Genomic DNA, 57,671 nt, shown 5'->3' with positions numbered 1-57,671 from the left:
GGCGGTAATTCGCGCAAAGATTCACGGAATGAGCGGTAATAGACCATCGTGTCGCGGATCATCGTGTACCTCCTTTCCGGGCTTGCTTACGCTCCCATTTAACCCAATCCGCCTCAAGTTGAGGGTAGCAATAATCATAGAAAATACGGGATAGATCAGGCGGCAAGTCGGGGGCGATACGGTCAAGGCCATACATTACAACCGCATCCATAAATAACCGATAGTCAACGGGTGCAAGCCCTTCCATCGCACCCCGAAAAGAGCGATAAAAAATAAAACTATTACGCTTCATGGTCGGCCTCCTTCCGGATAAAATACCGCTTGAAACGGCTGCCGTGCTCGCTGGGCACCCATTCATCGAGGATGTCAATGCCTTTGGCCCTCAAATCGCGTATGCAACTCCGAGGATCGGATAATCGTAGGGCGACGGAAATGTCTGCGGCGGAATATTTTTTGCCTGATTGAAGCAAATCATAGACCCTCTGCTGGTGGAAAGCCAAAGTTTTTTGCGTACCTTTGTCGGTATGGACACCAAGGGTTGCCGCTGCGCGCTCGCTTCGAGCGCCGGCGGCGATCTTCATTTCATACATAGCCCTGGTGTTATTTACGGTTGGCACTTTCGGCAATACGCAAAGTAGCAGCAGCCCGTTCATCCTCCGGCCGAACGGTGCGTGAATCAATCCACGTCAAAAGCGCCTTTTTCGAGAACACTATGCGACGTCCGATCTTCTTGTACGGGATCGTATTTTTGTATACGTGATTGTAGAGCGTTGCCCGAGTAGTGGGGACGCCCTGCTCGGTCAGGAAATGGGCGGCGTCCTCAATATTCACTCCGTCTGTCTCGACGGGCTCATTTTTGCGCCGGAAGTCGGCGAGTTTGGGAAGAATCGCGTTTACTGCATCGGTAATGATGGATTGCAGTTGCGCGGGAGTTGTTACGATTACGGTGTTATCCATAGCATCGTGAAGTTTTAAAAATTGAACACTTGCCCGCGTCCGGGCGTTAGTGATCGATCACGATGCAAAGGAGCAAACAAAAAAGACGTCGGACTAAACGTCGGACGTCCTAAATTTTCATTTCGCCCCTATTTTTTTTAGCCATTCTGCGGCGGCCTCTTTTGCAGTGGACTCGGGCTCTTTATAAGCTACCGTATCTTTGGGTTTGCACTCTATATTTCCGCCTGTAACCGCTTCAACAAAAGCAGCGAGGTTTGTTTTATCCATATGTGCTTGGAGGTTCAATTTATTAATCAACCCCCAAACTGCGGCGATTCTGTGGGTACGAGGAATGGTTTTACCTTGCTTCTTACGTGGATTGCCTCCTTCTGCATAAAAACAATCAAGCACAAAATACCTGTCTGGCATTTCCAATAACGCCTGCTTGATTTCATCGTCTATTAATAAGGTATCTATGAGGCCAAAATCAATGGCAAACATTTTTAATCCTGACATATACTCCTCTAATGCATCAAGCATGCATGAAAAATCCGCATATTCTTCGTGAGGATATATTTTTTTCAATACATCGAATGCCTTACGACCAAATTCCGCATTTGCAAATTCTACATATTGACACACCGGCGCAAAACGAATCGCTCGTGATAACAAGACATTCCTCCCCTTATCATCCAACGGCATCATAGCGGTTTCTATATCGTCTAATTTGTCGTCGAAAAATTCTATATATGGACATTCGCATTTCTTATATTCTGCGCATATAACGGAGCAAATATTATTTAGTGTTTGCACACATTCCGCCTCGTCCAAATAATCTATTTTATCGGAATCGGCATCTATTTCGCCATCTTCTAAATTTGTCTCCCCAATATCCCTAAGCAATCGCAAAACGCGGAATACGGCATCGCATATTTCCAATTTATACAAATTACTATATTTCATATGTTATTAAAATTTAGTTAATATTTCTGCATTCTTTACCCGCTCCTCCCGCTCAAAGCTGGCGAGGTAATTCTCCGTTGTTTTGAGGTCTTGATGACCGAGGCTTTCCGAGATATAGGCAATGTTAGCTCCCGCCCGCTTTAACACCGTGGCGAACGAATGCCGGGCCGTATAGGTCGAGATATTACCGATGCCGAGCTTTTCACCGACCTCCTTCATGCGCTTGTTGATCGCACGGGTCAGGTACTTGGTTTTATTCTTACGGGTTATCGCATCTTCTTTACCGGTCAAGATTGGGAAAATAAACGCGTCGGGGTATGGTGTTTGCCCCCAGCGGTCGATAATAGTCTGCATCGGAGGCGTCAATACCGCCTGTATATCCCGCAATGTTCGACTGGTGGATTCAGTCTTTTGCCGGACGAAACAAATTTCGCCGTTCACAATGTCCCTGTACCTCAACTTCACGAAGTCGGCAACATTAATCCCATTGCACAGGTAGAGAAATAGCCAATAATCGCGGTATTTGGCCGTCGCCTCGCTCCCATCGTCATAATTGGCTATTTGCCCTATTTGCTCCAAAGTAAGGGCCATTTTGCGCCCCGTACCGGCTTGTATTTCGTATCGTCCCCGGCCAAACGGGTATTGCGATTCTTTGAGCACTCCCAAGCGCTTTGCATCGTTGAGAACTGCGCGCAGCGTTCGCAGGTGGATCGCTATTGTAGTTTGCCGCTTCCCTTCTTTACGCATGAAATCGGCATACTTTCCCAACCACGCCACCGTGATAACATCGAACCGAATCCGCATCCCGGCAAACCGCTCCAACCCCTTCAATACATTGTCGTATATCAACATATTTCCTATACGTCCGGCCTTCTCCAATTCTGCTATTTTCGCCCGAAACATCGTATTAACCGTATCGGATGCTGCGCCTTTTAGTCGGTTATTGAGAGCGTCGAGCGAGAACCCGCCAGCCCCTGCCAACTCCTCAACAGCCGTCCGCACGATCTGATAGCTGCTTTCGATGTCCTTGCGGATCGCCACAAGTGCACGCACCTTTGTAGTCGGCAGTATTTCCCATTCCTCCGGCGATAAATCCTTTCCAGTCGGATAATAGTTCCGCACTCGATTGTAGGTAACACGGATTTTTACGGGGCACTTCCCGGACTTTTTCGGGTGCGCGGTATCAAACATTGCGGCCACCGTCACACCGTCTTTTGAATAGTTCATTTTGTGTATAAATTTTAATTTACGGTACACAATTTATACACAAATATACGGATTTAATCGAAATAAGCAAAAATAGATTGAAATAAAATAGCTATATTTGCACCTGAGAAACAGATATTTACAAAACAAAATAAAAATAGGCAAAAATCGGCAAAAATCGCCGAATTACGCTTTGGGAGCAGGGGGTCGTGGGTTCGAATCCCGCTACCCCGACAAGTAAAAAAAGCCTTTCAGAATCATCTGGGAGGCTTTTTTTGCGTTTTGTCGCAGACTGCCCGATTTTGCCGATTTTGGCTCGGTTAACACGTTTTTTGCCCGTTTGTGTAAACCAATGTGTAAACCGAGATTTACACGATGAAAGCTAATGTTGAAGCCATTTGCTGCAAATCCAAACCTCTTAAAGACGGCTATTTCCCTTTAATGCTCCGAGTTACGAAAGACCGCAAACGCAAATACGTTTCGCTCGGCCTTTCCCTGCACGAAAAGTTTTGGGATTTCGAGAAAGGCAAGCCCAAACGCAACTACCCGGACAAGGAGCAAATCGGAACGGCTGATAGCGGCCAAAACAGCCGAGTACAACCATCTCGAAATGCAAAGCTAAGCCAAAACCATTAGCAACACGCACTTTACCGAACACTTACCCTGCACCCCTATACCCCACCGTCCGCAGCAATTCGAAAGGTCGGGGCTTGCCGGCGGCGGAAGGGACGACGGGAAAGGGCAATAGAAAGAACGACGGAAGGGGCAACGGAAGGGATAACGGGGAAAGGCAATGGAAAGAACCACGGAAAGGGCAATGAAAGGGACGGCGGGAAGGACAACAGAAAGGGTAACGGAAGGGGCGACGGAAGGGGCGGCAGCCGAAATATAACCGGGAAGGCGTTTTTTGCAGAAATTATTTTGACTTTTCGGATTTTCGACTTATCTTTGTGCGCTCTTAAAACGATAAGAGCCCCAAATGTTCGGGGTGTAGCGCAGTCCGGTTAGCGCGCCAGCTTCGGGAGTTGGAGGTCGCTGGTTCGAATCCAGTCTCCCCGACAAGAAAAAAGAGGATATTCGATATCCTCTTTTTTCGTATTGACCCTAACCTATCCCACGATGAAACTACTCCACATCTGTTTTTGCGTGCTGATCGGCACCGCGCTATCCGGTTGTGAAATACCGATGACCGCCCAAGACCGGATCGCCGTGACACGAATTTGCGAGGTGCTGGAGCTGAAAGCCCAGGTTGCCGCAGCCGTCTGGCCGGGATTCGACGATCCGCAATTCGAAGTGCCGCTGGTCTACTTCACCGACTCGCTTTGCTATGCCGTAAATCCCGAAGCGCGGTTTCTGGCGCAATATCCGGCAACGCTGCGTTACAGGGACGGTGAGTTGAAAATCTATACGACGCCCACGATCGACTCGCTCGAATTCCACATGCAGGGAACGATTTCCTTAGACCCGGCCGATGCCGGTTCGGCATACGACTACCGTTCGGCATACCTGCTGTGCAGTTCGCCCGAGATTACGGCCCGCTGCATACCCGGCACGGAAGAGGTAGCCATATGGCGAACGATGGTGCTGCATGAATATTTCCACGGGTTCCAATTCCGGCATCCGGCGTATCTCGCGCAATTCGAAGCTTCGGGAGCGAGTCTCATCCCTTCGTCGGAGCTGGTAGGACACTATCAAAGATACGGCTGGTACAAAGAATCCGTAGACCGGGAAAACGCATTCCTGCTGGATGCACTCAGGCAAACCGATGCAGAGATTATCCGCAGGGACATCGACGGGTTTAGGAAACTGCGCGCGGAGCGCCATGCAAGAATGCGGCGCGAACTGGCCCCGGAAGCAGTCGGAGCGGAACGGGTTTACGAAACGATGGAGGGCACGGCGCGTTACATCGAGTTCCATGCCTGTCCGGGCGGCTACGACCTTGACGCGAACGACTGGCTCTACCGGACGGACATATCCCAGTATATGTATGCCACAGGGTTCAATATCGTCCGGCTGCTCGACAAGCTGGGGGTCGATTACAAGACGAGGCTGTTTGACGAGGGGCTCGCATTGGACGGGCTTCTGCCCGAATAAACGGACACGGGCACAGGTGCCCCGGCAATGCCGCGGGTAAAAGCCGCCGAGGAAAGAACATCCGAGGATGAGCCGTCGAAATCGGAATAGCTAAGATCGGAGCCGACAAGGAAAGAACTGCCGAGCCCCGAGGAAGAGCCGACAAGGGAAGGGCATCCGAGGAAGAGCAGCCGAGATCGGAACAACTGAGATCGGAACCGCCGAGGTAAGAGCCGACAAGGAAAGGGACAACCGAGAAAAAAACAGCCGCCGACGGACGGCGGCCCCTTTTTCAGGAAGGGATATGCGTCAAAGCCGGTGATAGTGGCAATAGAGCAACCCGCCGTCGTCGCCGTGCAGGTGCATACCGCCGCCGAGGCAATAGCGGAACATCTTGCAGGAGGCGCATTCGCCGCGCCGCGCCCACTCGCGGTTGCGGAAGGGTTCGAAGCGGTTTTGCCACACATCCCAGAACCGATCGCGGTAGATATTGCCCTGGTTGAAATTGGCACGGATCGACGTGCAGCCCGAAATGGCGCCGTCGACGCGGATCGAGGCGACGGAAACGCCCGCGGCGCACTGGTAGAAATGGTCGCGCACCTCGGTTTCATACCCGCCGAGGAAGCCTTCGCAAGCATAGCTGACGTCGATGCGCCCCTCACGGCGGGTCTGCCGGATAAACTCCAGCATCGCACGGAACTGTTCGTCGGTCATGCGCAGCGACGGGTCGTCCTTGGCACGGCCCATGGGGAAGATCGAGAAGAGCCGCCAGTGTTTCAGGCCCTCGGCGACGAGCATCCCGCAAAAATCGCCGAGCCTGGGCACCATCGCCCCCGTGACGCAGGTCACCACGTCGCAGGCGAGCGACGGCTCGCGGACGATCATGCGCAGGGCGCCGAGCGCCCGTTCGTAACTGAGGGGGTTGCAACGGATATAGTTGTGCTCGCGTTCGAAGCCGTCGAGGCTCACCGAGACCGTACGCAGCCCCGCATCGAGCAGGCTGCGGAAACGGGATTCGGTCAGCCCCAGCCCGTTGGTCACCATGCCCCACGCATAGCCGCGGCGGGTGACCTCCGCCCCGGCGCGTTCGAGGTCGGGGCGTACCAGCACCTCGCCGCCCGAAAAGATGATGAGCACCTGCGCAGGGTCGACATGGGGCGTAACCTCCTCGTCGAGCACCTTCAGGAAATCTTCGAGCGGCATGTCCGCGACACCGGGATCCACGCGGCAATCGCTGCCGCAGTGGCGGCACGAGAGGTTGCAGCGCAACGTACATTCCCAGAAGAGCGTATCAAGCCTGTGCTCGGCGACGGTCGAGGAGTAAAGGTCGGAAAAAATATTGAGGGCCAGACGCTTGCGCAGCCCCAGGCGGCGACAGGACATGGGTTACTTCCCCCCTTCGGGAGCCTTCTTGCCCTTCGTGTCCATATAGGGCGTGTCGTCGGCGGGTCTCTCGGCTACGGGGTCGAGCTGCTCGTCTTCGGCAGGGCCGACCGCCGACTCCTTGAGAGGCACGCCGATCGTTTTCTGTCCGGGAGGGCGAACCCCGTACATCACCATCACGCGCGGGGGTGCAACCGAATCCCTGACTTCGGGCGCACCGGCTTCCTGTTGCTGTTCGCCCTCGCCCTTGGCGGGCGCATTCTTGACCGTGGAACAGGCTGCCGAGAATCCCAGCAGGGTCGCAAGTGCGAGTTTCAGTTTTTTGTTCATATTGCGTCGACGTTAAAAACAATCTTCAGGACAAAGATAAAAATTTTCTGCCAAAGATGAAAAAACATGCCAAAAAGTTTTGAAAGCCAATGTTTTTTATTTTACTTTGCCAAGTACAAACTTTTTAATTTACATTTTTATGACAGGCAAGGTTAAATGGTTCGATAGCAAAAAAGGCTACGGATTCATTACGGGAGAGAACGGCAAGGAAATCTTCGTTCATTTCTCGGGTATCGTGACGGACGGTTTCAAGTCGCTCAACGAAGGGCAGGCAGTCGAATTCGAAGTCGGCAGCGGTGCCAAAGGCGAGCAGGCTGTGAACGTAACCGTGGTTGAATAACCCGGCGTCCTCCAAATTCAGGGAATAAGAGCTGTATTTACTCAATATATCCAAGCACTGAATTTTATGTAATTTACGGTGTCCGGAATTCCGGACACCGTTTTTCTTTGCGGGGCGCAGCCTGTGCGACGGGCGGCCGCAGGCCCATTACTCCCCTGCCGGAAGGATATGCCCGGTGAAATTGAGGTAATGGCTGCGCCTGTTGAGGTCTTTATTGATCCGGACAAAGCACTTGTTCGAACCCTTATACAGCGTCACGATCACCTCCCGGTCCTGCGCGTTTTGGGGGCCGACGATCAAAAGCCGGTACTGCAGGTCTCCGCTGCGCTTGCGTTTGAGCAACGTCATTTCGGCTGCATCGTCCTCGATGTTCAGGGTGCGCCACGTACTGCGGGGAAAGAGGTTGGGCGACAGCCGGATGACGGCATGCGTCCCCTGCATGGAAATGTAACTGTCCGGAGATTGTTTCACCGGGATTTTATCGCCCGGCAGGTAAAATTCATCCCCTTTGATCACGAACATGCGGGCATCGAGCGCCCGGAGCGCCTGCTCGTGCAGGGCGGCCGAGGCGGCGTCCCCGTCAACGGATCGGGGTTCGGGGGCAGAGGCCGATTTGGTTGCCGCACAGCCGGCCAACACCAGCGCCAGCACCAGGGTGGCGGAATACGAAAATTTCGATAAGGTTCTCATGGCTATACAATCACGGTGTTTACATTGTGGTATTTCGGGAAAAGGACAGTCGCCAGGGGATTTCTGTTGGAATTAAGATTTCAAAACAGGAACTTTTTCATGGCAACATTTTTTAGCAAGACATGTTTATTATAAAGCCCGCGCTTTATTTTATTCACAATATAATAAATAAAATTGCATCCTGCAAGAGGGCGGGCATTTTTTTGCCCGTTTGAAAAATAAATCGTAATTTTGGGCGGCAATTTAGGTTAATTCAGGTTCAAACATAAAAACCCAATCACAATCATGAAAGAAGCAATCGCAATTCTGACTGGCGGCGGCCCCGCACCCGGTATGAACACCGTAGTAGGCAGCGTCGCAAAGACTTTCCTCCGCAAAGGTTACCGCGTAATCGGCCTGCACGAGGGCTACACGGGGCTCTTCAACCCGTCGCCCCGCATGGTGGACATCGACTACCCCATGGCCGACGGCATCTTCAACCAGGGAGGTTCGTTCCTGCAGATGAGCCGTTTCAAACCCAAGGATTCGGATTTCGAAAACAACTTCAACCTCAAGTTCTTCACCGACAACAACGTCAAGCTGCTCGTGACGGTCGGCGGCGACGACACGGCATCGACCGCGAACCGCATCGCCAAGTTCCTGGAGGCCAAGAAATACCCCATCGCAAACATCCACGTGCCCAAGACCATCGACAACGACCTGCCGCTGCCCAAAGGCACGCCGACGTTCGGTTACGAGTCGGCCAAGGACAAGGGTGCCGTCATCGCACGCGCCGTCTACGTGGACGCCCGCACGAGCGGCAACTGGTTCGTACTGGCTGCCATGGGCCGCAGCGCCGGCCACCTGGCATTCGGCATCGGCGAGGCCTGCCACTACCCGATGATCGTCATCCCCGAGATGTTCGACAAGACGGAAATCACGGTCGAAAAGATCGTGAACCTCGTCATCTCGTCGATCATCAAGCGTAAGATCATGGGCATGGACTACGGCGCCGCCGTCATCTCGGAAGGCGTATTCCACGCGCTGAGCGACGAGGAGATCCGCAAAAGCGGCATCCATTTCACCTATGACGAGCACGGGCACCCCGAGCTGGGCAAGGTGTCGAAGGCGCACATCTTCAACGAGATGATTGAGAAAAAGCTCAAGGAGATCGGCCTCAAAGTCAAGAGCCGCCCCGTGGAGCTGGGTTACGAGATCCGCTGCCAGACCCCGATCGCATACGACCTGACGTACTGCTCGGAACTGGGTATCGGCGTACACAAGCTCTTTGCCGAGGGCAAGACCGGATGCATGGTCTACGTGGATTCGGAAGGCAATGTCAACCCGCTCTACCTGAAAGACCTGCAGGATCCGACGACGGGCAAAATACCGCCCCGTCTGGTGGACATCAAGTCGGACAAGTTCTCGTCGGTGGTGGACAACATCATCAATGCCATCACGCCTGCGGACTACGAGGCTGCGAAGCAGTATGTCTCAAACCCCGAGGAATACGATTTCCACAAGATTCTGAACTGGAAATAATCCCGCGCAGGGACATTTTGAAAATCCCCGGAGGCTATCGCCTCCGGGGATTTTGCTTTGCAGCAGGCAGCGGGAAGCGGGAGGAGAAGCGGCAGCGGGAAGCGGAAACCGGCAGGCTATTTATCGGTTTCGATCCAAGTCCATTTATGCCAGATATATTCCAGCGGCCCCTGTTTGTGCCTCCCCAGCCACCATTTGCAGAACCGCACCTGCAGCAGGAACACCAGAATCCCGACCAACAGGCTGGCCGTATATCCGCACCGAGGGGCAAGGTAGAGGCCGAACGGGAAATAGACGAAGGCCCCGATGACGGATTGGGAGAGGTAGTTCGTAAGGCTCATCCTGCCGTAGAAGCGCAGGCCGGCAACGGCGGCACTGAACTTCCTGCGTTGGTAAAGCAGGATGAACGAAGCGACCAAGACCAGCGTAAAAGCCAGCTTCTGCCACATGTCGAGCGCCGTTCCGGCTGTCTGCCCGACGACTGCACCGTTGTCCATGACAAGCTCCCTGAGCGTATACAAAGGGGCGAAGGCAATGGCGGAGACGATCAGCGTTTTCACCCAGAAGCGGAGATTCTTTTCGGTGGCGGCGAACAACTGTTTCCTGCCGATATAGAAACCCAGGAGGAACAACCCGGCAGTCTGGACGAAACGCCCGGCGTTTACCGCCCACAACAGGCTGGCCTTCTGTCCCAATGTGACATTGCCCAGGATGAAATCCCCGAAATTCCCGGCTTTCGTGTATTCGGCCACTCGGGCATACAGTTCACCGACCCCCAGGTCGGGCAGCCGGTGGGCCGGATCCAGCAGGGCGGCTACGCAGTGGTACCATTCGACAGGCTGCAACAGGAAAACGACGGCGGCGGCGAGGATAGCCCCGTCGCTCCAGTTGCGCGTAAAAAACAGGACGAGCCCCGCGATGACGAACAGCAGCAGGACATCCCCGGCCGGGAAAAAAGCCGCGTTCAGGGTTGCGAAACCTGCCAGCAGTACCAGCCGCCACAGGAAACGACAGCCGAAGTCCCCGCCCCGCCGCTTCAGGTTGTGGCTTTGAATATAGAACGTAAATCCGAACAGGAGGGCGAAAATCGCATAGGCCTTTCCGGCAAACAGGGTAAAGACGACGTTGAATACCCCTTGATCCAATGTATTCAGCCAGCCCGGGGAATCGGCAGGATAGACCGGGAAGATAAAATGTTCCAGGTTGTGAACCAGGACAATAGCCATAACGGCAAAACCCCGTAAGGCATCCACGGCCTCTATGCGCGGATTCTTGCCGATGAGTTGTTCCGATGAATTATTCATATATTATTTACAATTTATCCGAGCCTTTTGTGCCGCAGGAGGAACCGCGTCAGAAAAGCGTCGGTTCGGTCAGCGCGACTCCGGCACGCTGCGGGTGGAGGTTCACGAATTCCAGGCCCCGGCGCAGGGCGCGGAAAACCGTATGGCGCGTGCCGCCAGGCGAACCGTCGTACCAGGCGACGAGCAGCGAGGCATGGTCGACGAGGTAGTTGTTGCGCACGGCATAGCACCCCGCATGGTAGACCGGTGACAGAACGACGGCATCGTCGGCCGAGGCCATCGCAGCGCGGTAACGGGCGCGGTCGGCATGGGAGAAGCGCGCCTCCTGCCCGCCGAAGGGCACTACGGCGACGAGCCGCAGCCCGGGGAGGGAATCGCGCAGTTCGAGTACCGCCTCGGCGGCCGCCAGGTCGAAGCCTACAGCCATGCCGCAGAGGAACGTCCTGAAGCCATGGGCATGAAGCCCGCGGATCGCGGCGGCAAGTGCCGCGGAAACCTCGCCGCAATAGGTACGGTGGCCCGTGAAAGCCACGGTTGTGCAGGGATCGGGAATCATGTTCCCAAAGGTAACAATTTGGCGCGGACTTTGCAACTCGAAGGGCTGAATCAAATAAACACCAATAACTATGAAAAACACAGGAATCGTCATCGTATCGCTCGTGGGCGGCTTGATTATCGGATCGGCCCTCACGATGCTCTTCACGCCCCAGTCGGGTGCAGAACTCCGTAAACAAATCAAAGACCTGATCGGCGACGAAGTCGACAAGGTACGCGAAAAGGTGGACGAAGTGCGCGGCAAAGTCGAGGAGGCACGCTGCAAATGCGACGAAAAGTAAACTTCGCCCGGGCGACGCCTCATGGGAACGGATAACAGGAAAACTTCGGGCGGCTCCTTCGTCGCGGCGCTGGTCTTCTTCGTGATGACGGCCTCGATCGCCATCTTCCTGCTGCTTACGGCGCTGGTTGAGTGGCTGTCTGTGGTGACGGGCTCCTTCATCCTTTCGTCGCTCATCGTCGGGGGATTCTTCGCCGTGCTCGCAGCGGTGATCTACCTGCTCGCGATACGCGAGGGCGTGGAGCGCATCCGCGACCAGGTCGAAACGGTCTACGACGTGGCACGTGCCGCCAAGGAGGGGTACGAGTGGCTCACAGACAAGTTTTTACTGCTTATGAAGCTGCGCGAAATGCGTAAATGAAAAGGGCGGCACGTGAATGCCGCCCTTTTCGCATATATTGCAATACCTAATACTATTTGCCGAAATAACGCTTGTAAAGGCCTTCGAAACCTTTGCCGTGGCGGGCTTCGTCCTTGGCCATTTCATGTACGGTGTCGTGCACGGCGTCGAGGTTCTGCTCCTTGGCCATGCGGGCCAGGCGCATCTTGTCCTCGCAGGCGCCGCTCTCGGCGTTCATGCGCTTGTAGAGGTTGGTCTTGGTGTCCCAGACCACCTCGCCGATCAGTTCGGCGAACTTCGAGGCGTGCTCGGCCTCTTCCCATGCGTAACGCTTGTATGCCTCGGCGATCTCGGGATACCCTTCGCGGTCGGCCTGGCGGCTCATCGCAAGGTACATGCCCACCTCGGTGCACTCGCCCATAAAGTGGTTCTGGAGACCTTCCCAAAGCTCCTTGCTGGCGCCCTTGCCGTCACCGATGACATGCTCGGTCACAAATTCGAGGTTGCCCTCCTGCTCCACGACCTCGACGAATTTCTCCTTGCCAACTTTACACATCGGGCACTGGTCGGGTGCCTCGGGGCCTTCGTGAATGTAACCGCATACGGTACAACGCCATTTCTTTGCCATAATCGTAATAATGTTTGAGTGTTAGTTTTTCTGTTTGTGCAGTGCAAAGGTAACGATTAGGCACAAAATCCGGATAAAATCACGATTGTCTTTTTTTATAGGGCGATAAGCAACGCTTATAGCGGATGCAATGTGCACGCGCGCGAAAAGAGGCGGGAACGGCAGAGGAAGGACAGCAGAAAAAGAAACAGCAGAGAGAAGAACGGGGAAGAGAGGATAGGGCGGAACGGAAACGACAGAGAGAGGAATTGACGGAGAGGGACGGCAGAGAGAGGACGGCGGAGAGGAACAGCGGAGAGAGCCGGCAGAGAGAGCCGGCGGAGAGGGACGGCAAAAAGAGCCGACGGAGAGGGCGGAGAGGACGTATATGACGGGACGGGCGCCGGGAACGGGGCGCCCTACCCTCTCCGGTCGATAACCTCTTCGATATAGGGCACGTCGGTGGAATCCTTCACCAGCACGCGCTTGTCGCTGTCCAGCAGGTAGAGCGACGGAATGGCCGTCAGGTCGTAGGTGCCGTTTTCGCGGACGAGGCAGCCGGCATCGTAGGCGTTGATCCAGGTCGCAGGGATATGGTCGCGGTAATTCCGCCACTCGGTGAGGTCTTCGTCGGGATAAAGCGCCAGTATTTTGAGGCGGCCGCGCTCGATCATCTCCGAAAGCATGGGCGAGCCGGAGATCTGCTCGCGCAGCTGCTTGCACATCCCACAGCCGGGGTTGTTGATGAACAGCAGCGTATATTCGGCCTTCACGCCGTAGAGCGTACCCGTGGCGCCCGAGGCGAGCGTATAGCGGAAATCGTTGGCACGCTGCCCGAGGCGGTTCTGCGATGCCATAGCGAGGTCGTAGGCCGGCCCGATGCGTTCGTATTCGTCGTAGTAGGGGCTCGCCAGCACGGCCTGCATTACAGGGATATAGAATTCGTCGTTGCGCAGCGGGGAATTGGGGTCGTGGATCACCTGTTGGGCGAGCATCGTGAAGTAGTCGAGCAACGGGCGCGAGGCGGAGGCGCGGCGCATGAGCGAATCCATCGGCGCGGCGTCGGCCGGACGGTCGGAGATCAGGGCCACCCACCGGGCATAGGCCTCGACCATCTGTGCGGTATCGGCCTCGCGGACGAACAGGGTATCGGCGAAATCGAAGCGATCCCAATAGTGCCAGCGCAGGTAGTCGCGCTGCTCTTCGGGCGAGAGGCGCGCCGGCGCGATCGCCGGGAGGAATACGCGAGGCTGCGGCACACTGGCCGTCTGCTGCGGCCGTGAACGGCGTCCGCCGCAGGAGGCGGCGAAGAGGGCCAGAGCCAGGATTAACGCGGTGCGGTACATAGGCGTAAAGTTTATGTGCAAATATAGTTTTTTTCGGCAACACTGCCGCTATCGCCCGGACAAAATGAGCCTGCCGGGCAGATTTGCACGGTAGTTGCAACCTCAATGAGCGTTAAAACCAATTTCAATCAAACCGAATTATGGATGTAAAGAAAACTACCACAAGCACAGGGTTCAAATTGAGTGTCATGACACTCGCGATTATGAACGTGACTGCCGTAGTAAGTCTGCGCGGCCTCCCCGCCGAGGCCGTCTACGGACTTTCATCGGCATTCTACTATCTGTTTGCCGCCATCGTCTTCCTCATCCCGACGGCCATGGTCGCCGCGGAGCTGGCCGCGATGTTCTCCACCAAACAGGGCGGTGTATTCCGCTGGGTCGGTGAGGCGTACGGCGCCCGCACGGGGTTCCTGGCCATCTGGCTGCAATGGATCGAGTCGACGATCTGGTACCCCACCGTACTGACGTTCGGTGCCGTGTCGATCGCCTTCATCGGCATGAACGACGCGCACGACGCGACGCTGGCCTCGAACAAGGTCTTCACGCTCTGCATGGTGCTGGCAATCTACTGGATCGCCACCTTCATCGCGCTCAAGGGCCTGGGATGGGTCGGCAAGATCAGCAAATGGGGCGGTATGATCGGTACGATCATTCCCGCTGGCCTGCTGATCCTGCTGGGCATCATCTACATTTCGACCGGCGGACACAACCACATGGACATGTCGCAGGGTTTCTTCCCCGACCTGTCGAAATTCGACAACCTGGTGCTGGCCAGCAGTATCTTCCTGTTCTATGCGGGTATGGAGATGATGGGTATACACGTCATGGACGTGAAGAACCCGTCGCGGAACTACCCCAAGGCCATCATCATCGGTTCGCTCGTAACGGTCTGCATCTTCGTGCTGGGTACTTTCTCGCTGGGCTTCATCATCCCGGCCAAGGACATCAGCCTCACGCAGTCGCTGCTGGTGGGCTTCGACAACTATTTCCACTACCTGCACATGTCGTGGGCGGGCCCGATCATCGCCATCGCCCTGATGTTCGGCGTGCTGGCCGGCGTGCTGACCTGGGTGGCCGGCCCTTCGAAGGGTATCTTCGCCGTGGGTAAGGCGGGTTACCTGCCCCCGTTCTTCCAGAAGACCAACAAGAACGGCGTACAGAAGAATATCCTGCTCATCCAGGGCTGCGTCGTGACGCTGCTGGCGCTGCTGTTCGTCGTGATGCCCTCGGTGCAGTCGTTCTACCAGATACTTTCGCAGCTGACCGTACTGCTGTACCTGATCATGTACATGCTGATGTTCTCGGCGGCGATCGTGCTGCGCTACAAGATGAAGAACACCGACCGCCCATTCCGCCTGGGCAAGGGCAACGGCCTGATGTGGTTCCTGGGCTGTCTGGGTTTCTGCGGAGCCCTGCTGGCCTTCGTCCTGAGCTTCGTACCGCCCAGCCAGATCTCGACCGGCAGCAACACCGTTTGGTTCTCGGTGCTCATCATCGGTTGCGTGGTAGTCGTGGGCGCCCCGTTCGTGATCTACGCCATGCGCAAACCGTCGTGGAAAGACCCCGAGGCCGCGGCCGACTTCGCCCCGTTCCACTGGGAGCAGCAGCCCGTCGTAGCGGCTCCGGTACATACCAACGATCCCGGACCGATGGCGAAACCTTCGGATACGGAACTTCACAACAAATAAATCGGTAAATATATCAGACAATGATCCAGAAAATCGACAACGCAACGGTTCGCGAGGCCGTACAGCAGGCCTACGAGCGCTGCAAGAACGAAACGGGCGGCAAGAACGCCGACTATATCCCCTACCTGGCCAACGTACCGTCGACCCTCTTCGGCATCGCGGCCTGCCTGCCCGACGGGGAGGTGATCGCCGTGGGCGACACCGATTACAAATTCGGCATCGAATCGGTATCGAAAGTCCCGACGGCCATCCTGGCGATGAACCAGTACAGCGCACAGGAGGTGCTGACGAAGATCGGCGCCGATGCGACGGGGCTGCCTTTCAATTCGATCATGGCGATCCTGCTCGAAAACGACCATCCCTCGACGCCGCTGGTGAATGCCGGGGCGATCAGCGCCTGCTCGATGGTGCAGCCCGTAGGCGACAGCGACGGCAAATGGAAGGCGATCACCGGATTCATCGAAGGGCTCGCAGGCTCGCAGGTCGAGGTGATCGACGAGTTGTACAAGTCGGAGACGGCGACCAACTTCAACAACAAGTCGATCGCATGGCTGCTGAAGAATTACAACCGCATCTACGACGACCCGGACATGGCGCTGGACATCTACACGCGCCAGTGTTCGATCGGCGTGACGGCCAAACAGCTCGCCACGATGGCGGCGACGATCGCCAACGGAGGCAAGAACCCCGTGACCAAACAACAGGTCTTCAAGCCCGAGCTGTCGCCCAAAATCGCCTCAATGATGGCGACCGTGGGTTTCTACGAGCACACGGGCGACTGGCTCTTCACGACGGGGCTCCCGGCCAAGACGGGCGTGGGCGGCGGCATCATGGGCGTCGTCCCGGGCGTGATGGGCGTAGCGGCCTTCGCCCCGCCGCTCGACGAGGCCGGCAACTCGGTCAAGGCACAGAAGGCGCTGGCCTACATCGCCGGGCACCTCAACCTCAATATTTTCGGCACCACGCGCTGCGTGATGGCCGAGAAGGAAGCGGCGCAGGCGTAGACCTGCGACGGCAACTGGGCAAAAGGCCTGCGCATGACGTGCGCAGGCCTTTTCCATTGCGGGATGCACCGGGAGGCAAAAACAGGGAGGGGGGGGGCGAAAAAAAACGGGTACGGCCGGACGAACAATAGTGACGCTGTTCAGGGGAGAAGAATTCATCGCCCGAACCGTACCCGGAGGCGGCATACGGCCTGCGGCCTGCGAAAAAAAAGCAAGGGCGCAGGTGCAAACTCCCGTTAACCGGCCTTCCGAGCCTTGCATGGTAGTTGCCCTTACGCCCGAGCCCGTCCCGGCACAAGGCCGGGACATAGCAAGGGTTTCAGACAATATTTACACCACGCATAAACCTGTCATATCGACAGTCGGAAGTTTGTTAACGGCGTAAAGGTTGTCTTAACCTTATGGTATGTCGTTACGGCGATGCCGTATTATTCTGCAAAGTTAGCATAATTTCTGTAATCGGAATTTTACTTGTACAAATATAAGCAAATTACTCAATACTTAAACATGTTTAAGTATAAAAAATCGACTTATTCCATTTTTTTGTATAATGGAACAAAAAAAACAACGCCGCGACGAAGAATTGCTTCAAAAAATCATTCTGCGGGTGAAGGAACTAAGGCGCTTGCACGACCACCAATCGCAGGAGGAGTTGGCCGAAGCGACCGGGTTGGGAATTGCACAACTCGAATCCGGCAAGAATTTCCCGAATCTGACGACTATAACAATTATTTGCAAGTTTTACAACATTACACTCGACGAATTTTTCGCACCGCTCAATTACCCGCCGAAAGAAAAATAAACCCCTCGGGGGCTTCGGCGGCGGGTATCCGCCGGGGCAAACCCGATAAGCGGCAAACAAATAACCGGCAAACAGATAACCGAAAAACAGATAAACAGCAATCAAGAACCGGCGGCAACAATCGGCAACGGACAACGTACAAAAAAAAAGGTTCCGCAAAAGCGGAACCTTTTTACATACTGAAATACGGCACCTTACTCCGCCTCTTCGGCAACGGCGCGGAACAGCGCGACGTCTTCGAGCGTGGAGTTCATGACGTAGGTATAGGCCTCCGAGATCTTACCCTCGGCAAGTTTGCAGAAGATTTTCGCCGAATCGGCATACTCCTCCGACTCGCCGGCCTGACGGGCCAGCAGGTAGGTGATGATGATATGGCCGGCGGTCTCGACCAGACGGCGTGCGTGGAAATCCTTGAAGCCGCAAAGTTCCTTGTCCCCGGCTTCGACATGGGCGGTCATTTCCGAGAACTTCGCGGTCAGCTCCTTCAGCTTCGCAACGACGGGCTGCATGGGCTGGTTGTATTCGGTGGCAGCGTAACGCTCGATCTGCTCCATGAAGGTGCCCTTGGTCACGGCGTTGATCGCCGCCACGACCTGCAGCTGCGAAGTACCCTCGTAGATATTCATGATACGTGCGTCGCGGTAGAGGCGCTCGCAGGGATAGTCCTTCATGAAGCCCGAGCCGCCGTGGATCTGGATGGCGTCGTAGGCCTGCTGGTTGGCGTACTCCGACGAGAAGAGCTTAACGAGCGGCGTGAAGCCGTCGGCCAGGCGGTTGTAGAACTTCATCTCCTGGCGTTCGTCGCCTTCGAGCGGACGCTCGTGCGCAATATGGCCGTACTGCTTGTAGACCTCGACGAAGCGCGTCGTCTCGTACAACAGCGCACGGACACCCTGCAACTTGGCCTTCATGTTGGAGAGCATCTCCGCAACGGCCGCGAAGCGGATGATCGGCTTGCCGAACTGCTCACGCTCCTGGGCGTATTTCAGCGCCTCGCGGTAGGCGGCTTCGCACAAGCCCACCGACTGCGCACCGATACCCAGGCGGGCGGCGTTCATCAGCGACATCACGTATTTGATAAGGCCCATCTTGCGGTCGCCGACCAGCTGCGCGGGGGCGTTGGTGAAGACCAGCTCGCACGTCGGAGAGCCCTTGATACCCATTTTGTTCTCGATACGGCGTACCTTCACGCCGCCGTCGCGCTTGTCATAGACGAGCATCGACAGTCCGCGGGCGTCGGTGGTACCCTCTTCGGTACGCGCCAGCACGAGCGAAACGTCGCCGTCGCCGTTGGTGATGAAGCGCTTGACGCCGTTCAGCAGCCAGGTCTGCTTCTCCTCGGACCACGTAGCCTTGAGCATCACGGCGCCCAGGTCGGAACCCGCATCCGGCTCGGTAAGATCCATGGCGCAAGTAGCACCCGCGGAAACCCACGGCAGGTATTTGGCCTTGAGCTCCTCCGAGGCGAACTCGTTGAGCGTCTCGGCACAGTCCTGCAAACCCCAGATGTTCTCGAAGCCGGCATCGGCGCGGGCGACCATCTCGTTGGCCATCACGAAGCAGACCAGCGGGAAATTCAGGCCGTCGTACTTGCGGGGCAGCGTAAGGCCGCTCAGGCCCGCGTCGACGATGGCCTTCATGTTCTGAACCGTGCCCGCAGCGTACTCCACGTGGTCGTTCACGACGCGGGGGCCTTCGTGATCCACGCCCTCGGCATTGGGAGCAATGACCTCGCCGCAGACTTCACCGGCGATCTCCAGCACGCGGCGGTAGGAGTCCATGGCGTCTTCGAAATCCTGCGGCGCGAAATCGTAGAGGTCTTTCTCGGCGAAGCCGCGCTCTTTCAGCTCCACGATCTTGCGCATCATCGGATGCTGGAGGTGGAACTGCAAATCCTTATTGTCTGAAAAGAAATTAGCCATTACTTCGAATTTTGTTTGTAGTACTTAATCATCTTGGGGATCACCTCGTTGACGTCGCCCGTGATGGCGTAGTCGGCAATCTTGTTGATCGGGGCTTCGGGGTCGGTGTTGATCGAAATGACCATGGCCGAGCCGTCCATGCCGGCCGTATGCTGGATCTGCCCCGAGATACCGCAGGCGATGTAGAGTTTGGGGCGTACCGTCACACCGGTCTGACCCACCTGGCGCGCATGGTCTGCGAACCCGGCGTCGACGGCTGCGCGGCTCGCGCCCACCTCGGCACCCAGCACGTCGGCCAGCTCGAACACCAGGTCGAAGTTCTCCTTCGAACCCATGCCGTAGCCGCCCGCGACGATGACGCCGGCACCCTTGATGTCGATCTTGCTCTCGGCAATCTCACGGTCGATGATCTTCACCGCGAGGTCTGCGTCCTTCACGAATTTCTGCCACTCGATCTTCTTCACCTCGCCGGCACCCGGCTTGGCGGCATATTCGCGGCGCATGACGCCTTCGCGGACGGTGGCCATCTGCGGACGGTTGTCGGGGTTGACGATCGTGGCGATGATGTTGCCGCCGAAGGCGGGGCGGATCTGGTAGAGCAGGTCTTTGTACTCCCTGCCGCTCTTGGCGTCTTTGTGGTCGCCGATCACCAGCTGCGTACAGTCGGCCGTAAGGCCGCTGTAAAGCGCCGACGACACGCGCGGCGCGAAATCGCGGCCGTTGCACGTCGCGCCGAACAGCACGATCTGGGGTTTCTCCTGCTCGATCAGGCCGCACATGACGGCCGTATGGGGCAGCGTACGGAACGGTGCGAACACCTTGTCGTCGGCGATCCATACGGTATCGGCGCCGTATTTGGCGAGCTCGTGCTCGATGCCGGCGAGGTTCTCGCCCAGCACCACGGCTTCGAGTTTCACGCCCAGCGTCGTGGCCAGTTCGCGGCCCTTGGTCATCAGTTCGAGGCACACCTCGGCGGCCTTGCCGCCCTCGTTCTCGATATATACGAATATGTTGTTCATCTCCTATGCACGTATTAACCGAGCGTGTGGCTCGCGATAAGTTCGACCATCAGTGAATTGATATCCTCGTCGGCAGCAGTGAGCTTCTTGGCCTCCTTGGCCTGGAAAACCACGTTCTCGATCTTCTTGACCTTCGTGGGCGAACCCTGAAGGCCGAGCTGCTGCGGGTCGGGATCGACGTCGGCGGCAGCCCACTCGACGATCTGCAGGTAGGGCTTGGCGGCGGCGCGCCGTGCGGCTTCCGATTCGGGCGCCGCGGCGATTTCAGCCCCCGAGAGGGCGAATTTGTAGGTCATCACGCGCTTGGCGTTGCGCGGACGGCACTCGGGAGCCGAGGCGTTGACCGTAATGACAGCCGGGACGGGGCACTCGACGGTCTCGGTGCCGCAGTTCAGGCGGCGCCGGATAACCAGCGTGCTGTCCTTGATGTCGAGGATCTCTTCGGCATAGGTAACCTGCGGCAGGCCGAGTTTCTCAGCCACCTGGGGGCCGACCTGCGCCGTATCGCCGTCGATGGCCTGGCGGCCGGCGAAAATGATGTCGGGTCGGATCTTTTTCAGGGCGCACGACAAGGCGTACGACGTGGCGAGCGTGTCCGAACCGGCGAATTCGCGGCCCGAAAGCAGGTAACCGCCGTCGGCGCCGCGGAACATCGCGTCGCGGATGATGTCGGCGGCACGCTGGGGCCCCATCGTCAGGATATGAACCGTCGAAGCGTCGGTGCGGTCTTTAAGCGCGAGCGCCATTTCGAGCGCATTGAGATCTTCGGGATTGAAGATGGCCGGCAGCGCCGCGCGGTTGACCGTCCCTTCGGGGGTCATCGCATCCTTACCCACGTTGCGGGTATCGGGCACCTGCTTTGCCAATACAACAATTTTCAGCTGTTTTTTCATAGTAGGTATTTATGGTTAATAGCTATCTTACGATGGTTTCGCCGCGGTCGGGGCCGACGGAGATGATCTTCACCGGAACACCCGTCTCGCGTTCGATGAACTCGACATAGGCCTTGAACTCCGCGGGGAAGTCCTCGTAGCGGGTGAAGGCGCGCAGGTCGCATTTCCACCCCGGGAACTCGCGGTAGACGGGTTTCAGGTCGTCGCCGACCTCATAGGGGAAATACGACGTACGTTTGCCGCCGACCTCGTATTCGGTGGCGACGCGGATGGTCTCGAAATCGTTCATGACGTCGGACTTCATCATGATGAGCTGCGTCACGCCGTTAATCATGATCGAATACCTGAGCGCCACCATGTCGAGCCATCCGCAACGGCGCTCGCGCCCCGTGACGGCTCCGTACTCATGACCGATGTCGCGCAGCCGGGCACCCGTTTCGTCGAACAGCTCCGTGGGGAACGGGCCGCTGCCGACGCGTGTGCAGTAGGCCTTGAAGATACCGTAGACCTCGCCGATGCGGTTCGGGGCGATGCCCAGCCCGATGCAGGCGCCGGCGCAGACGGTATTCGACGAGGTGACGAACGGATAGGAACCGAAATCCACGTCGAGCAGTGTTCCCTGCGCGCCTTCGGCCAGGATGCTCTTGTCCGCGGCGAGGCACTCGTTGACGAAATACTCGCTGTCGATGATGTTGAAACGACGCAGGTACTCGACCGCCGCGAACCACTTCTGTTCCAACTCGGTGATGTCGTACTCGCAGGCCAGGCTGCGCAGGATCTTCTCGTGGCGAGCCTTGGCGCGGGCGTATATCTTTTCGAAATCGGCGCTCAGCACATCGCCCACGCGCATGCCGTTGCGGCTGACCTTGTCGGTATAGGTCGGGCCGATGCCCTTGCCGGTGGTGCCGATCCTGGCGCTGCCCTTGGCCTCCTCGTACGCAGCATCGAGGATGCGGTGCGTGGGCAGGATCAGGTGGGCCTTCTTCGAAATGCAGAGCTGCTTGGTGAGGTCGTGGCCGCTGGCCGCGAGCGCTTCGGCCTCTTCACGGAAAAGGACGGCGTCGATCACCACACCGTTACCGATGATATTGGTCTTACCGCCCTGGAATATGCCCGAAGGGATCGAGCGGAGCACGTATTTCTCGCCGTTGAATTCCAATGTATGACCGGCATTGGGGCCGCCCTGGAAGCGGGCTACGACCTGGTAGCCAGGCGTCAGCACATCCACAACTTTTCCCTTGCCCTCGTCACCCCATTGCAGGCCGAGGATAACGTCAACTTTTTTCATTGTATCCGGTAATATTTATGGCGCAAAAGACATTTTTTGCACCCAAAGGTAAGAATTATTATCCGAAATACCCAACCCGCGGCGGCGACTTTTCAACAATGTATCAGAAATAAGCGTGCCGCAAACCCGCTGCGGAAGGCAAAAGACAACGCCGGGAACGGCAGGAAACGGACACGGCAACCGACGGGAAGCGACGCGGGCGGCCGGCGGGAAGCGACGTGGGCAGCCAACGGGGAACAATGCGGGCAGGCTGCGGGGAACAATGCGGGGAGGCAGCGGGGAACGGACGCGGGCAGCCAGCAGGAAACGGACGCGGGCAGCCAGCGAAAAACGGACGCGGGCAGCCAGCGGAAAACAATGCGGGGGGGGGCAGGAAACGGAGGCTCCGGTCAGCGGACGACCACCTCGGTCGGCCCGTTATATTCGACGCCCTGCGAGCCGAGACGATAGACGGTCGTAAGGAAAGGGTTGTCGCGCGTGTCGGCCTGCAACTGCCCCGAGCAGGGGGTCAGGTCGAGCGTCACCAGCAGGTTGCCGCGGCAATCGAGCTGGCGCAGGGAAGAGTTGGATTTCAGGTCGAGGCGTGCGAGCAGGTTCCCGGCACAATCGAGCACCGCCAGCCCGCGCAGGCCGTCGATGTCGAGCGACGTGATTTCGTTGTCGCCGCAATCGAGCTTTTGCAGGTCGGGGCATTTGCGCAGGTCGAGCCGCGTGAGGTTATTGCCGCTGCAATCGAGCTCGCGCAGGCGGGAAAACTCGCCGATCTCCCACATCGCGGAGATGTTGCGGCCGGAGCAATCCATCACCAGGACGCGCTGCGCCTCGTAGCGCGAAATGCGTCCGTCGTGATCCAAATCGAACATTCCGAGACAGAATTGCTCGAAGGCGGGGTCTGTGAATGTAATATAAATACGCTTGTTCTTATCATCCTGCTCGTTCTCAGCAAGGCCGCAGGCCGTGAACAGCAACAGAGCGAGGGCAGGGATAAAGCGCAGCATGGCCGGATCAGATATTCACGTCGTCGTCGGAGTCGCCGCCGCCGTCATCGGAATTGGCGTCGTCCTGGATTTCGTCGGCGCCCTTGATTTCGTCGTCGTAGTAATCCTTGTCGTCCTCCTCCTGCGCATTGTCGTCGATCTTCACGTCGATCTTCACCATATAGGCGATCTCGTCGGTATCGAACGGCACGGCATAGAAAAAATCGCCGTTGGGTTTGTCCACGCGCATCATCGCTTCGGTGAACCCCAGCGGGTATTTTTCCTTTACGGCATCCTGCAGTTCGGGAGTCAGGTTGTGAAAGCTCGTTACGATATGTTTCTTCGTCGTATTCTGTTTAGCCATAGTAATGCTTGGAAATTTTCTGCAATTATAAGCAAAATTTACATATCGCACCACATCCGTAATTTTTTTTTGCATTTTTTTTGAATTTGCAGGATGTTATAAACAAAATACGTACCTTTACGCAGGTTATACTTATATTATGATACGCGAGAAAATCGAAGAGCTGCGGCGGCAGCTCGAGTACCATAACTTCAGATATTACGTCGAAAACGCCCCTGAGATCTCCGACTTCGAATTCGACACGATGATGCGCGAATTGCAGGATCTGGAACGGGCGCACCCCGAACTGTCCGACCCCAATTCGCCCTCGGTGCGTGTCGGAAGCGACATCACGTCGGAGTTCCGGAGCGTAAAGCACCGGTTCCCGATGCTTTCGCTCGGCAACACCTATTCGCTCGACGAACTGCATGAATTCATCGCCCGTATCGAAAAGGAGGCCGGGCCGACGGAGTTCGTCTGCGAACTGAAATTCGACGGCACGGCCATATCGCTCACCTACGAGGACGGGCGGCTGCTGCGTGCCGTGACGCGCGGCGACGGCACGCAGGGCGACGACGTGACGGCCAACGTACGTACGGTGCGCACGGTTCCCCTGCGCCTGAGGGGCGACGACTGGCCGCCCTACTTCGAAATACGGGGCGAGATCCTGATGCCCTACGCCTCGTTCGACAAAATCAACGCCGAGCGCGAGGCGGCCGGGGAGACGCTCTTCGCAAACCCGCGCAACGCCGCGGCGGGGACGCTCAAGCAGCAGGCGTCGTCGGTGGTCGCACGCCGCGGCCTGGACTGCACGCTCTACCAGTTGGCGGGCGACGACCTGCCCTTCACGAACCACTGGGAAAGCCTGCAGAAAGCCCGCGAGTGGGGATTCAAAGTCTCGGACGCGGCGCGCATATGCCGCACTGCGGAGCAGATCGACGCCTACATCGCGCATTGGGACGAGGGGCGCCATGCCCTGCCCTTCCCGACCGACGGCGTGGTGATCAAGGTCAACGACTTCGCCGTAAGGCGGCAGCTGGGATTCACGGCCAAGGCCCCGAAATGGGCCGTGGCCTACAAGTTCAAGGCCGAGCAGGCGCTCACGCGGCTGGACAGCGTGTCGTTCCAGGTGGGACGCACGGGAGCCATAACGCCTGTGGCGAACCTCGAACCGGTGCTGCTGGCCGGGACGACCGTGCGGCGTGCGACGCTGCACAACGCCGAGCAGATGGCCCTGCTGGACATCCGCCCGGGCGACATGGTATACGTCGAGAAGGGCGGCGAGATCATCCCCAAGATCACGGGGGTAGACCTCTCGCAGCGGCCTGCGGACAGCAAACCGTTCGAATACATCACCGTATGCCCCGAATGCGGCACGCCGCTGGTGCGCTACGAGGGCGAGGCGAAGCACTACTGCCCCAACCAGGGGGGATGCCCGCCGCAGATCGTCGGACGCATCATCCATTTCATCCGCCGCAAGGCGATGGACATCGAGGGGCTGGGCGAGGAGACCGTGGAACTGCTCTATGAAAACGGGCTGGTGCACGACGTGGCCGACCTGTACGACCTGAAGGCCGGACAGCTGGCGGAATTGCCGCGGCTGGGCGAAAAGTCGGCCGACAACATCATACGCAGCATCCGCGGATCGGTCGAGGTGCCGTTCCGCCGCGTGCTGTTCGGACTCGGCATCCGCTTCGTGGGCGAAACGACGGCCAAATACCTGGCTGAGCATTTCCGCTCGCTCGACGCCGTGATGCGGGCCACGCGCGAGGAGCTGACCCAGGCCGACGAGGTGGGCGGACGCATCGCCGACGCGATCATCGAATATTTCGCCGACGAGCAGAACCACGCCATCATCCGCCGCCTGCGTGCCGCGGGGCTGAAGTTCGAGGAGGAGGCGCGGGAGCTGGCGTCGGAGTCGCTCGCAGGCCGCAGTTTCGTGGTGTCAGGCAAGTTCTCGCGCAGCCGCGACGAAATGAAGGAGCTGATCGAAATGCACGGGGGCAGGAACCTCGCGGCCGTATCGGCCAACGTCGATTACATCGTGGCGGGCGACAACATGGGCCCGGCGAAGCTCAGGAAAGCCGAGAAGCTGGGCGTGAAGATCATCTCCGAAGAGGAGTTCATCGCCATGGTCGGCGGGCAGCAAGCCCCGGCGGCAAACGGGACGGAAGCCGACGGCGCAACAACGGCAAATAACGGCGGCAGGAACAATGGCGCCCCGGCCGCGGCGGAAAAGGCCGGATCGGAAGGCGACGGTGCAATGTCCCATAGCGCCGGACGTAAAACCCCGGAGCCGGCAGCGACAGCCGATGATGCGGGTGCGCCGGGAAAAGGCACGGTGGACAAGCCTGAAAAAGACACCGCGGGAAAGCCGGGGGAAAACACGGCGGACAAGCCTGGAAAGGACGCCGCGGGAAAGCCGGGGGAAGACACGGCCGACAAGCCTGGAAAGGACACCGCGGGAAAGCCGGGGAAAGGCGTGGCGGACAAGCCTGAAAAAGACGCCGCGGGAAAGCCGGGGAAAGACACGGCGAACAAGCCTGGAAAGGACACCGCGGGAAAGCCGGGGAAAAGCAAGCCGGAGACAGCGGGCCGGGGAAAACAGGTGAAACCCTCCGGGAAGAAGGGGGCGGAAGCGGCCGCGACGGAAGGCGGGGACGGCGAACCCGTCCAACAAGGCGAGTTGTTCTGAGCCCCGCGGAAAAGGAATACGCATAAAAAACTACATAATGCCAAACAGAATCATATGATACGACACAAGCTCTGCGGCGTGGGGGCCGCCATGATAACCCCCTTTACACCCGAAGGAAAAGTTGACTATCAGGCGCTGGCACGCATGATCGACTATGTGATCGAAGGCGGCGTGGACTACATCGTGGCGCTGGGCACCACGGCCGAGACGCCGACGCTCTACATGCCCGAGCGCGCCGTGATAGCCATGTTCATCACCAACCACATCGCGGGGCGCGTACCGCTGGTGATGGGCTGCGGCGGCAACTCGACGTCGGAGGTACTGGATCAGCTGCGCGAATTCGACCTGCGGGGCGCCGACGCCATCCTGAGCGTTACGCCCTACTACAACAAGCCCTCGCAAGAGGGGCTCTACCAGCATTTCCGCACCGTATCGGAGCACTCGCCGCTGCCGGTGATCCTCTACAACATCCCGGGACGCTCGGGCGTCAACATGACGGCCGAGACGACGCTGCGGCTGGCTCGCGGGATGAAGAACGTGATCGGCATCAAGGAGGCATCGGGCGACATCGAACAGATGCAGCACATCCTCGACCGGCGCCCCGAAGGGTTCATCGTGCTGTCGGGCGACGACGGCATGACGCTCGAGCTGATGCGCCGCGGCGGCGACGGCGTGATCTCGGTGGCCGCGAACGCTTTTCCCAAGCGGTTCATGGAGTGTGTGAACTACGCCAAGGCCGGGGAGTTCGACCGTGCGGAAAAGGCATACGAATGCCTCGCCGAAGCGGTGCACGCCCTGTTCGAAGAGGGCAACCCCGTTGGGGTGAAGTGCGCACTGGCCGAAATGGGCATAATCGGCCCGACGATGCGGCTGCCGCTCGTCGAAGGTTCGGGGGCGCTGCGCGAAAAGTTCCGCAAACTGATCGCGGAATACGATTTGCGCTGATTTGAGCGTTAGTGCCTAAAATACGGACAAAACACGGATATGAAAAATTTACTGCTGACATTGCTCCTGCTCCCGGCGCTGGCCGCGGCGAAAGTCCCCGTCGAGGAGGACATCGTCGCCAAGACGTCCGACCCCGATTCGCCGTTCTACTACACTTCGCTGATGATGCGCTACAACGCGGGCGACGAGACGCTCACCGACGAGGATTACCACTACCTCTACTACGGCTACGCCCACCAGGAGAGCTACAAACCGATGGAGGCGAACCCCGACCTGGACAAGCTGCTGATGTTGGCATCGGGGCTCGATCCCGACAACCCGCTGGCCGAAACGCTCGACGCGATGCTCTACGTGGGCGAAGATGCGCTCGCCCGCGACCCGTTCAGCCCCAAAATCCTGAACCTGATGGCCTATGCCCACGGGGCGCTGGGCAACAAGCTGCAGGAGAAGATGTATTACAACAAGGTGAAGGGGGTGCTCCGCGCGATCGAGGATTCGGGGGATGCCCTCACGCAGAAGACCCCGCGCCATATCCTGATGTTCGACCATGCGCTCGACGTGATGGCATCGGAGGGTTACACCTACGGCAAGAGCCGCATCATCAGCCGTACGGTGGAATTCATCCCCTTCACGGCGCCCCGGATGGTCGGCGACAAGAAACGCAAAGGGCTCTATTACGACTTCGGCCGCGTATACTGGAACAAGCCCGAAGGATATACCTATAAACGTGACCGCACATGGCAATTCAACAACCTAAAACCCCGTACCTACAAATAATCCGGCGCACGCTGAGCCTGCTGCTGGCAGTGGCGCTGCTCGCCGGGTGCGAAAAAACAGAGGAACGCGCAGGGCTGACCACGACGCAGAACGAAGTGGTACTGCGCAGCACGGCGGGTTCGGAGGCGGCATTCACGGTGTCGTCGACCGAAGCGTGGTCGCTCACCACCACGGGAAGCGGCTTCGACGTCTCCCCCACCCAAGGCGGCCGCGGGGAGACGACGGTAACGGTGAGGGCGCAGGACGACAATACAGGCCACAGCCGCATCAAGTTAGGGACAGTGATGCTGAACCTGACCGCAGGAGGTGCGCAGTGTAGCGTCACCGTATCGCAAAGCCCGGCGACTGCGACGCAGACCATGCTGCTCTACATGCCGGGGCGGGATTTGCTGAATTTCTACAAACAAAATATCGACGGTGTATTGAAAGCTGTCGACGCAAATGTTCCGGGCGACGGCCGCATATTAGTCTGCTACCAGCCCAATACGCACTCACAGGCCGAAATGTACGAAGCGTATTTCAACGCCGAAAAGCAGGCGGCCGCATTCACGCTGCTGAAAAGTTACGACGATTTCGCGGCGGCCGATCCCGCATGCGTACAGCGCATGCTGAGCGACGTGGCGGCGCTCGCCCCTGCGCAGCATTACGGGATCATCGTCGGTTGTCACGGCAAGGCGTGGGTGCCCGCGGATCATGGGGCACTCAGCTACTCGGCCCGGATGACGAATGAGCTGGAGGATTTATGGATTCCGATGCCAGGGGCACTGCTAACCCGTTCGTTCGGCGACACGGGGCGGTCGATCGACATTACGAATTTCGCGGCGGCGGTCAAGGCCCAAAATTACAGACCCGACTACCTGCTTTTCGATGCCTGCTTTATGGCCAATATAGAGACGCTGTACGACCTGCGCGAATGCACGGACTACGTAATTGCCGCGCCCTGCGAAATCATGGCACAAGGATTCCCCTATGAGCGGGCGATGCCGTGGTTCTTCACCGACGGTGGCAAAGAATACAACCTGACAAAGGTATGCGAAGCATTCTGGAACTTCTACATGAACGATGCAACGACCAAATCGGGCTGCATTTCGCTGGCCGTGATGGCGGAAATGGAAGGTATGAAGGAGATCATGCGGCATATCAACGCCGCGCCCCAAAAGACCTATGCGGAAGAGCTGCAAAGCTACGAGGGAATGTCTTCGCACATATTCTACGATCTGGGACACTGGGTCGAACTGGCCTGCAGCGACGCTGGGCTGAAAGAGGAGTTCAAAGTGCAGTTGGACAAGGCGTTCCCAAAAGCTGCACGGCTCAATACGCCGGAATTCTACTCGGCATATAACGGCCGGATGAACCCCGTCGCCTACTATTCGGGAGTGTCGTTCAGCGAACCATCGGACAAATACACCGAAGAGAACAAGCAGACGAGCTGGTACCGAGATACGCATTAATTGAAAAAGGGTGATTCGTAAGGAATCACCCTTTTTCATTATTCGTACTGGCCGGACTTGAGCCGTTCGACCTCCTCGCGGGAGAGGAAACGCCAAGCTCCGCGCTTGAGGTTCTTCTTGGTCAGGCCGGCATAGTAGACACGGTCGAGCTTGGTGACCGTGTAACCCAGGAATTCGAAAATACGGCGCACGATACGGTTGCGGCCGGAGTGTATCTCGATGCCGATCTCCTGTTTGTTCTCCTTGACATAGGAAATTTCGTCGGCGAAGATTTCGCCGTCTTCGAGCGTGATGCCCTCGGCGATGCGATCCATATCGGCACGCGCCAGGGGCTTGTCGAGCGTCACCTGGTAGATTTTCTTTTTCAGGTACGAGGGGTGCGTGAGCTGCTTCGTAAGGTCGCCGTCGTTGGTGAAAAGCAGCAACCCGAGGCTGTTCTTGTCCAGACGGCCTACGGGGTAGATGCGCTCCGTGCAGGCACCTTCGACCAGATCCATGACGGTCTTGCCGGCATGGGGGTCGTCGAGCGACGTGACATAACCCTTGGGCTTGTTGAGCACGAGGTAGACCTTCTTCTCGCCCTGCACGCGGCTGTCGTTGAATTTCACCTCGTCGGTGGGAAGCACCTTGGTGCCCAGCTGGGTGACGATCTGGCCGTTGACCGTGACCAGGCCCGCGGTGATGAAATCGTCGGCCTCGCGGCGCGAGCAGAGGCCCGACTGCGCGAGAAAACGGTTCAGGCGCATTTCGCCGACCTGCTTTTCGGGCGTGAATTTCGGGTAGGAAGCCGGTTTGTCGTCGTGCTTCCTCGGCCCCGGCTTATAGGGTTTGTCGCCGAATTTACGGTCGCCGTATTTCTTATCCCCGAACTTGCGTTCACCGTAGGCGGGCTTGTCGCCATACTGGCGGCGCGGTTTGTCACCGTCGCGGTGCTCGTAGCGGGGCTTGTCGCCGAATTTGCGCTCGCCATAGGCAGGCTTGTCGCCGAACTTGCGTTCGCCGTAGGCGGGCTTGTCGCCGTACTGGCGGCGCGGTTTGTCGCCGTCGCGGTTTTCGTAGCGGGGTTTATCGCCGAAACTACGTTCGCCGTAAGCAGGCTTGTCGCCGTACTGGCGGCGCGGTTTGTCGCCGTCGCGGTGCTCATAGCGGGGTTTGTCACCGTACTTGTGCTCGCCATAGGCGGGCTTGTCACCGTACTGGCGGCGCGGTTTGTCGCCGTCGCGGTGCTCGTAACGGGGTTTATCGCCGGACTTACGCTCGCCGTAAGCCGGTTTGTCGCCGAACTGGCGGCGCGGTTTGTCAAATGCAGGGCGGTTGTCTGCCGTGAAATGGGGATTGTAGGAGGCCCGCTCACGGGGCCCCTCGCTGGACGGTTGCTCCGAATCGGCAGCATCACGCTGTAAACGCGGGCGACGCTCGACACGCTCCGCCGTAGCAGTCACGGTACGCTGGCGCTTGTCGCGTCCGAAACGCGAAAGTACCGTGGTCGAGTCGTTTTTGTTGTCTTTCATACGTATTTGAATGAGTTTGTGGGGCAAAGGTAATCCATTTTTCCGGATTACGGCATATTGCAGACCCGATTTGGCGATAAAAGACAGGGGCCGTTACAAATTCGCCGCTTTTGCCTTATCTTTGCACCCGTAAACGACGTCCGGCAGGGGGTGCCGGACATCCCCGCCCCGCACCTATGAACATGAACCGCGAAATACTGCGCATCGCGCTCCCGAATATCGTTTCGAACATCACCGTGCCGCTGATGGGAATCGTGTCGACGGCCATCGCCGGGCACTGGGGCGCGGATTCGGCGGCGACGATCGGCGCACTGGCCATCGGGGTGTCGATCTTCAACTTCATCTACTGGAACTGCTCGTTCGTGCGCATGGGAACCAGCGGACTCACGGCACAGGCGTTCGGCGCAGGGAATTTCCACGAATGCACCAACATGCTCGTAAGGGCGATGGTCGTGGCGGCAGGCATGGGATTGCTGATGCTCGCCCTGCAATACCCGCTGGGCGAGCTGGCCCTGTGGGGACTGAACGGCAACGAAATGACGCGCGAATATTTCTACGCCCGCATCTGGGCCGTACCGGCTGGCATCCTCCTGTTCGGGTTCAACGGCTGGTTCACGGGTATGCAGAATGCCATGATACCGATGTTCACGGCTATTTCGGTCAACGCGGTGCATGTCTTGTGCAGCCTTTGGTTCGCCTTCGGCATGGACATGGGGATCGTCGGCATCGCCTACGCCTCGGTGATCGCACAGTGGACGGGCGTGGGGCTTTCGCTGCTGCTGCTCATGCTGCGCTACCGCAAGGTGCTGACGGGAATCGACTGGGCCGAGGTATTCGACATGAAACCGCTCAAAACCTTCTTCATCGTCAACCGCGACATCATGCTGCGTACGCTCTGCATCGTGGCGGTCTACACCTTCTTCACGGGGGCTTCGGCCCGCATGGAAGACCCGGTGCTGCTGGCCGTGAACACCCTGCTGTTGCAGCTCTTCACGCTCTTCTCGTACATGAACGACGGCTTCGCATATGCCGCCGAAGCGCTGACCGGACGGTTCATCGGCGCCCGGGACGTAAGGGCGCTGCGCGACTGCCTGCGGCGCTGCATCGCATGGGGCACGGCCGTGTCGGTACTGTTCGTGGGAATCTACATCGTCTGGTGGCGCGACCTGGTGGGGCTGTTCATCGACGATTCGGCCGCAAACGCCGCGACGATCGTGGAGGTCGCCGGACGGTATATCGTATGGATCATCCTGATCCCCGTAGCCAGCGCCATGCCTTTCATCATGGACGGCATCATGGTGGGCGCCACGCAGACGCGCGTCATGCGCAACTCGATGTTCTGGGCTACGGCAGCCTATTTCGGCATCTTCTATATCGGGCATACGCTCATAGGCAACAACGCCCTGTGGCTCGCCTTCACGCTGTACATGTTCCTGCGCGGCGTGCTGCAATACTTCATGACGCACAGCCTGCGGACGATCTACCGCAAAGCCGGCGCATAAGGAAGAGGCGGTGAATCCCCGGGCAGGGAGAGGCCGGAACGGCCCGGGAGAGACAACGTCCGGAACCTGGAAGGTTTCCTGCGATAACAGGCCGCATATCCGGGGAAAATCACTAAATTAGCGGAACGGAACCCCAAAAAGCCCGCCATGATCTTATCCGAAAACGCACTCTATATCAAATACATCCGGCTGAAAGAGGCCGGAGATTTGCCGCACGAATACCCCTATACGGTGCCCGCGCTGGCGGGGTTCAGTGGGTTGCGGTTCCGCCGCCCGGTGACGTTCATCGTGGGCGAGAACGGCATGGGCAAATCGACGCTGCTGGAAGCCATCGCCGTAAAAGCGGGATTCAATGCCGAGGGCGGGTCGAAGAACTTTCGGTTCGCAACGCGCGAGACTCATTCCCCGCTATACGGGAACCTCGTGCTCGGACGCGGGTTGCAGCCGCGCGACGGCTATTTCCTGCGTGCCGAGAGTTTCTACAACGTCGCCACCGAGATCGACCAGATAGCCGACGGCATACACCGCTATTACGGCGACAAGTCGCTCCACAGGCAATCGCACGGCGAAAGTTTCCTGAGCCTGCTCGAACACAGGCTCCGCGGGAACGGGCTCTATATCTTCGACGAGCCCGAGGCCGCCCTCTCGCCGTCGCGGCAGATGTATATGCTGTGCCGGATAAAACAACTCGTGGAAAGCGGATCGCAGTTCATCGTCAGCACCCACTCGCCTATCGTCATGGCCTACCCCGGCGCCGACATCTACGAGATCGCGGACAACGGACTGCAACTCACCGAACTGGAGCAGACGCCGCATTACCTGCTGATGAAACGCTTTTGCCTCGACCACGAAGGGATGCTCCGGCAGTTGGGCTTCGACATCCGGAAACCTTGAAGCGCGGGTCGCGCCACAGGCAGAATGCCCGGAGATCGGCACAACAGCACAGGCATTTCGCACGGATGCCGCACAGGATTTGCACGGACGTCTTGCACGGATATTACCCTACAAACACGACGGCACGGACATCACGACAGGCGCATCGGCGCATGAAAAATCCCGGCTCCGCGTTTCGGAGCCGGGATTCCTGTAAGCGCAGGGCGGCAGCGCCGCTCCCGCAGGGGATTATTCTTCGCCTTTGGCTTCTTTGAGCAGGGTGTTGTACTTGTTGTACTTGTCCATCATGCCCTCCTCATCGCGCAGGCGGAAGCAGATCGACTTGAGGAAGTCGAGCGTATTGACGTCGTCCTTTTTCAGCTCGTATGCCTTTTCGAACCAGGGCACGGCATCCATATAGACGGCATTCACCTCCTTCAGGTCGGTATCGTAGGCAGTCTGGCTGCTATACTGCTTCTCGTTCATCACCTTGTTCATCTCGTCGGCCTTGATCGTGTAGAACACGCCCAGGTAATAGTTGCCCTCGAACAGGTCGGGCTTCAGCTCCACGACCTTCTTGAACGATGCGATGCTCTCGTCGTAGTTTTTCAGCGCATAGAAGATACGGCCGCGGCCGAACCAGAGGTCTACGTTCTCGGGGTTGTCGGCAATGGCCGAGTCGATCAGCGTTACCAGGTCGGCAGGGTCGCCCACGCCCTCTTCGGAGGTGTAGAGCTGCATCAGGCCGTCGAGGATACGCTCGTTCTTCGGGAATTTGCCGATACCCGTGATCAGGGCGTCCTTGGCCAGCATGACATTGTCCTGGCTGACGTTCTTCAGGCCGTAGTAGCAGTGGAAGAGGTAGTAGTAGATGTTACCCTCCTCGTCGGTATACCCCAGGTCGATCGCTTTCTTGAGGTACTCGGCACCCTGTCCGAACGACGAGGGGTGCGCCGAACCGTCCACCGTGCGCAGGTAACCGGCATAGTAAAGCAGCGCGGGGTCTGCGGCTGCGCCGTAAGCGGGGCTCGACTGCGCCTGGAAAGCCGTGGCATAGGCGTCGGCGGCTGCAACGTACTCGCCCGTGTCGATGCCCGTATTACCGACCTGCGAACAGAAATCGCTGATCTGCTGCAACCCGTCCTTCGCCTTCGCAGCGCTCTTGGGGTCGATCTCGTAAGCCTTGTTGTAAGCCTCGATGGCCATGGCAGGGGCCTCTTTCAGCACCCAGTCGGTCTGCGTCCAGGTAACTACCTTGCCGTCCTTGATATAGGCGATGAAATAGGGGTATTCCCACGCTTCGTAGGGAACGTTGAGAAGCGTCACCTGCTTGGTGGCCGAAGGTTCGCCCACGGCCAGCTTCAGCATCGCGGCGTCCATGTTGACGAAGAGGCTCTTGGTCGGTTCCACGGCAGCCTCGTACAATGCTTTGCCACGGTTGATCCACGTGGAGGCCTTCGCGTTCTTCTTCGCGTCGGCGATGTCGGCGTCGCTCTTCTCGATCTTGGAGAGGAGCCCGCTCTTGTTGACTTTCTGCGCCTGAACAGCGGGGATTGCCATGAGCAGGGCAGCGAAAGCCGTCAAAAATGTTTTCTTCATAACAAATTTAATTTAAAGTTTTTCAAATTCATTTCATCTATTCCTCCGCCGGCTGTCCTGCATCGGGTGTTGCGTCCCCGGCACCGGTAGCCTCTGCGGACTGTACTTCTTCTTCATCGCCGGCAGCAGGCACGGCCATCACCGAGGCAATGGCATCGCCGTCACGCAGGTTGATGATACGCACGCCCTGCGTAGCACGACCCGCCAGGCGGATCTGCGACACGGCCGTACGTATGGTAAGTCCCGAACGGTTGATAATCATCAGGTCGTTGTCGTCCGTAACGGCCTGTATGGAGATAAGTTTGCCGGTTTTCTCCGTCACGTTGATCGTCTTCACACCCTTACCGCCGCGGTTGGTGATGCGGTACTCGTCGAGGTCGGTACGCTTGCCGTAACCGTTTTCGCTCAGCACCAGTACGTCCTGCGTCGAATCGGGTTCCACACAGATCATGCCGATCACCTCGTCGGACTCCTCGATCGAGATGCCGCGCACACCGGCGCCGACACGCCCGATCGGGCGCACCGTCGACTCGTTGAAGCGGATGGCCTTGCCTTCGCGGGCCGCAATCATCACTTCGGCGTTGCCGCTGGTGAGCTTGGCCTCGATCAGCTGGTCGCCCTCGCGGATGACGATGGCGTTCACACCGTTCTGGCGCGGGCGCGAGTAGGCTTCGAGCTTCGTCTTCTTGATCGTACCGTCCTTGGTACACATGATGATGAAGTTGTTGTTCACATACTCGGCGTCGTTCAGGCGCTTGACGTTGATATAGGCGCGAACCTTGTCGTCGGGTTCGATCTGGATGACGTTCTGGATGGCGCGTCCCTTCGAGGAGCGTGCGCCTTCGGGGATCTCGTAGACCTTGAGCCAGTAGCAGCGCCCCTTCTCGGTGAAGAAGAGCATCGTATTGTGCATCGAAGCCACGTAGATGTGCTCGATGAAGTCCTCGTCGCGCGTAGCACTGCCCTTGGCGCCGACGCCGCCGCGGTTCTGCGTGCGGTATTCGGCCAGCGGGGTGCGCTTGATGTAGCCCATGTGCGAGATGGTGATGACCATGTCGTCGTCGGCATAGAAATCCTCGGGGTTGAACTCCTCGGAAGCATAGACGATCTCCGAACGGCGCTCGTCGCCGTATTTTTCCTTGATTTCGAGCAGCTCGTCCTTGATGATCTGCATTTGCAGGCCGACGTCGGCGAGCACCTCCTTGAGGTGGGCGATGGTTTTGGTCAGCTCGTCGCGCTCGGCGGTGAGCTTACCGTATTCGAGCCCCGTCAGGGCGCGCAGGCGCATCTCGATGATGGCCGAAGCCTGGAGGTCGCTCAGCTCGAAACGCTCGATCATGGCCTGCTTGGCCAGGTCGGGGGTCTGCGACGAACGGATGATGTGCACGATCTCGTCGATGTTATCCTGCGCGATCAGGAGGCCCAGCACGATGTGCAGCCGCTCCTCGGCCTTGCGCAGGTCGAAGCGCGCACGGCGCACCACCACGTCGTGGCGGTGGTTGACGAAGTGCTTGACCAGGTCGCGCATCGGCAGCAGCTGCGGACGGCCGTTCACCAGCGCGATGTTGTTCACCGCGAACGAAGTCTGGAGCGGAGAGTTCTTGAAAAGCGTATTGAGCACGACGCTCGCCACGGCGTCGTGTTTGAGGATGATGATGATGCGCAGGCCGTTGCGGTCGGACTCGTCGTTGATGTAGGAGATGCCGTCGATCTTCTTTTCGTTGATCATGTCGGCGATCTTCTTGATCATCTCGGCCTTGTTGATCATGTAGGGGATTTCGGTGATGACGATGCACTCGCGGCCGCTGGGGGTATGCTCGATGTCGGTCTTGGCACGCATCATGACGCGGCCGCGGCCCGTAAGCATGGCCTCCCGGACACCCTCGTAGCCGTAGATGATACCGCCCGTGGGGAAATCGGGGCCCTTGATATACTGGAGCATCTCCTCGCCCGTGATTTCGGGGTTGTCGATATAGGCGCAGCAGGCGTCGACCACTTCGCAGAGGTTATGCGGGGCCATGTTGGTGGCCATACCTACGGCGATACCGCTGGCGCCGTTGACGATCAGCAGCGGGATCTTCGTGGGCAGCACCGTGGGTTCGGGGATCGTATCGTCGAAGTTGAGCGTCCAGTCGACGGTCTCCTTGTCGATGTCGGCCATCACCTCGTCGGTGATCTTCTTCATGCGGGCCTCGGTGTAACGCATGGCAGCCGGCGAGTCGCCGTCCATCGAACCGAAGTTACCCTGGCCGTCGACCAGCGGGTAGCGCATCGACCACTCCTGTGCCAGACGCACCATCGCGTCGTAGACCGACGAGTCGCCGTGGGGGTGGAACTTACCGAGCACGTCGCCGACGATACGCGCCGACTTACGGGTCGGTTTGTCGGAGTAGAGGTTGAGCTCCGCGCTCATATCGTAGAGGATACGGCGGTGCACGGGCTTCATGCCGTCGCGCACGTCGGGAAGCGCACGCGACACGATGACCGACATCGAATAGTCGATGTACGCCGACTTCATCTGCTCTTCGATATTGATAGGAATGATACGTCCTGTCAAACCTGCATTCTTTTCTTCTTCAGTTAGCATCTTATCTCTTTAAAATTACAGTCTTTTAACGAACAAAAATACGATTTATTTCCGATCTGAGCAACTTTAAGCCCATAAATATCGCATCCGGGCGGAAGATTTCCGGGACAACGCCCCGTTTTTGCCCCTTTTCCGGCGATCTGACGGCCTCAAAAAAAATTCCCGGCAGACTGACGGCATCCGCTTGCGCGTTCCGGATCGTTTCACTACCTTTGCGGCCTCTATTTCCCGAACATGGCACAGATAAACACACCCAAGGAAGTACTCGCGCTGGCTCAGAAGTCGGCAACGGGCAAAATGCAACTCCCGGCGGGCAAGACCCTCCTGCTGGCATTCCTGGCCGGCGCATACATCGCCATGGGCGGACTCTTCTCGCTGATGGCGGGGTTCGGGTTCCCCGGGGCGGCCGAAGCGCCCGGGTTGCAGCGCCTGCTCTCGGGGCTGGTATTCCCGCTGGGGCTTATCCTGGTGGTATTCGCCGGGGCGGAGCTCTTCACGGGCAACAACGCCGTGCTCGTACCCGGGGCGCTGGGCCGCAGGTACGGATGGGGCAAGGTGCTGCGCAACTGGGGGCTGGTATACGCGGGGAATTTCATCGGGGCGGCCTTCTTCGCCTATTTCCTGGTGGTGCTGCCCGGCGTACTCTCGTCGGAGCTGTGGCGCGAAGCGGCCTGCAACGTGGCGCAGGCCAAGGTTTCGATGCCGTGGCTGACGGTATTCATGCGCGGCGTGGGCGCCAACTGGCTGGTATGCCTCGCGGTATGGCTCGGGCTGAGTACCGACGACGCGGCAGGCCGTATGATGGGGTTGTTTTTCCCGGTCATGTGCTTCGTGGTGATCGGTTACGAGCACTGCATCGCCAACATGTTCTTCATCCCGCTGGGGATGATGCTGGGCGCCCCGGTGACGGCGGCGGACATGGTCGCCGCAAACCTGGTTCCCGCCACGCTCGGGAACATCGCGGGCGGCGGCATCTTCGTCGGCGGGCTCTACTGGTACCTCAACCGGAAATAGGGGTCAATCCGCCAGCCGGAGCCACAACCGCCCGTGGCGGAAATCGAAGACCACCCGGAAGGCGGAGAAGAATTTTACGCCGAGGAAACCGTCGCCGGGGAGTTTCATCGGTTTGTCGAGCACCACGACAGGCAGCCCGCAGAAGGGGTAGCGCCCCATGAAAGTGGCTACGGCGGGCATCAGCACCCGCAGGGTCATCCCGCCCGGCGTCCGGCCTTCCACCAGATCGACAGGGGCACGCGACACGAATTTCCCGACCGCAGGCTTGAATGCGAAGAGTGCCAGCAGGTTGGCATTGCCCAGATCGACGACCAGCCGCATCGGCATCGCACGGCTGCGTCCCCGGACATCGGACAAGCGCACCGTATCCGCAACCCAAAACATCCCCGATTGCCCGTCGGCCACCAGTTCGTAGGCCTCCCACCCGTCGCCGGGTTGCGGCAGGCTCCCGAATGAGAGCGGACGGAAAATGCCGCGGCGGACATCGAGCTCGAAAATACCGGGCGCAGCCACGCTGTCGGTCGTGAAGGTATGGAGCGGGTAGAGCAGGTCGCAGGGCTTGCGTCGCCGCAGATCGACGACATAGCTCTCGCACAAACTGCGCGTATCCCCCACCCTGACCCCCGGTGCCAGTTTATAGCGGGCCGAATAGTCCGTGCCGCCGGCCATGCGGAAACGCACGGGACGTTCGAGTTCGACGGGTTCGAAAAGCCCGGGGTGCGACCAGACCAGCGCGCTGTCGATCAGCGGAAAATAGACGCCCGATTCGAGAAACACCCGCACCGGTATGGAATCCCCTACGAAAGACGCCGCATAGAGCAGATCGCGCTCGGAGGTAAGCTTCCAAGCCGTGCCGGAAGGCAGCTGCCCGCCCGTCGGCGACGGGTCTTTCGGCGCCGCAGCCAGCGTCGCCGCGGGGATGGCGACGGACAACAGCAGCATGATCGGCCGGCGGAACATGGTCAGCGGAAGTCGATGAATTCGTACCCGGCGTAGTTATCCTTCGCAAAGGCCTTGAGCGGCGTTTCGAGGGGCTTGATGCCCAGCACCGAAACCTGCACCTGCTCGCCGTCGTAATCGTAGCGGAGCGACACGGGACGCATCGCGGCGGTATCGACCGTAAGGACGATATTGCCCGCCGAGGAGGTATTCCCGGGCGCAGGGGTCAGACGCACCACGGCATGCCCCTCCTGCTCGCCGACGAGCGAGGCCGCATATTCGCTGCCGAGGAAATCGAAGGCATGGACGGGGTTATTGAGGATATTGCGGCTGTCGGTGTCGACCACGTCGATCGTCACCTCGCGGCGGCGGTTGTCCACCTCGTAGCGCACGGCTCCGTCGCAGTAGACCTCGGCATCGCCCAGCACGAGGTAATAACCTTCCCCCTCGACGGCATAGCGCCCGCGCGTGACGTATTCGTCCGAGCGCACTTCGAACGACACCCCGTAGGCACCCAGTGTCCGGAAGCCGTCGCTGACCCCGGCAAGTATCCCGGCGGCACGATCGGCGGCCGGAGGCAACGGGCTGGCCCCCTGCGTCGCACCGGCGGCAGCGACCGAAGCCGCGGAACCGGAGGAGGAACCGAAAACGGAATCCGTAGCGGAACCGGAAGAGAAACCCGCCGCGGAACCGGAGGTGAAAGCGGCGTAAATAACGGGCGACCCATGGAAGCCAAAGAGCGCATGGAAGCCCGGGGCGGGATCAGCCTGAAAACCGGAGGCCGAGGCGTCGCGGCAGGCAAAAGCCGAAGCAGAGGCGGGAACCGCCGGGAAATCAGAGGCGGCCGCAAATCCGCAAGCAGCCGGCACATCCGCGGCAACGGGGACTGCGGCGACGGGGAGTGCGGCGACGCATTGCATCGCGGAAAGCAGCAACAGGAGGGACAGGAGTCGTTTCATGGCAGCATCAGAATAGGCCCAGCTCCTGCAACTTGGCTTCGAGCGAGGGCATGTCATGGAAAAGGATGTCGCGCGGCTTGGCTCCCTGCTGGCGGCCGACGATGCCGGCACGTTCGAGCTGCATCATGATGCGCCCGGCACGGTTGAAGCCCACCTCGTAGTTGCGCTGGATCATCGAGGTCGAGATATTGCCGCCCGAAACGGCGTCGCGGGCGATCTCGGCGAAGAGCGAATCGTATTTCACGGGGGCGGAGTCCTCGCTGCCCATGCTCCCCGAAGAATCGCCCGTATCGGGCGTATAGTCGGGCAGCGAATAGGCCGAGGTATAGCCCTGCTGCTTCGATATATACTCGACGATGCGTTCGACCTCCTTGGTTTCGACCAGCGCGCACTGGATACGGGTCAGTTCCCCGTCCTTCGAGAAGAGCATGTCGCCGCGGCCGATGAGCTGGTTGGCCCCCGGCTGGTCGATGATCGTACGCGAGTCGATCATCTGCATCACGCGGAAGGCGATACGCGCGGGGAAATTGGCCTTGATACCGCCCGTGATGACCTTCACGTCGGGGCGCTGCGTGGCGATGATCAGGTGGATGCCGACGGCACGCGCCTTCTGCGCGAGGCGCATGACGGGCCCCTCGACCTCGCGGGCGGTCATGATCAGGTCGGCGAACTCGTCGACCACCACGACGATATAGGGCAGGTAGCGGTGCCCGTTGAGCGGGCTGAGCCGCCGGGCGGTGAATTTCTCGTTGTACTCGGCGATATTGCGCGCCCCGGCTTTCTTGCAGAGTTCCAGGCGGCTGTCCATCTCCGTGCAGAGCGAATTGAGCGTGTAGACCGCCTTCTTGGGGTCGGTGATGATGGCATCGTCCTCGGACTCCATCTTGGCGAGGAAGTGGCGCTCGATCTTGGCATAGAGCGAGAACTCGACCATCTTGGGGTCGATCATCACGAACTTGAGCTGCGCGGGGTGCTTGCGGTAGAGCAGCGAGGTGATGATGGCGTTCAGCCCCACGGACTTACCCTGTCCCGTGGCGCCCGCCACCAGCAGGTGCGGCATCTTGGCCAGGTCGAACACGTAATTCTCGTTCTGGATCGTACGGCCGATCACCACCGGGAGCTCGGCCTTCGACTCCTGGAAACGCAGCGAACGCACGGCGGAGTACATCGACACCACCTGCTTGTCGCGGTTGGGCACCTCGATGCCGATGGTTCCCTTGCCGGGGATAGGGGCGATGATGCGGATACCCAGCGCCTTGAGGCTCTGGGCGATGTCGTTTTCGAGCCCCTGGATCTTCGAGATCTTGACGCCCTGCGCCTGCACGATCTCATAGAGCGTCACGGTGGGGCCGACCGTGGCCTTGATACGCTGGATGGGGATGCCGAAATTGCGGAGCGTATCCTCGATCTTGGTCTTGTTCTCGAAAATCTCCTCGTCGCTCACTTCCGAGTCGGAAACATAGTCTTCGAGCAACGTCACGGGCGGCTTGTGGTAGTTCACGAGGTCTTTCAGCGGGTCGTAGCTCTCGGTCGGGATCGCCTTTTCATCGACCAGGCGGGCTTCGTTGGCCTCGACGGTCACGACGACGCCCCCGGCAGGGACGGGTATCTCGGTAAACGGCCCGTCGGGGAGCGGCTCCCCGGATACAGGAGCGGCAGCGGAGGGCATCCCGGCAACAGAGGGCATCTCGGCAGCCGGGGCCGGTGTCCCGACGGGGTCTTCCCCGCCCAGGGATAATTCGGTGAAAGGTTCGTCGGACACAGGCGCAGCAGGCCGGACAGCAGTGCCGGCGGCAGGACGCACCGCGGGGCGTTCCAGCTCGACAAGCCCGCTGGGGCCGATCACCAGCCGGCCTTCGGGGCGCGACAGGTCGACCTCGGTAAACTCGCCGTCGTCATCGGATGCGACGGCCTCTGCCGCCTGCGGGGCTTCGGGCACAATGGGCATGCCATCGGGGCCCAGTTCCACGAACGGATCGTCGTCCGCATCGCGGCGGGCGGCCTGCGGGGCGGCGGGAGTCCCGGCGGCAGCAGGCCCGGGAGTACGTACGGCGCGGGGCATTTCCGGCACCGGACGCTGCACGGCCAGTTCGGGTTCGGGACGGCGCACGACCACCTCGGGCTCCACCTTCACGGCAGACTCCACGGCCGGAGTGTCGGCCGACCGCTTGGCAGGCCTCTCTCCGGGATTCCCGACGGATTCCGCGGCTACAGCAGCCGCATCCCCGGCGGCATCGGACGGTTGCCCGTGCGCGTGCACGACCTTATGTTTGACGATCTCGACGATCCTGCCACTCTTGTCGACCATGACGTTACCCGCACGGTTGACCTTGTTGATGAAATTGCGGTTGATGAATACCCCCGTAAGGATCCAGCAGCCCAGCAGCAGGATCAACGTCCCCAGCACCCCGATATGCGTGCGCAGCAGCGCCGCGGTCTCGATGCCGAAGGCACCGCCCCACCCCGTCGAACTGCAAAGGCTCCACTTGTCCGAGAAGGCGAAGCCCAGCGTCAGCGAACTGAGGATCAGGATGAGGAAAAGCGAGAGGATCGAATGGTTGAACAGCAGCGGGCGCTGGCGGATGACGCGCACGCCGACGAGCAGCACCATCACCGGGATCAGGATACCGGATACGCCGAACGAGTTGTCGACCAGCATGCGTCCCAGCCTGGCACCCGCCCAGCCGCAGAGGTTTCCGGGCTCTACGCCCAGCGTGGCACGTTCCTCGGGCGAGAGCAGCAGTCCGCTCTGGTCGGCCGCCCAGGTGAAGAACGAGAACAGTACGGCCGAGGCGGCGAACAGCCCGATGAAAAGCAGCAGCAGGCCCGCGACCCAGCGTGCACTGTCGCTGTTGGAACGCTGGACTTTCTGCCGTCCGTTGGGGGATGAGGATGTATTTTTAGATGCCATCTGTGTTGCGCTTGATTTTTATCAAGCGAAGTTACGCATTTTTTTTGACATTTCGGAGCCGGCGCCGACTTTATTGAAACCGGAACCGTATCCGGCGGGCATAATTGCAAATAAATCGTTATCTTCGCACACGTTTCAGCAGGCTGCGGCCCGCATGGGAAGGCCGGCACTCCGCACGGCGCCCGTAAACACGCCACGCCTGCGCGACATTTAAGGATATATTGCGCACCCACTAAAACCGAATGAAGAAAATGATCCGGAACACAGGACAGAAGGAACACATCGTATGGCTGGATGTCATCAGGCTGGCTGCCATACTGATGGTGATCGGGGTTCATTGCATCGACCCCTTCTACATTTCGCCAGCCATGCGGGGCATCCCCGAATATACGCACTGGGCGACCGTCTACGGTTCGCTGTTCCGCCCTTCGGTGCCGCTGTTCACGATGATGACGGGCTTACTGCTGCTGCCCGTGCGGCAACCGCTGGGGACATTCTACAAAAAACGTATTTTCAGGATCCTTTTCCCCGTGCTCATCTGGTCGGTACTCTACAACATGTTCCCCTGGTTCACGGGGGTGCTCGGGCTGCCGGAAAACATCATCGGGGATTTCTTCTGCTACACGCAGGGGCACGAATCGCAGGCGCTGGGCGACTCGCTCAAAGACGTGGCGATGATCCCGTTCCAGTTCAGCTTCAAGGAGAACCACATGTGGTACATGTATTTGCTGATAGGGCTCTACCTCTATATGCCGTTCTTCTCGGCATGGGTCGAAAAGGCGACCCGGAAAGAGATGCGGGCCTTCCTGGCGATCTGGTTCGTCTCGCTCTTCCTACCCTACATGTCCGCATACATAGCCCCCTATTTCGGGGTCGGGTACCTGTTCGGCGAAAGCACCTGGAACGCATACGGGCTGTTCTACTATTTCGCGGGGTTCAACGGGTACCTGCTGCTGGGGCACTACATGAAGAAAGGCAACGATTGGAGCATGGCAAGGACACTTGCGACCAGCGTCATACTATTCGGAGCCGGATATTGCATCACCTACACCGGATTTGCCGCGGCAGCGGCCGACAGCATGTCGACGGAGGCGGACATGGAACTTTTCTTCACCTTCTGCAGCCCGAACGTGGCGATGATGACCGCGGCGGTATTCCTGCTGATGCAAAAAATCCGCATCCGGCGCCAGACCATCGTCAGACTGCTCGCCAACATGACCAAATGCGGGTTCGGGATCTACATCGTGCACTATTTTCTGGTAGGGCCGTTCTTCCTGCTCATCGGCCCGTCGTCGCTGCCCATCCCGCTGCAAGTCCCCGTAATGGCAGTATGTATCTTCGCCGTCGCATGGGCATTTACGGCACTGGTATATAAATTATTGGGCAAAAAGGCCGCTTACATCATGGGATAGCCCGGCCGCGGGAGATATTCCAACGAGCCGGCGGGCTGCATCCTTTTCGGAGTGCAGCCCGCCGGCTCGTTGGAAGGCAGGTCGTCAGACCGACGCCTGCGCCTTGCGTTCCAGACGGAGGCGGTAGGCCTCGTCGGCAAAGGTGCGAAACGTATATTCCGCGCGGTGGGCGGGGTCAGCGCGCAGGCCGTAACGGTCGAGCAGCTGCACGACGCGGCGGGCGACGGCGGGCGACGGGTCGACGACCGTGACGCCGCGGCCCGCGAGGACACGTTCGAGGACGGGCAGCAGGAAAGGATAGTGCGTGCAGCCGAGCACGATCTGGTCGGCCCCGTGCTCCAGCATCTCCGCGACGGCGGCACGGACGGTGGCCTCGGCCTGGGGCGTCGCCTCCAGATCGTTTTCGACCAGTTCGACGAAGCCCCGGCCGGGTGCCGTGACGAGGTCTACGCCGTCGCCGTACCTGGCCGCCGTGCGGCGAAAGAGTTCGCCGTCGAGGCTCCGTTCGGTGGCCAGCACCCCCACTACCCCGCTGCGGGTCGCCAGGCAGGCGGGTTTCACGGCCGGCTCCATGCCCACGATCGGCATGGGGGCGTATTTCTCCCGCAAAAAGTCGATGGCGGCGGCCGTAGCGGTATTGCAGGCCACGACAACCAGCTTGCAGCCCTCAGCCACGAGGCTGGCGACGGCCTCGTCGGCAAGGCGTTCGACCTGCGGGCGGGGACGCGACCCATAGGGGCAGTTCTTACCGTCGCCCAGGTAGACGAGCGACTCCGCGGGGAGCGCACGGCGCACCTCGCGCCAGACGGTCAGCCCGCCCAGCCCCGAATCGAAAACACCGATGGGTGCGTTATTTGAAAGTTTATCCACGTCTTTCACGAGTTGCAGAATATCATCGTCCGCGGCACGGCCGCGTCGTATCGTTCGCTGCGGTTTCCGCTACCCCGGGTACTCCCGGGGCGGAAGCCGCAGGGGATTCTCTAATTCAGGCCGAGCTGCCGCAGGATATGCTCCACGACCTGATCGTCGGACATCGCATCGCAGTCGACGACCAGCTGCGCCTGCGCATAGAAGGGTTCGCGCACGGCCATGTCCCCCTCCATGAACGCCACCAGCCCGGCATCGTCCAGCCCCCGCAGCCGGGGACGTTTCCGGCGCCCGTAAGGGCTCAGGCGGCTGGCGATCTGCGCCGCGCTGCGCCGCAGGAAGACGGTATGCCCCACGCCGTTCATGCGCTGCATGTTATCGCCCCACGTGGGGAGCCCCCCGCCCGTCGAAACCACGGCTTCGCCGCCTGCTGCGATCGCCCGTTCGAGTGCCTCGCGCTCCGCTTCGCGGAACCGCGCCTCGCCTTCGTAACGGAAGACATCGGCGACGGAGGCTCCCGCCTGCTCCTCGACCAGCGTGTCGGTATCCACGAAACCGATGCCCAGCCTGCGCGCCAGCTTGCGTCCGAGGGTGCTCTTGCCGCATCCCATGTAACCGATCAGGAAGAGGGGTTTCATCGCCGGCAGGTCAAAACAGGTTCAGTTGTTCGGGGTCGATCACTTCGTCGACGTCGCCCCTGGCGCGTTCGATCTCGAACTCCACCCCGCCCGCCATAGTTCCCGTACGGGGCAGCCCGTCGGGCCGGGCCGGGGTTTTCTTCGCCCCGGAAGCCTTCGCAGCCGCAGCGTCCTTCGCAGCCGGCTTGTCCGCCCCGGCCGGTCTGTCTTGCGCAGAGGCGGCAGTACCGGCAGCAGCGCCCGGGGTTGCGGGATTTTCCGCGGCGGCAGAAGCCGGAGCAGAAGCAGAGCGATCTGGGATGGAAGAAGCGGCGGAAGAAGCCGAATCCCCGCCGGAAAGGGCCGCGGCGTCGATAGTGCCGCGATCAGCCGCATCGCCGTTCGAACCGTCGAACGCACGGTTATCCGCACCGCCCGACGCACCGTTACCGGAACCGGCTTTCGCACCGCCCGACGCACCGCTGCCGCCGGAGGGCGTATCGTCGGAACCATCGTCGCCGCCGTCGTCGTCCGAAGGTTCGGGTTCGGGTTCGGGCGGCAGTTCGGGTTCGATGAAGCGCAGCGTAGCGACCTCGTAGGTCGTCAGGCGCTTGCCCTTGGCGCGGTGGCTCTTGACGCCGACGAATTCGTCGACGTCGACCTCGTCCGCGGGACGCGACGCATGCGCCCCCTTGTAGGTGATTTCGAGTTTGGCGCCCGTGCGTTCCGTCACGGCGACCAGGTCGGCCTGTCCGTCCTCGTCGAGGAAGAACTGCATCTTGTCGCTCATCTCGGCCGTAAAGCGCTTCATGTAATAGAACTGCTGCGAGCGGTCGTAGTAGCAGACGCTGTAAACGCGGTCGGGCTCATAGCGGCTCACGCGCACGGTCTCGTCGGGGAAATGCTGCCCGAGGTCGTAACCCGTGATATAGTACTGGTTCTTCGACGTCCAGACGATGATCCGGTCGTCGCCCTTGAACTCGCCCAGCAGCTTGCCGCGGCCGTCGGCGTTCAGGCGGCGGACATCCTCGTCGAACCAGACGTTCTGGCCGCCGAGCGTCGAGGTGCCGCGCTCCTTGAGGACGATCTTGTGGATGCCGTAGCGCGAGAAGAGGTTGCCCTGGCTCTGGCGCCCCTTGATGGAGAGGGTCGAGAAATCGAGGTCGACGATCACCTTTTTCAGGCGCGGACGGGGCTTGAAGTAAACCTTCAGCACCTCGGCCTCACCGTTCGGATTGACAGACATATAGAGTATCTCGCTCTTGGGCGTGCCCTTGGTGATGTCGTACTCCTTGTCGCGCGTGATGGCCTTGATGGCGCAGCGCTTCATCATGATCGGGCCGTTCTTGCCGTCGCGGTACAGCACGTTGTAGATCGTGCGCTCGTCGTTGCGCTTGAAGACCCCGATGTAGTAGATGCCCTTCTCGAAGAAGGCCTTGTCGCTCACCTTGGTGATGACGTAGCGGCCGTCCTTCGTGAAGACGATCACGTCGTCGATATCCGAGCAGTCGCATACGAATTCGGCGTCCTTCATCGACTTGCCGATGCCGAAGAAGCCCTCGGCGCGGTCGACGTAGAGCTTGGCATTGGTCACGGCGACCTTCGTGGCCTCGATGTTGTCGAACTCACGCAGCTCGGTGCGGCGCTCCTTGCCCTTGCCGTACTTGTCGCGGATACGCTCGTAGTAGGCCACGGCGTACTCGGTGAGATGGTCGAGGTCGTACTGCGTGGCCTTGATGTCCTCCTCGATCTGACGGATCTCGTTGTCGGCCTTGTCGCTGTCGTAACGCGAGATGCGGATGAACTTCAGTTCCGTCAGGCGCTGCACGTCGGAGAGCGTGACCTCGCGGCGCAGCCGTTTCTTGAACGGCTCCAGCCCCTTGTCCACGGCGGCGTAGGCCTCTTCGCGGCTCTTGCAGCCCTCGATGAGCTGGTAGAGCTTGTTCTCGATGAAAATGCGTTCGAGCGACGCGGCATGCCAGGCTTCGTTCAGTTCGCCGAGCCGGATCTCCAGCTCGCGCCCCAGCAGCCACTTGGTATGCTCGGCCGAGCGGCGCAGGATCTCGCTCACACCCAGGAAATGGGGTTTCTCCTCCCAGATGACGCAGGCGTTGGGGGCGATCGAAACCTCGCAGTCGGTGAAGGCGTAGAGGGCGTCGATGGTTTTGTCGCTCGACTCGTCGGGCGAAACCTGGATGATGATTTCGACCTTGTCGGCCGTATTGTCATCGACCTTCCTGATTTTGATCTTGCCCTTGTCGTTGGCCTTGATGATCGAATCCTTGATCGACTCGGTGGTCGTGGTATAGGGGATTTCGGTGATGGCGAGCGTGCGTTTGTCGATCTTCGAAATCTTGGCACGCACCTTCACCGCCCCGCCCCGCAGGCCGTCGTTATAGCGGCTCACGTCGGCCATGCCGCCCGTCGGGAAGTCGGGGTAAAGCTGGAATTCGCGCCCTTCGAGGTGTGCGATGCAGGCATTGATGAGCTCCACGAAGTTGTGGGGCAGGATCTTCGACGCCAGACCCACGGCGATGCCGTCGGAGCCCTGCGCCAGCAGTAGCGGGAACTTGATCGGCAGCGTGACGGGTTCCTCCTTGCGGCCGTCGTAGGACAGCATCCACTCGGTGGTTTTCTTGTTGAAGACCACTTCGGAGGCGAACTTCGACAGGCGCGCCTCGATGTAACGCCCCGCGGCGGCCTCGTCGCCCGTGAGGATATTGCCCCAGTTACCCTGGCAGTCGATCAGCAGGTCTTTCTGCCCCAGCTGCACCAGTGCGTCCTTGATCGACGCATCGCCGTGCGGGTGGTACTGCATGGTCTGTCCCACGATGTTGGCCACCTTGTTGTAGCGTCCGTCGTCGACGACCTTCATGGCGTGCAGGATGCGCCGTTGCACGGGTTTGAGGCCGTCCTCGACATGGGGTACGGCGCGTTCGAGGATCACGTACGAAGCGTAGTCCAGGAACCAGTTCTTATACATGCCCGTCAGTTTGCGCACGCCCCCTTCGTCCTGCGTCAGGCGGTCGAACTTGCCCGCCCTGGCCGGGGCGTCGGCCGCAGGGGCCGCGTCGGCCGCATCGCCGGCGGTCTGAGGGGTCGGGGCCTCTTCGTTGAGCGGCTCGTCCCGCCCGATGGTATCTTTTTCTTCTGCCATATTGCTTAGTTGATTGCGAGATCCTGCTCGACGATGTCCTCCTCGATGCGCAGGTTGTCGATGATGAAGCCCTGCCGTTCGTAGGTGTTCTTGCCCATGTAGAACTCCAGCAGGTCGTGGATCGGGTCGTCCTTGGTGATGCGAACCTTGTCCAGGCGGATGTTCTCGCCGATGAATTCGCGGAACTCGTCGGGCGAAATCTCGCCGAGGCCCTTGAAGCGCGTGATCTCGGCATTGGCGCCGCAGCGTCCGACGGCCTTTTGCCGCTCCTCCTCGGAGTAGCAGTAAAACGTCTCCTTCTTGTTGCGGACGCGGAACAGGGGGGTTTGCAGCACGAACAGGTGCCCCTGGCGGATCACGTCGGGGAAGAACTGCAGGAAGAAGGTCATCATCAAAAGGCGGATGTGCATGCCGTCGACATCGGCATCGGTGGCGATGATCACCTTGTTATAGCGCAGGTTGTCCATCTCCTCCTCGATGTTGAGCGCAGCCTGCAAGAGGTTGAATTCCTCGTTCTCGTAGACCACCTTTTTGGTCAGCCCGTAGCAGTTGAGCGGCTTGCCGCGCAGCGAAAAGACAGCCTGCGTGCGCACGTCGCGGCTCTTGGTGATCGAACCCGAGGCCGAGTTGCCCTCGGTGATGAAAATCATCGACTGTTCGGCCAGCTCGTGCTTGTCGGTGCGGTGTATCTTGCAGTCGCGCAGTTTCTTGTTGTTGAGCGAAACCTTCTTGGCCGTCTCGCGCGCCTTCTTCTGGATGCCCGAAATGGCCTTGCGCTCCTTCTCGTTCTCGACGATCTTCCGCTGGAGCACCTGCGCCGTCTCGGAATGCTTGTGCAGGTAGTCGTCGAGGTGCTTGCCCAGGAAATCGACGACGAAATTGCGCATCGACACGCCCGGCTCGATCTCCTTGGAGCCGAGTTTGATCTTGGTCTGCGATTCGAAGACCGGGTCGGTGACCTTGACCGAAATGGCGGCGATGATCGACGTGCGGATGTCCGAAGGATCGTAGTCCTTGTGGTAAAACTCCTTGACGGTCTTGGCGATGGCCTCGCGGAAAGCCGCCTGGTGCGTACCGCCCTGCGAGGTGTACTGGCCGTTGACGAACGAGAAATAGCTCTCGCCGTAGCCCGTGCCGTGGGCGATGGCCACCTCGATGTCATCGCCCGAAAGGTGGATCGGCGCATAGAGCGGCTCTTCGGTCATGTTTTCGTTGAGCAGATCCAGCAGGCCGTTTTTCGAAACGTAGCTGTTGCCGTTGAAATTGAACGTCAGCCCCAGGTTCAGGTACGTATAGTTGCGCACCATCTGCTCGACGTATTCGAGGTTGTAGGCATACTCGCCGAAGACCTCCTCGTCGACGCGGAACGAGATGAAGGTGCCGTTTTTCTCGCGCACGCCGCTCTCCCACCTGTCGCTCACCTCGAGCCCCTTGGCGAAGGTCACCGTGCGGGCCTCGCCGTCGCGTACCGAACGGGCCGTGAACTCGCCGGAAAGCATGTTGACGGCCTTGACGCCGACGCCGTTCAGGCCGACGGTCTTCTTGAAGGCCGAGCCGCCGTACTTACCGCCGGTGTTCATCTCGCTGACGGCCGCCGCGAGCGATTTGAGGGGGATGCCGCGGCCGTAGTCGCGCACCGACACCACCTTGTCCTCGATCGAAATGTCGATCTGGCGGCCGGCCCCCATGATGAATTCGTCGACCGAATTGTCCACGACCTCCTTGATGAGGACGTAAATGCCGTCGTCGGCCTGGGTGCCGTCGCCCAGCTTGCCGATATACATGCCGGGGCGCAGACGGATATGCTCCCGCGGCGAAAGCGTAACGATGGCGTCGTCGCCGTAGCTGTCGTTAGGATTGGTATTGAGTAAATCTGCCATAGTCTATTTTCGGTTTCGGATCTGGGCAAGGGCCGCGCTCATGGCGTCGTGCACCTCCTCCATCAGCACGTGCGTCTCGGTCGAGACGACCTTCCCGGCCGGTACGGGGGGCAGCACGCGGATGGTGATGCGGTTGCCCCAGTTGAACATCGCGTTATTGCGGATAAGCGTCTTGGTGCCGTCCAGCACCACGGGGAGTATCTCCACGCCCGCCTCCCGGGCCAGCGTGAAGGCGCCCGCCTTGAAGCGGTGTATCTCGCCGTCCTTCGAACGCGTACCCTCGGGGAAGACGGCGACCGAAGCGCCGCGTGAGATCCACAGCTTGCCGTCGCGCACCATCTGCTCCAGCGCCTCGGAGGCGCGGCCGCGGTTGATGCAGATGTCGCCGTGGAGGATAAGGTACTGCCCGAAGAAAGGCGTCTTGAAGACCTCACGCTTGGAGACCCAGCGGAAATTGAGCGGGATGTAATAGAGCGTCGGGATGTCGATCACCGTATTGTGGTTCAGCACGATGACGTAGCTTTTCTTCCGGTCGACATGTTCGAGCCCCTCCACACGCTGCCGCCAGCGGGGCGGAATGGCGAAGAAGGTGCGCACCAGGATGCGTGACAGCTCGTGCACCACGCGGCGGCCCTTGTCGAAGGGATAGCACACGACCAGCGCCAGGGCCGACAGGATCATGAAGAAGGTGCACAGCAGCACCAGGAAGATATAATAAACCGCGCTTATCATAGTTTCAGCATTTTTTGCCGGGCATTCCCGCCCCGCCGTGCCTGCCCTGCTGCCGGATCGCGTCGGAAACGGCATGGCGGAGCGTTCGGAATCACATCGGGGGACAATGAGCCATAATAATTCAATCTGCAAATTTAGGAATTATTCGCGGGATTCCAGCCTCGCGGCGCACGATTTTTCAACAAAATTTCGACGACACCTATTTTATCGGGGACAGCCCTCCCCCGCTTTCCGCGGCGCAGAAAGCGTACGCCAACGACTATCCAGAGGAGGAAGGCAGACGGCGGCACAGAAGCGGGGATGGGGGCTGAGGTGCGGAGAGCGGATGCCGACGGCGGCACAGAGGCGGGGATGCTGGCAAAGGCGCAGAGAGGTGTACGGGCGGCGGCACAGAGAGCAATTTCCGACGGCAACACAGAGGGGGGATGAGAGCGGAGGTGCGGGAAACGGATGCCGACGGCAAAACAGAGGTGGGGATGCTGGCAGAAGCACAGAGAGGTGTGCGAGCAACGGCACAGAGAGGTGTGCGGGCTACGGCACAGAGAGCGGATACCGACGGCGGCACAGAGGCGGGGATAGTGGCGGGGGCATAAAGGCGGAATGCTGACGGGAGGGGGCGGGGCGCGGCAGCCGGCCGGCCGCCGCGGGTGATAGACAGCAAAGCGGGAGATTCCGTTTTGAATTTCCTGCCTTTTTTATAACTTTGCGCCATACATATTAGCGAAAGCTATTGTTTTTGGGTAGATAAAACGACCAATTTTAACGAAGCCAAGAAAACAGTAGTACTCCCGCGTCACGCGCGGGCTCTACCTGTTTGGCTTCGGGTGCTTGGTCGTACCCATCTACCGACAGAGGGGAGTCCGCGTTTTTTCATGCATGAACGGCCGCCCCTCCCCCGGTAAAGGATAATTTTTTCGTAAAATTTAGTACTATGCATTGCAAAGTATAAATATTTTTACATATCTTTGCCCCGTCAACTAAAATGCAGTGCAGATTACAAACAACAACAGAATAGTATGAAAAAACTTATCTTCCTCATCGTAATACTGGCGCTGGCCGCCGCAAACGCATTCGCAGCCCGCATCTATCCGGCCGAGGGCCGCGTGGTGGACGAACAGGGACAGGCCGTGGAGTACGCTACGGTCGTGCTGCTGAAAGGCAGCGACCAGGTGGCGGGCATGGCCACCGACGACACGGGCCGCTTCGTGCTGAAAGTGCCTTCGGGCGAGTATACCCTGTCGGTACAATACCTCGGGTTCGACCCCGTCGTGCGGCAGGTGCGGGTCGAGGAGAACAACGACCTGGGCGAGATCGTGATGAAAAGCTCGACGACCCGGATCGAAGGCGTGGTGGTCAAGGCGCAGCTCATCCGCCGCGAGGCAGACCGCTTCGTGGTCGACGTGGCCAACGCACCGGCGGCGATCGGCAAGGACGGCATCGAGCTGCTGGAACGCGCACCGGGCGTTTGGATCGACGACGAGAAGATCTCGATAAACGGCAAGTCGGGCTCGAAGGTCTATGTCAACGACCGCGAACTGCGCATGGAGCCCGAGCAGCTGCTCACCTACCTGCGCTCGCTGCGCGCCGAGGAGATCCAGAAGATCGAGGTCGTACCGACGACGGGCGCCGACTACGACGCCGATTCATCGGGCGGCATCATCAGGATCACGCTCCGCAAACGCCGCGAGAACGGGTTGGACGGGTCGCTGTCGATGCGCACCACACAGAACGCGCGCCACCATTTCTATACGCCGAGCGGCAACATCAACATCCACACGGGCCGCCTCGACCTCTACGCCTCGGCATGGGCCGACCTGGGCAGGGACACGGCCGTCTCGGACGAACACACCGATTACAGCACGGGCAATACGAACCTCACGTCCCATTCGGAAATCGCCGAACGCGACCGCAACTTCGGCGGCAGCATCGGCTCGGTATTCGAAATCAACCCCAAGCACAGCATCGGCGTCGAGTTCGAATACTGGCGCAACAACGAAAAGGGCCCGAACGACTCCTATACCGACTTCACGGACGCGGGTGCCGTAACCCGCACGGAAAGCCGCTACGGCATACACAACATCCGAGACAACTACTCGGCGACGTTCAATTACATCTACAAACTCGACACGCTCGGCTCGACACTCAAACTGCTGGCCGATTATACGCGCCGCGCAACAAACGCCGACAACGACAATTTCAGCCGCATAACCTCCCCCGCGTCAGTCGTCGACTCGACCTACCGCGACAACTCGTCGAGCCTCTACGACATCACGACCGCCACGCTGGCCCTCGACAAGAAATTTTCGCCCCGCTGGTCGCTGCGCGCAGGCGCCAAGTTCACCTACAACGACATGCACAACGACGCGCTCTACGAATACGTGAAGGACGGCGCGTGGGTGCGCAACGACAACCAGAGTTTCACGATCAACTATACGGAGAACATCGCGGCGGCCTACGGCATCGCCTCGGCCAACCTCGGGCGCTGGAGCCTCGTGGCAGGGCTGAGGGGCGAATACACCCACACCCGGGGCAAGGGCGACGACATCTCGCAGAACTACTTCAGCCTCTTCCCCAACGCGAACGTCTCCTATGCCCTGACCAAAGACGGGGCCTACTCGCTCATCGCCCAGTATGCCCGCACGATCGAGCGCCCGCGCTTCTGGAGCCTCAACCCGCAGCGGTTCCAGATCTCGGACTACACCTACCAGACGGGAAACCCCGAACTCGACCCGGCTTACAAGCAGGACATCAGCCTGACGCTGGTGCTCAAGCACAAGTACACCCTCACGGGCGGCATGACGATCCAGCGCGACGAGATACAGCAGACGATACGCCCCGACGCGGACGACCCGGCGCGCCTGTGCCTGGCGTGGACAAACTTCGACACGACGAAAAACTATTACCTCACGGCCAACGCACCGTTCCAGTTCACCAAATGGTGGACGATGAACCTCAACCTCACCTACATCCGGCAGGGGCAGCGCATCGACGAGCACAGTGCCGAAAAACATTACAACTTCTATTTCGTAAACAGCTCGACGACCTTCTCGCTGCCCGCGAAATTCTACATCGACCTGTCGTACCGGTTCCAGAGCCGCATGGACTTCGGCAACTGCTGGGTAAAACCGCTCCATTTCCTGAACGCCGGAATCAAGAAGCGTTTCGGCGACAAGTTCACCGCCTCGTTCTCGGTGCGCAACCTGATCGAGCGCCCGCAGCACATCGGTGCCCGCGGCGACGGGTTCGTGCGCATGGTCGACGTCAAACAGCAGTGGAACGACCGCAGCTTCACGATCGGGGTGACCTACAACTTCAAGTCGGGCAAAGCCTTCAAACGCAAGGCGGTCGAAGCGGGTTCGGCCGACGAGAAGAACCGCTTATAATAAGAAATTTCAGGGCCGATGATGCTTTCGGGTCGGCAACATTCTCAGGAGATACACAACATAAATTGTGTTCAAGACAACATCCGCAGCCTAAATATGCGAAAACCGATGCCCGGTAACGACATCAACTCGGGTTCCCGGAGTACAATCCGCCTTTCCATCGGGAAGGCAATCGACTTCCGTCGTAGTGATAATCGTGTAACAACAATCGTTTTCATTGTATATATCTCTGGTAGTATGCGTGTTTATCGTATAGTTATTATTATCGACTTCCCCGGCATCCAGTGATTCGTTTTGCGCCAAAGCCTCTATATTCGCAGCGATCAAACCCGATGTCGCCGCAAATTTGTAGCTTTTCACCAACAACGAACCAATAAATACAATAAAAGCAAATGCAAATACAACAAGAATAGGTTTCTTCATAATAGTAATTTATTTTAAGGGTTAGCGACGATATCGAATTCCAGCAGCAACGGATTGTCATTTTCCGATACTTTGGAAACCACATTCCGTACGATTTCATTATTCTGTATCCTTTTCAGCCTGTCCGCAGATATTGCCATGATGAAATGTCCGTCTTTCGTGCTTATATCCGTCAGGAAAGGAAGTCCCATATCCCAAAGATTGCACAGAGATTCCTTTCCGCTTTCAATGTCCCGGATATACAGAGGCGGATAGTAGAATTGATTTTGCCAAAGCTGCCCCAATATTATACGCCCTACATGGAAAATCGACCGGAAACCCCTGAAATCATCTTTATCACCGGCTGCCCAAACCGGCAAGCCACTGCTGAATTCGTAAGGTATCTGCCACCCGGACTGGCCAAGTTCATGTACTTGACGGGAAAACCGCTGGTTGAATAGAACATTGCCGGAAGATTTGTAAAAGCTTCGGGGTTTGACTTCAAACCGATCATCGGATGACAAGTCGAATTCGGCCCGAATTCCGACCAGGGGATCGACCGTACCTTTCGTAATATCCAACACCCCAAGCCCCACGAGACCATCAGGAGTATGCATACCTCCGGTATATATCTTGTCCCCAACGACACAGATTTCCGTCATGGAACAGTTTATGCGGATCTCATCAAATGAAATATAGGCCGGATATGCATACTTGATTATCTTTTTACTGTATGCGCTTAATATAAACAGATCGCCGTTGTCACCCACATCGAAATCCTCTATACTCGCATATTCGCCTCCAGCTCTACCGATTTTGTCTATTTTGGTCAAATAGTGCCCATCGTAATCAAAAATAAAAATCACTTTCTGCCTTGAATCGAGTATATAGATGTAAGGGGCTTTGGATATGATTTTGTCGACCCTCGTAATTAACGATTCCTCGGTAGTTTCCAACGGGAATAAACGTGCGTTTTCAACGCGAAATGCACATTCCCGTTTATTTACGACGTCAAGATCAATTTGTTCGAACGCAGCAATCGGAGCATCCGATTTGCAACACGTACAAATAGTCATTATAAAAAACAACAGAAAACACCTTCCCATCTATCACATTTTTATACAAATGCAATAATATTATTTAAATATGCATTCAAAAAAAGCATATAATTATATCAATTTTACCGTTGTCAATATTATTTTCCAAATTATTTTATCATCAATTCAAACTATAATCTGAAATGAAACATGCTTCATCAATAATGACAGCAAAGCCAATATGGCAAAACCCTGATAATATGGATAACAACATTTCCTCATGGAAGTATTTGGGAAGCTCCGAAGACGAAAACTAACAGGAATCGGGGTGGTTCAACCTAAAGCACAGCAACATATAAATTACTCCATTACAAGGTGTTTCCACCTCACACAACAATTCGTTTATCCGGCACCACCTCCGGACAGGACGGTTACCGGCAGTCTATGCGCATGCGCATCCAAGGAGAGACTACGAACACTTACCAGTCTCCGAACTGAGGCCATTTCGCATTCGGCCGGCCACCCTGCAACAGTCTCGGGAAACGGGCAGACATTTGGCGAACATGTAAACCCCTCACCACACACGGCGACGGGTTCGTGCGCATGGTCGA

At 58.8% G+C, this 57,671-nt stretch carries 50 protein-coding genes, 1 tRNA gene and 1 pseudogene (2 of these 52 only partly in view); 20 read left to right on the top strand and 32 right to left on the bottom strand.

All coding sequences use genetic code 11. The features are described 5' to 3' along the window. The 6 genes from NQ559_RS13150 to NQ559_RS13130 form a co-directional block, all read right to left on the bottom strand. Positions 1-62, bottom strand: the 5' portion of a protein-coding gene (locus NQ559_RS13150; RefSeq protein ID WP_018697252.1) for a DUF6291 domain-containing protein. Its footprint begins 673 nt before the window's first position; 62 of the gene's 735 nt are visible here — the first part of the coding sequence; it begins with the start codon at positions 60-62; its stop codon lies beyond the left edge, outside the window. Next, on the bottom strand, positions 59-292 hold the full coding sequence (locus NQ559_RS16095; RefSeq protein ID WP_220398825.1) for a DUF6291 domain-containing protein: 234 nt from the start codon (positions 290-292) through the stop codon (positions 59-61). Before NQ559_RS16095 ends, NQ559_RS13150 begins: the two co-directional genes overlap by 4 nt. After that, on the bottom strand, positions 282-590 hold the full coding sequence (locus NQ559_RS13145) for a helix-turn-helix domain-containing protein (RefSeq protein ID WP_018697253.1): 309 nt from the start codon (positions 588-590) through the stop codon (positions 282-284). Before NQ559_RS13145 ends, NQ559_RS16095 begins: the two co-directional genes overlap by 11 nt. A 10-nt stretch (positions 591-600) precedes the next feature. After that, positions 601-957 carry a helix-turn-helix domain-containing protein gene (locus NQ559_RS13140; RefSeq protein WP_018697254.1) on the bottom strand — a complete coding sequence of 119 codons (357 nt, stop codon included), beginning with the start codon at positions 955-957 and terminating at the stop codon, positions 601-603. 117 nt (positions 958-1,074) lie between these two features. After that, a complete protein-coding gene (locus NQ559_RS13135; RefSeq protein WP_018697255.1) occupies positions 1,075-1,899 on the bottom strand; it encodes a hypothetical protein in 825 nt (274 codons plus the stop codon). Positions 1,900-1,905: 6 nt separating this feature from the next. Beyond that, positions 1,906-3,126 carry a site-specific integrase gene (locus NQ559_RS13130; protein ID WP_018697256.1) on the bottom strand — a complete coding sequence of 407 codons (1,221 nt, stop codon included), beginning with the start codon at positions 3,124-3,126 and terminating at the stop codon, positions 1,906-1,908. 354 nt (positions 3,127-3,480) lie between these two features. On the opposite strand from NQ559_RS13130, the gene NQ559_RS13125 reads away from it, so the two are divergent. From NQ559_RS13125 to NQ559_RS13115, 3 genes are all read left to right on the top strand, one after another. After that, a complete protein-coding gene (locus NQ559_RS13125) occupies positions 3,481-3,741 on the top strand; it encodes an Arm DNA-binding domain-containing protein (protein WP_233428594.1) in 261 nt (86 codons plus the stop codon). A 348-nt stretch (positions 3,742-4,089) separates the two neighbouring features. After that, positions 4,090-4,164, top strand: a tRNA-Pro gene (locus NQ559_RS13120). 60 nt (positions 4,165-4,224) lie between these two features. Beyond that, the gene (locus NQ559_RS13115) at positions 4,225-5,199 is read left to right on the top strand and encodes a hypothetical protein (RefSeq protein ID WP_143257153.1); all 975 of its coding nucleotides are present in this window, start codon (positions 4,225-4,227) and stop codon (positions 5,197-5,199) included. Positions 5,200-5,487: 288 nt separating this feature from the next. Here NQ559_RS13115 and NQ559_RS13110 read toward each other — a convergent pair whose 3' ends face one another. Both NQ559_RS13110 and NQ559_RS13105 read right to left on the bottom strand, forming a co-directional pair. Beyond that, positions 5,488-6,561, bottom strand: coding sequence for a TIGR04133 family radical SAM/SPASM protein (locus NQ559_RS13110; RefSeq protein ID WP_018697258.1), 1,074 nt, complete (start codon positions 6,559-6,561; stop codon positions 5,488-5,490). Between the two features lie 3 nt (positions 6,562-6,564). Next, positions 6,565-6,891 carry a hypothetical protein gene (locus NQ559_RS13105; protein ID WP_018697259.1) on the bottom strand — a complete coding sequence of 109 codons (327 nt, stop codon included), beginning with the start codon at positions 6,889-6,891 and terminating at the stop codon, positions 6,565-6,567. Positions 6,892-7,030: 139 nt separating this feature from the next. Between NQ559_RS13105 and NQ559_RS13100 the strand changes: the two genes are divergently transcribed. Further along, complete coding sequence (locus NQ559_RS13100) at positions 7,031-7,231, top strand: cold-shock protein (protein ID WP_018697260.1); 201 nt, start codon at positions 7,031-7,033, stop codon at positions 7,229-7,231. Between the two features lie 147 nt (positions 7,232-7,378). Here NQ559_RS13100 and NQ559_RS13095 read toward each other — a convergent pair whose 3' ends face one another. Further along, positions 7,379-7,921, bottom strand: a complete 543-nt coding sequence (locus NQ559_RS13095; protein WP_018697261.1) for a DUF4251 domain-containing protein — start codon at positions 7,919-7,921, stop codon at positions 7,379-7,381. 285 nt (positions 7,922-8,206) lie between these two features. On the opposite strand from NQ559_RS13095, the gene NQ559_RS13090 reads away from it, so the two are divergent. After that, on the top strand, positions 8,207-9,442 hold the full coding sequence (locus tag NQ559_RS13090; RefSeq protein ID WP_018697262.1) for a 6-phosphofructokinase: 1,236 nt from the start codon (positions 8,207-8,209) through the stop codon (positions 9,440-9,442). A gap of 116 nt (positions 9,443-9,558) precedes the next feature. Here the strand turns inward: NQ559_RS13090 and NQ559_RS13085 are convergent, their stop codons facing one another. Together NQ559_RS13085 and NQ559_RS13080 are read right to left on the bottom strand one after the other, a co-directional pair. Further along, the gene (locus tag NQ559_RS13085) at positions 9,559-10,746 is read right to left on the bottom strand and encodes a DUF418 domain-containing protein (protein WP_018697263.1); all 1,188 of its coding nucleotides are present in this window, start codon (positions 10,744-10,746) and stop codon (positions 9,559-9,561) included. Between the two features lie 49 nt (positions 10,747-10,795). Next, positions 10,796-11,302: an SLOG family protein gene (locus tag NQ559_RS13080; protein ID WP_018697264.1), complete on the bottom strand. Its 507-nt coding sequence runs from the start codon at positions 11,300-11,302 to the stop codon at positions 10,796-10,798. 70 nt (positions 11,303-11,372) lie between these two features. Here NQ559_RS13080 and NQ559_RS13075 point away from each other — a divergent pair, with 70 nt between their 5' ends. Together NQ559_RS13075 and NQ559_RS13070 are read left to right on the top strand one after the other, a co-directional pair. Further along, entirely contained in the window at positions 11,373-11,582 is a 210-nt protein-coding gene (locus NQ559_RS13075; protein ID WP_018697265.1) for a YtxH domain-containing protein, read from the top strand. Between the two features lie 21 nt (positions 11,583-11,603). Next, on the top strand, positions 11,604-11,942 hold the full coding sequence (locus NQ559_RS13070; RefSeq protein ID WP_018697266.1) for a phage holin family protein: 339 nt from the start codon (positions 11,604-11,606) through the stop codon (positions 11,940-11,942). 52 nt (positions 11,943-11,994) lie between these two features. Here NQ559_RS13070 and NQ559_RS13065 read toward each other — a convergent pair whose 3' ends face one another. Beyond that, complete coding sequence (locus NQ559_RS13065; RefSeq protein WP_018697267.1) at positions 11,995-12,549, bottom strand: NADH peroxidase; 555 nt, start codon at positions 12,547-12,549, stop codon at positions 11,995-11,997. A gap of 398 nt (positions 12,550-12,947) precedes the next feature. Then, complete coding sequence (locus tag NQ559_RS13060; protein WP_018697269.1) at positions 12,948-13,874, bottom strand: DUF5106 domain-containing protein; 927 nt, start codon at positions 13,872-13,874, stop codon at positions 12,948-12,950. Positions 13,875-14,014: 140 nt separating this feature from the next. On the opposite strand from NQ559_RS13060, the gene gadC reads away from it, so the two are divergent. The 3 genes from gadC (at position 14,015) to NQ559_RS13045 (ending at position 17,368) form a co-directional block, all read left to right on the top strand. Then, positions 14,015-15,562, top strand: a complete 1,548-nt coding sequence (gene gadC, locus NQ559_RS13055; protein ID WP_026318628.1) for a glutamine/gamma-aminobutyrate antiporter GadC — start codon at positions 14,015-14,017, stop codon at positions 15,560-15,562. 20 nt (positions 15,563-15,582) lie between these two features. Continuing rightward, positions 15,583-16,566: a glutaminase A gene (glsA, locus tag NQ559_RS13050; RefSeq protein WP_018697271.1), complete on the top strand. Its 984-nt coding sequence runs from the start codon at positions 15,583-15,585 to the stop codon at positions 16,564-16,566. A gap of 550 nt (positions 16,567-17,116) precedes the next feature. Further along, entirely contained in the window at positions 17,117-17,368 is a 252-nt protein-coding gene (locus tag NQ559_RS13045) for a helix-turn-helix domain-containing protein (protein ID WP_018697272.1), read from the top strand. A gap of 194 nt (positions 17,369-17,562) precedes the next feature. Here the strand turns inward: NQ559_RS13045 and NQ559_RS13040 are convergent, their stop codons facing one another. The 6 genes from NQ559_RS13040 to NQ559_RS13015 form a co-directional block, all read right to left on the bottom strand. Next, the gene (locus tag NQ559_RS13040) at positions 17,563-19,290 is read right to left on the bottom strand and encodes an acyl-CoA dehydrogenase family protein (protein ID WP_018697273.1); all 1,728 of its coding nucleotides are present in this window, start codon (positions 19,288-19,290) and stop codon (positions 17,563-17,565) included. Continuing rightward, on the bottom strand, positions 19,290-20,309 hold the full coding sequence (locus NQ559_RS13035) for an electron transfer flavoprotein subunit alpha/FixB family protein (protein WP_018697274.1): 1,020 nt from the start codon (positions 20,307-20,309) through the stop codon (positions 19,290-19,292). The genes NQ559_RS13040 and NQ559_RS13035 overlap by 1 nt, the downstream gene beginning before the upstream one ends. A 14-nt stretch (positions 20,310-20,323) precedes the next feature. Next, positions 20,324-21,202, bottom strand: a complete 879-nt coding sequence (locus tag NQ559_RS13030; protein ID WP_018697275.1) for an electron transfer flavoprotein subunit beta/FixA family protein — start codon at positions 21,200-21,202, stop codon at positions 20,324-20,326. Between the two features lie 22 nt (positions 21,203-21,224). After that, complete coding sequence (locus NQ559_RS13025) at positions 21,225-22,490, bottom strand: adenylosuccinate synthase (protein WP_018697276.1); 1,266 nt, start codon at positions 22,488-22,490, stop codon at positions 21,225-21,227. Between the two features lie 389 nt (positions 22,491-22,879). After that, positions 22,880-23,488: a leucine-rich repeat domain-containing protein gene (locus NQ559_RS13020; RefSeq protein WP_018697277.1), complete on the bottom strand. Its 609-nt coding sequence runs from the start codon at positions 23,486-23,488 to the stop codon at positions 22,880-22,882. Between the two features lie 7 nt (positions 23,489-23,495). Continuing rightward, entirely contained in the window at positions 23,496-23,831 is a 336-nt protein-coding gene (locus NQ559_RS13015; RefSeq protein ID WP_018697278.1) for a hypothetical protein, read from the bottom strand. A 139-nt stretch (positions 23,832-23,970) separates the two neighbouring features. Here NQ559_RS13015 and ligA point away from each other — a divergent pair. The 4 genes and pseudogenes from ligA to NQ559_RS12995 all read left to right on the top strand — a co-directional run. Further along, positions 23,971-25,953, top strand: a pseudogene (gene ligA / locus NQ559_RS13010) (NAD-dependent DNA ligase LigA); the annotation flags it as partial. A 606-nt stretch (positions 25,954-26,559) separates the two neighbouring features. Continuing rightward, complete coding sequence (gene dapA / locus NQ559_RS13005) at positions 26,560-27,450, top strand: 4-hydroxy-tetrahydrodipicolinate synthase (protein ID WP_018697280.1); 891 nt, start codon at positions 26,560-26,562, stop codon at positions 27,448-27,450. A gap of 39 nt (positions 27,451-27,489) precedes the next feature. Then, the gene (locus NQ559_RS13000) at positions 27,490-28,227 is read left to right on the top strand and encodes a DUF4919 domain-containing protein (RefSeq protein ID WP_018697281.1); all 738 of its coding nucleotides are present in this window, start codon (positions 27,490-27,492) and stop codon (positions 28,225-28,227) included. Further along, a complete protein-coding gene (locus NQ559_RS12995; RefSeq protein WP_026318629.1) occupies positions 28,188-29,678 on the top strand; it encodes a clostripain-related cysteine peptidase in 1,491 nt (496 codons plus the stop codon). The genes NQ559_RS13000 and NQ559_RS12995 overlap by 40 nt, the downstream gene beginning before the upstream one ends. 38 nt (positions 29,679-29,716) lie before the next feature. On the opposite strand, the gene NQ559_RS12990 is transcribed toward NQ559_RS12995, so the two are convergent. Further along, entirely contained in the window at positions 29,717-31,189 is a 1,473-nt protein-coding gene (locus NQ559_RS12990; protein WP_026318630.1) for a pseudouridine synthase, read from the bottom strand. A gap of 176 nt (positions 31,190-31,365) precedes the next feature. Between NQ559_RS12990 and NQ559_RS12985 the strand changes: the two genes are divergently transcribed. Together NQ559_RS12985 and NQ559_RS12980 are read left to right on the top strand one after the other, a co-directional pair. Then, positions 31,366-32,691 carry an MATE family efflux transporter gene (locus NQ559_RS12985; protein ID WP_018697284.1) on the top strand — a complete coding sequence of 442 codons (1,326 nt, stop codon included), beginning with the start codon at positions 31,366-31,368 and terminating at the stop codon, positions 32,689-32,691. Between the two features lie 147 nt (positions 32,692-32,838). Then, positions 32,839-33,585, top strand: a complete 747-nt coding sequence (locus NQ559_RS12980; RefSeq protein ID WP_018697285.1) for an AAA family ATPase — start codon at positions 32,839-32,841, stop codon at positions 33,583-33,585. A gap of 228 nt (positions 33,586-33,813) precedes the next feature. Here NQ559_RS12980 and NQ559_RS12975 read toward each other — a convergent pair whose 3' ends face one another. Next, entirely contained in the window at positions 33,814-35,163 is a 1,350-nt protein-coding gene (locus tag NQ559_RS12975) for a tetratricopeptide repeat protein (protein WP_018697286.1), read from the bottom strand. A 37-nt stretch (positions 35,164-35,200) separates the two neighbouring features. Continuing rightward, positions 35,201-37,750: a DNA gyrase subunit A gene (gyrA, locus tag NQ559_RS12970; RefSeq protein WP_026318631.1), complete on the bottom strand. Its 2,550-nt coding sequence runs from the start codon at positions 37,748-37,750 to the stop codon at positions 35,201-35,203. A gap of 234 nt (positions 37,751-37,984) precedes the next feature. Here gyrA and NQ559_RS12965 point away from each other — a divergent pair, with 234 nt between their 5' ends. Continuing rightward, positions 37,985-38,764 (top strand): formate/nitrite transporter family protein, encoded by a 780-nt coding sequence (locus NQ559_RS12965; RefSeq protein WP_018697288.1) that lies wholly within the window; start codon positions 37,985-37,987, stop codon positions 38,762-38,764. Positions 38,765-38,767: 3 nt separating this feature from the next. Here the strand turns inward: NQ559_RS12965 and NQ559_RS12960 are convergent, their stop codons facing one another. From NQ559_RS12960 to NQ559_RS12950, 3 genes are read right to left on the bottom strand one after another with little or no spacing between them, the layout of a single operon-like run. Continuing rightward, positions 38,768-39,724, bottom strand: a complete 957-nt coding sequence (locus NQ559_RS12960; protein WP_018697289.1) for a hypothetical protein — start codon at positions 39,722-39,724, stop codon at positions 38,768-38,770. A gap of 2 nt (positions 39,725-39,726) precedes the next feature. Continuing rightward, on the bottom strand, positions 39,727-40,662 hold the full coding sequence (locus tag NQ559_RS12955; RefSeq protein ID WP_244062020.1) for a hypothetical protein: 936 nt from the start codon (positions 40,660-40,662) through the stop codon (positions 39,727-39,729). A gap of 7 nt (positions 40,663-40,669) precedes the next feature. After that, positions 40,670-43,573, bottom strand: a complete 2,904-nt coding sequence (locus NQ559_RS12950; RefSeq protein WP_018697291.1) for an FtsK/SpoIIIE family DNA translocase — start codon at positions 43,571-43,573, stop codon at positions 40,670-40,672. Positions 43,574-43,824: 251 nt separating this feature from the next. On the opposite strand from NQ559_RS12950, the gene NQ559_RS12945 reads away from it, so the two are divergent. Further along, a complete protein-coding gene (locus NQ559_RS12945; protein WP_026318633.1) occupies positions 43,825-44,985 on the top strand; it encodes an acyltransferase in 1,161 nt (386 codons plus the stop codon). A gap of 84 nt (positions 44,986-45,069) precedes the next feature. Here the strand turns inward: NQ559_RS12945 and murI are convergent, their stop codons facing one another. The 5 genes from murI to NQ559_RS12920 all read right to left on the bottom strand — a co-directional run bounded on the left by murI (position 45,070) and on the right by NQ559_RS12920 (position 52,238). Next, a complete protein-coding gene (gene murI / locus NQ559_RS12940; RefSeq protein ID WP_018697293.1) occupies positions 45,070-45,864 on the bottom strand; it encodes a glutamate racemase in 795 nt (264 codons plus the stop codon). 101 nt (positions 45,865-45,965) lie between these two features. Then, complete coding sequence (locus NQ559_RS12935) at positions 45,966-46,490, bottom strand: shikimate kinase (protein WP_018697294.1); 525 nt, start codon at positions 46,488-46,490, stop codon at positions 45,966-45,968. A gap of 10 nt (positions 46,491-46,500) precedes the next feature. Then, positions 46,501-49,626, bottom strand: coding sequence for a DNA gyrase/topoisomerase IV subunit A (locus NQ559_RS12930; protein WP_018697295.1), 3,126 nt, complete (start codon positions 49,624-49,626; stop codon positions 46,501-46,503). Positions 49,627-49,631: 5 nt separating this feature from the next. Further along, a complete protein-coding gene (locus tag NQ559_RS12925) occupies positions 49,632-51,506 on the bottom strand; it encodes a DNA topoisomerase IV subunit B (protein WP_018697296.1) in 1,875 nt (624 codons plus the stop codon). A gap of 3 nt (positions 51,507-51,509) precedes the next feature. Beyond that, entirely contained in the window at positions 51,510-52,238 is a 729-nt protein-coding gene (locus tag NQ559_RS12920; protein ID WP_018697297.1) for a lysophospholipid acyltransferase family protein, read from the bottom strand. Between the two features lie 1,016 nt (positions 52,239-53,254). Here NQ559_RS12920 and NQ559_RS12915 point away from each other — a divergent pair. Continuing rightward, positions 53,255-55,621: an outer membrane beta-barrel protein gene (locus NQ559_RS12915; RefSeq protein ID WP_244062019.1), complete on the top strand. Its 2,367-nt coding sequence runs from the start codon at positions 53,255-53,257 to the stop codon at positions 55,619-55,621. Between the two features lie 90 nt (positions 55,622-55,711). On the opposite strand, the gene NQ559_RS12910 is transcribed toward NQ559_RS12915, so the two are convergent. Both NQ559_RS12910 and NQ559_RS12905 read right to left on the bottom strand, forming a co-directional pair. Next, positions 55,712-56,044 (bottom strand): NVEALA domain-containing protein, encoded by a 333-nt coding sequence (locus tag NQ559_RS12910; protein WP_018697580.1) that lies wholly within the window; start codon positions 56,042-56,044, stop codon positions 55,712-55,714. Between the two features lie 14 nt (positions 56,045-56,058). Continuing rightward, the gene (locus NQ559_RS12905; RefSeq protein ID WP_033395523.1) at positions 56,059-57,129 is read right to left on the bottom strand and encodes a DUF4934 domain-containing protein; all 1,071 of its coding nucleotides are present in this window, start codon (positions 57,127-57,129) and stop codon (positions 56,059-56,061) included. A gap of 534 nt (positions 57,130-57,663) precedes the next feature. On the opposite strand from NQ559_RS12905, the gene NQ559_RS12900 reads away from it, so the two are divergent. Next, on the top strand, positions 57,664-57,671 hold the 5' end (the start) of the coding sequence (locus NQ559_RS12900; protein ID WP_259802789.1) for a hypothetical protein. 124 nt of this gene lie beyond the right edge of the window; the window shows 8 of its 132 coding nt (coding positions 1-8); it begins with the start codon at positions 57,664-57,666; the stop codon falls past the right edge of the window.

Source organism: Alistipes onderdonkii (assembly GCF_025145285.1).
In the GTDB taxonomy this organism is placed as follows: domain Bacteria; phylum Bacteroidota; class Bacteroidia; order Bacteroidales; family Rikenellaceae; genus Alistipes; species Alistipes onderdonkii.
This window is presented reverse-complemented; position numbering and strand designations above follow the sequence as displayed.

Bases quoted from the DNA above. Each gene is read 5' to 3' on its own strand.
- NQ559_RS12930 (WP_018697295.1), bottom strand. From the start codon at position 49,626: ATGGCAGAAGAAAAAGATACCATCGGGCGGGACGAGCCGCTCAACGAA.
- NQ559_RS13135 (WP_018697255.1), bottom strand. From the start codon at position 1,899: ATGAAATATAGTAATTTGTATAAATTGGAAATATGCGATGCCGTATTC.
- NQ559_RS12995 (WP_026318629.1), top strand. From the start codon at position 28,188: ATGGCAATTCAACAACCTAAAACCCCGTACCTACAAATAATCCGGCGC.
- NQ559_RS12955 (WP_244062020.1), bottom strand. From the start codon at position 40,662: ATGAAACGACTCCTGTCCCTCCTGTTGCTGCTTTCCGCGATGCAATGC.
- NQ559_RS12915 (WP_244062019.1), top strand. From the start codon at position 53,255: ATGAAAAAACTTATCTTCCTCATCGTAATACTGGCGCTGGCCGCCGCA.
- NQ559_RS13145 (WP_018697253.1), bottom strand. From the start codon at position 590: ATGTATGAAATGAAGATCGCCGCCGGCGCTCGAAGCGAGCGCGCAGCG.
- NQ559_RS12925 (WP_018697296.1), bottom strand. From the start codon at position 51,506: ATGGCAGATTTACTCAATACCAATCCTAACGACAGCTACGGCGACGAC.
- NQ559_RS12990 (WP_026318630.1), bottom strand. From the start codon at position 31,189: ATGAAAGACAACAAAAACGACTCGACCACGGTACTTTCGCGTTTCGGA.
- NQ559_RS12960 (WP_018697289.1), bottom strand. From the start codon at position 39,724: ATGTTCCGCCGGCCGATCATGCTGCTGTTGTCCGTCGCCATCCCCGCG.
- NQ559_RS12965 (WP_018697288.1), top strand. From the start codon at position 37,985: ATGGCACAGATAAACACACCCAAGGAAGTACTCGCGCTGGCTCAGAAG.
- NQ559_RS13060 (WP_018697269.1), bottom strand. From the start codon at position 13,874: ATGTACCGCACCGCGTTAATCCTGGCTCTGGCCCTCTTCGCCGCCTCC.
- NQ559_RS13095 (WP_018697261.1), bottom strand. From the start codon at position 7,921: ATGAGAACCTTATCGAAATTTTCGTATTCCGCCACCCTGGTGCTGGCG.
- NQ559_RS13130 (WP_018697256.1), bottom strand. From the start codon at position 3,126: ATGAACTATTCAAAAGACGGTGTGACGGTGGCCGCAATGTTTGATACC.
- NQ559_RS13110 (WP_018697258.1), bottom strand. From the start codon at position 6,561: ATGTCCTGTCGCCGCCTGGGGCTGCGCAAGCGTCTGGCCCTCAATATT.
- NQ559_RS13085 (WP_018697263.1), bottom strand. From the start codon at position 10,746: ATGAATAATTCATCGGAACAACTCATCGGCAAGAATCCGCGCATAGAG.
- NQ559_RS13020 (WP_018697277.1), bottom strand. From the start codon at position 23,488: ATGCTGCGCTTTATCCCTGCCCTCGCTCTGTTGCTGTTCACGGCCTGC.
- NQ559_RS12910 (WP_018697580.1), bottom strand. From the start codon at position 56,044: ATGAAGAAACCTATTCTTGTTGTATTTGCATTTGCTTTTATTGTATTT.
- NQ559_RS13000 (WP_018697281.1), top strand. From the start codon at position 27,490: ATGAAAAATTTACTGCTGACATTGCTCCTGCTCCCGGCGCTGGCCGCG.
- NQ559_RS13100 (WP_018697260.1), top strand. From the start codon at position 7,031: ATGACAGGCAAGGTTAAATGGTTCGATAGCAAAAAAGGCTACGGATTC.
- NQ559_RS12975 (WP_018697286.1), bottom strand. From the start codon at position 35,163: ATGAAGAAAACATTTTTGACGGCTTTCGCTGCCCTGCTCATGGCAATC.
- NQ559_RS16095 (WP_220398825.1), bottom strand. From the start codon at position 292: ATGAAGCGTAATAGTTTTATTTTTTATCGCTCTTTTCGGGGTGCGATG.
- NQ559_RS13115 (WP_143257153.1), top strand. From the start codon at position 4,225: ATGAAACTACTCCACATCTGTTTTTGCGTGCTGATCGGCACCGCGCTA.
- gadC (WP_026318628.1), top strand. From the start codon at position 14,015: ATGGATGTAAAGAAAACTACCACAAGCACAGGGTTCAAATTGAGTGTC.
- NQ559_RS13035 (WP_018697274.1), bottom strand. From the start codon at position 20,309: ATGAACAACATATTCGTATATATCGAGAACGAGGGCGGCAAGGCCGCC.
- NQ559_RS12905 (WP_033395523.1), bottom strand. From the start codon at position 57,129: ATGGGAAGGTGTTTTCTGTTGTTTTTTATAATGACTATTTGTACGTGT.
- dapA (WP_018697280.1), top strand. From the start codon at position 26,560: ATGATACGACACAAGCTCTGCGGCGTGGGGGCCGCCATGATAACCCCC.
- NQ559_RS12920 (WP_018697297.1), bottom strand. From the start codon at position 52,238: ATGATAAGCGCGGTTTATTATATCTTCCTGGTGCTGCTGTGCACCTTC.
- NQ559_RS13045 (WP_018697272.1), top strand. From the start codon at position 17,117: ATGGAACAAAAAAAACAACGCCGCGACGAAGAATTGCTTCAAAAAATC.
- NQ559_RS12935 (WP_018697294.1), bottom strand. From the start codon at position 46,490: ATGAAACCCCTCTTCCTGATCGGTTACATGGGATGCGGCAAGAGCACC.
- NQ559_RS13025 (WP_018697276.1), bottom strand. From the start codon at position 22,490: ATGAAAAAAGTTGACGTTATCCTCGGCCTGCAATGGGGTGACGAGGGC.
- NQ559_RS13030 (WP_018697275.1), bottom strand. From the start codon at position 21,202: ATGAAAAAACAGCTGAAAATTGTTGTATTGGCAAAGCAGGTGCCCGAT.
- NQ559_RS13070 (WP_018697266.1), top strand. From the start codon at position 11,604: ATGGGAACGGATAACAGGAAAACTTCGGGCGGCTCCTTCGTCGCGGCG.
- NQ559_RS13105 (WP_018697259.1), bottom strand. From the start codon at position 6,891: ATGAACAAAAAACTGAAACTCGCACTTGCGACCCTGCTGGGATTCTCG.
- NQ559_RS13065 (WP_018697267.1), bottom strand. From the start codon at position 12,549: ATGGCAAAGAAATGGCGTTGTACCGTATGCGGTTACATTCACGAAGGC.
- NQ559_RS12950 (WP_018697291.1), bottom strand. From the start codon at position 43,573: ATGGCATCTAAAAATACATCCTCATCCCCCAACGGACGGCAGAAAGTC.
- gyrA (WP_026318631.1), bottom strand. From the start codon at position 37,750: ATGCTAACTGAAGAAGAAAAGAATGCAGGTTTGACAGGACGTATCATT.
- NQ559_RS12945 (WP_026318633.1), top strand. From the start codon at position 43,825: ATGATCCGGAACACAGGACAGAAGGAACACATCGTATGGCTGGATGTC.
- NQ559_RS13015 (WP_018697278.1), bottom strand. From the start codon at position 23,831: ATGGCTAAACAGAATACGACGAAGAAACATATCGTAACGAGCTTTCAC.
- NQ559_RS13075 (WP_018697265.1), top strand. From the start codon at position 11,373: ATGAAAAACACAGGAATCGTCATCGTATCGCTCGTGGGCGGCTTGATT.
- NQ559_RS13140 (WP_018697254.1), bottom strand. From the start codon at position 957: ATGGATAACACCGTAATCGTAACAACTCCCGCGCAACTGCAATCCATC.
- NQ559_RS13080 (WP_018697264.1), bottom strand. From the start codon at position 11,302: ATGATTCCCGATCCCTGCACAACCGTGGCTTTCACGGGCCACCGTACC.
- NQ559_RS13040 (WP_018697273.1), bottom strand. From the start codon at position 19,290: ATGGCTAATTTCTTTTCAGACAATAAGGATTTGCAGTTCCACCTCCAG.
- glsA (WP_018697271.1), top strand. From the start codon at position 15,583: ATGATCCAGAAAATCGACAACGCAACGGTTCGCGAGGCCGTACAGCAG.
- NQ559_RS12985 (WP_018697284.1), top strand. From the start codon at position 31,366: ATGAACATGAACCGCGAAATACTGCGCATCGCGCTCCCGAATATCGTT.
- NQ559_RS12980 (WP_018697285.1), top strand. From the start codon at position 32,839: ATGATCTTATCCGAAAACGCACTCTATATCAAATACATCCGGCTGAAA.
- NQ559_RS13090 (WP_018697262.1), top strand. From the start codon at position 8,207: ATGAAAGAAGCAATCGCAATTCTGACTGGCGGCGGCCCCGCACCCGGT.
- NQ559_RS13125 (WP_233428594.1), top strand. From the start codon at position 3,481: ATGAAAGCTAATGTTGAAGCCATTTGCTGCAAATCCAAACCTCTTAAA.